Here is a 56,313-nt window from a genome sequence, read left to right on the forward strand (position 1 = left end):
GAGGAGGGCCGCATGCCGCTTCCCTCGCTCGCGACCGAGGCGGACGCCACCGGTTACGGCTACAGCCTGCCGTCCGGGTCCGCCACCGCGCTGCTCGCCCGCGCGTCGGCCAGGATCCGGCGCGCGGCCGGCCAGCCCATCACGGCCAGCGTCGTCACCGTGCAGCTGCCCGTCGAGGACGGGAATGTCGAACTGCCGGCGCCGCCGGTCCTCGAGGTCCAGTCCGTATCGTCCGTGGACGAGACGGGAGTGCTCACCACGCTCACGGGCTGGTGGTGGGACGGCGAGCACCTGCACGTCACCGGGTGCCCGTCCCGGGTCCAGGTCGCCTACCGGCGCGGATGGGACACGCTGCCCGACGGCATCGTGGAACTCACCTGCCAGGTCGCTGACCGCCTCGCCAGCACCCCAGCAGGGCTGGCGGCGGGGCTGCGGGAGCGCGCCATCGACGACTACCGCGAGGTGTACGCGACCGAGGCGCTCCAGGCCACCGGGGACCTGCTGCCCAGCGAACTAGCCGCGCTCCAGCGCGAGCTCGGCGCACGCTGCGTGTGGGTGGTGGGCTCCGCGTGACCGCACCCGGCTTTGAGGAGTTCCTCGCCCGCGGCCGGGCAGCAGCCGAGGACCTCCAGCGCGACCGGATCCACCTATGGATGCCCGGCCCGGACGTGTTCGACCGGGCCACCGGCACGACCACGCCCGGGCCGCCACTCGTCGACTACTACACCGGGGGAGCCCGGGTGAAGCCCGTCGCCGCAGCCAGCGGCGAGGAAGTCGACGCAGCCGAGCGGCAGATCACCCTGACCGACTTCGAGGTCTCCGTGCCCTGGAGCACCACGGTCACGGAACGGCCGCTGCCCGGTGCCGTCCTGGACGTCCTCGACTCGCCGGACACCCGCATGGTCGGGCTGCGCCTGTGGGTCACCAGCGTCGAGTTCAACTCCACCGCCACGGCCTGGCGGATCAGAGCGGAGGTGAGGTCATGAGCTCAGTTCGCTTCGACATGCGCGACGTTCGCCGCCTGGAACGGCACCTGGCCCGCAGCATCCCCCGGGTACGGCGGGACGCCCGCGGCGTGGTGATGCGGGGCGCGGTGAACGTCAAGCGGGACTGGCGCAACAACGCGCGGGCCACCAGCGGGAAGCACGCCCGGCACTACCCGCGCACCGTGGGGTTCGACATCGCCGCCTACGGCCCGGACATCTGGGCCGCGACGATCGGCCCGGACAAGGCCGGCGTCCAGGGTCCGCTGGGGGCGATCCTGGAGTACGGCTCGGTCAAGAACCCGCCGCACAACGACGGCGGCCGAGCACTCGCCGCCGAGCTGCCCCGCTTCACCGCGCAGATGGAGCTGCTGGCCGCGCGCGGGCTGGCCTGGTGGTGAGCCCGTGAGCACCCCGCCCGACGTCCTCCCGCACATGGACGCCGTCCAGGCCGCGCTGGAGGCGGCCAACCTGACCGTCTACCTCGGCGGCGCACCCACCGACAGCGGTTGGACGCCGCCGGACAAGTTCTGCGTCCTGTACCCGGACCCGGGCATGGCCGTGAGGGCGTCGCTTGCCGACAACCGCACGGACTTCGACTCCACCATGCAGGTCACCTGTGTGGGGAGCGACGTCGAGCGGGCCCTGTGGGTCGCCGCCCGGGTCCGCCAGGCCCTCGCCGCTCCGCTGGCTGTCGAGGGCCGCACCTGCTGGCCGGCCGAGGACCTCGGCGGCCCGCCCGTACAGCGGGACGACGATGTCACCCCGCCCGTCTTCTTCGTGCCGGTCCAGTATCGGATCTGTTCGATCCCCGCCTGACAGGAGACCCTCATGGCGCTTCTCGCCCAGCAGGTCGTCGCACTGAGCGGCCTGACCCCGACCTACTCGGCTGCCGCCGCGTCCACCACGGTGACGTGCGGCGAACGCAGCTTCCTCCACGTCAAGAACACCGCCGGCTCGTCGATGACCGTCACGATCACCGCGACGGCCAAGGTCCGGGGCCAGGCCGCCGCCGACCTCGTGGTGACCGTCCCCGCGACGACCGGCGACAAGATGATCGGCCCGCTCACGCCGGATCTGTTCGCCTCCGCCGTCGACGGCACCAGCGCCTCGATCACCTACTCCTCGACGACCAGCGTCACCGTCGCCAGCCTCGTCATCTGACGCTCGCCCCTGTCCCGCCCGCCCCGCCGCCGGGGCGTTTTTCATGCCCTGAGGAGGGCCCATGTCCGACCTGATCAGCGACGGAATGACCAAGGTGGTCTGGGCGTCGTCCATCGCCAACATCAACGCCCCCACCACGACCGAGCTCAACGCGGGCAGCGACTTCACGACCCGGGTCACCCCGGACGGCCTGAAGATCGACCCGTCCACGGCGGACGTCGACACGTCCTCGCTCGCCTCGACGTTCGACACGACGACCGTGGGCCGTGTCGGCTTCGCCACGGAGATGACCTTCAAGCGCGGCACCACGGGCGCGGAGGACCTCCCGTACACGACGCTGAAGTACGGCGTCAGCGGCTACCTGGTCGTGCGCCGCGGCATCGCCTACGCGACGGCCTGGGCGACGTCGCAGAAGTGCGAGGTGTACCCGGTCACCTGCGGTGAGCCGCAGAACTCGGCCCCGGCCGCGAACGAGGTCATGAAGTTCGTCAGCCCGCTCAAGGTCACCAGCCCTCCCGCGACCGCCGCGACGGTGGCCTGATGCCCAACATCGAGGACATCCTCAAGGCCGCGACGCCCCGGCAGCGCACCGTCAAGGTGTGCATCCGGGGCGACCTCGCCTCCGAGGTGGAACGGCTCACGGCAGAGCTGGCGCAGGTGTCGCAGGACTGGCAGCCGGAGAGCATCGCCGACGAGCACCCGGGCCGCAGGATCGCCCAGGAGCTGGACAAGGCGCAGACGGCGGCGAAGGCGGCCGAGGTGCCGTTCGTGCTGCGGTTCGTCGGCGACCGCACGTACAACGACCTGCTGGCCGCGCACCCGTCGGACAACCCCAACGAGCTGTTCGACGACCGCACGTTCCCGAAGGCGCTGATCGTCGCCTCGTGCGTCGACCCCGTCATGACCGCCGAGCAGGCCGAGGAGCTGTTCGAAAAGGTCAACGTGGGTGAACAGAAGCGCCTGTTCGATGCCGCGTGGGAGGTCCACAACGACGCGGCGTCGGACGCCTCCCCTTTCTCGCTGGCCGCCTCCGCACTCCTGGCGGGCCTTGGCGGCGGGAAGTAGAAGCCGCCCGCGCCTGGGGCGTCCCCCGCTCGGTCTTCCTCGGCCGGGTGGTCGGGCCCGGTGAGCCGCTGTGGCTGCCGGAGGACCGGGCGTGGGCGCTCGCCCTGCTGGACGTCGAGGCGGACTCCTGCCCGGAGTGCCGGCAGCCCTGGGGCGAGGCCACAGACCGTGCCAACGAAGAGGGCTACCGGGCCGAGCTGATCCGCTGCCACGCCTGTACAGCGTCGGCACAGGCTGTGAGGGCCTACCAGGACAAGGGCGGCGAGTCCGCAGGGCTGCACGTCCACATCGAGCGGCGCACGTAGCGCACGAGCACGACGGGGGGTGAGCCGTGGCCACCCGCACCGTCAACGTCCGCCTGGTCGCGGACGTCAACCAGTACACGCGCAGCATGCGGCGGGCCGCCGACGACACGTCCAAGATGGCCGGCATCGGCGCCAAGGTCGGCACAGCCCTGGTCGCCGCGTTCGCCGTCGCAGCTGCGGCAGCAGCGAAGTTCGACAAGGAACTCAGCAACGTCCGCGCGGTCACCGGGGCTTCAGCGAAGGACATGGACAAGCTGCGCGCCGCCGCGCTGGAGGCAGGTAAGACCACCTCCTTCACGGCAACCGAGGCGGCCCGCGCGGAGGCCGAGCTGGCGCGCGCCGGCATCTCCACCGCGGACATCGTCGGGGGCGCCCTGAAGGGGTCGCTGGCGCTCGCGGCGGCCGGCCAGGTCGACCTCACCGAAGCGGCTGTGACGAGCGCTCAGGCGATGAACACGTTCGGCCTGAAGGGCAGGGACGTCACGCACATCGCCGACCTGCTCGCCGCCGGCGCGAACAAGTCGGCGGCGGACGTTCATGGCCTGGCGATGTCCCTGCGGATGGGCGGTCTGCTCGCGCACCAGACCGGCCTGTCCATCGAGGACACCGTGGGCGTTCTCAGCGCGTTCGCCGACCACGCCCTGATCGGCTCGGACGCCGGTACCTCGCTGAAGGTCATGCTGCAGCGGCTCGTCCCGCAGTCCGACGAGGCCAAGGCCGCCATGGACGCGATCGGCTTCAGCGCCTACGACAGCCAGGGCAAGTTCGTCGGCCTCACCGAGCTCGCCGCGCGCATGAAGACCTCGTTCTCCAAGCTGACGCCCGAGGCCAGGAACAGCGCCATGGCGACGATCTTCGGCGCGGACGCCGTCCGCTCGGCGACCATCCTGTACGAGCTCGGCGCCGACGGCATCAACAAGTACGTCTCCGCGGTCGACGACCAGGGCGCCGCCCAGCGCATGGCGTCCGTCCAGACCGACAACCTGGTAGGCGACCTGGAGCGGCTGCGGGGCGCGATCGAGGTTGCCCTGATCGAGTCAGGCTCGGCGGCCAACGACTCCCTGCGTGCCATGACCCAGTGGATCACCCGCGTCGTCAACGCCTACAACTCGCTCAGCCCCGAGGTCCAGCACGCCGTCACCCTGCTCACGGGAATCGGAGGTGCGGCGGGACTCGCCGTGGCTGGCTTCCTGCTGCTGCTGCCGCGCATCGCCGCGACCCGTGCCGCGCTCACCTCGATGGGGCTCACGGCCGCCCGCACCCGGATCATCCTGGGCACCCTCGGCAAGGTGGGTGCCGTCGTGGCAGGCCTGGAGCTGATCTCCTACGCCAGCCAGAGCGTCCGCGATGCCTTCAAGGAGTCCCCGCCGTCGGTGTCGAAGATGGCGGCCTCGCTCGTCGACCTCGGCAAGAACGGCAAGGTCGGCGGCGAGGCACTGAAGAAGCTGGGCGGCGACCTGGACGGCTTCGGCGAGGCCGTGAAGCGCGTCGCGCACCCGGACTGGAAGGCGCGCACCACCGACATCGTCAACAGCCTCACCTTCAACATCACCAAGGGGATGATGGAGAGCCAGATCCCCCTGGACGAGGCTCACGACAAGATCAAGGCTGTCGACGAGGCGCTCGGCCAGCTGGTGTCGTCCGGCAACGCGCAGCTGGCGTCCGACGCGTTCAACCGGCTGGCGGGCGCGGCTGCGGCGGACGGCACCAGCAAGGAGAAGCTGCTGACGCTGATGCCGCAGTACACGGACGCGCTCGCGGACGTGGACGTGCAGAGCAAGACGTCCGCCACATCTCAGGAGGCGCTCGCCAAGCAGCTCGGCATCACGGCGGACGAGCTCCAGGACCAGCGGACCGAGGCCGAGAAGCTGGTGGACGCCCTTAACGCGCTGAACGGCGTGAACATCGGCTCGGCGGAGAAGGAAATCAACTTCCGCCAGTCCCTGGCGGACCTGACCGAGGCGGTCAAGGAGAACGGGCACAGCCTGGACATCACCTCCGAGAAGGGACGCGCGGTCAAGACCGCGTTCCTGGAGGCCGCACAGGCCGCGATGGACCACGCCCAGGCGGTCGCCGAGCAGAAGAACAGCCAGCAGGCCGGACAGTCCGTCCTGGAGAAGGACATCAGTCTGCTGCGCGAGCAGATGAAGGCGGCCGGCTTCTCCAAGAGCGCCATCGACCAGCTGGTCAGCTCGTACCTCCAGATGCCCGGCGTAGTGACCACGCAAGTGGACGCCGAAACGGCTGGCGCGGTGAAGGACCTGCAGACGGTCCAGGACCAGGTCGCCCGCACCAAGGGCAAGAAGATCACCGTCGATGCGCTGACGGCGGAGGCGCGGGCGCAGCTGGAAGCCCTCGGCTACAAGATCAAGAACACCAAGGGCAAGAAGGTCGAGATCACCGTCCCGACCGGCACCCAGCAGGCCAACGTCAACGCGCTGGCCGCCGCAATCCGCCGGCTGACGGACAAGACGATCCGCATCCTCACGATCCGCGAGGAGCGGGCGGTCAAGAGCACTTCCAACCGCCCGGTTGTTGGCGAGGGAGGCGTGTCGAGGAACGCCCAGGGCGCCATCCGCTTCTTCGCCAACGGCGCCGAGAACCACATCGCCCAGATCGCCCGGGCGGGTGAGTGGCGGGTGTGGGCCGAGGACGAGACCGGCGGCGAGGCCTACATCCCGTTGGCTCCCAGCAAGCGGTCCCGCTCCCGGAAGATCGCCGCCGAGACCGTGAAACGCCTCGGCGGCAACGTGCAGTGGTTCGCGGGCGGTGGGATCCCCGGCTTCACCTACACACCGACCGGAGCCGCCGTCCTCGGCGGCCCATCGGACGCGATGAAGCGGTACGACCAGGAGATCGAGGACCTCAAGAAGGCGTGGGAGGACCTCAACACGGCGCTGAAGGCGCAGAAGAAGGCCGCCGACAACCTCCGGGACGCCGAGAAGAACCTCAGCAAGGTGAGGAAGGGACACCACACCGCCGCGCAGCTGCGGTCCGCCGAGGAGAAGGTGGACAAGGCCCGCAAGGCAAAGCGGTCCGCCGACGCCACGGTGGCCAAGGAGCGCCGTGACGTCAACGCCGCCGACGCCGAACTGGGGCTGAAGAAGGGCGCCAAGGCACCCAAGGCCTTTGACCTGAAGGCCTACCAGACCCAGCTCAATGAGTCGCTGGCGGAGACCACGCGCTGGCGCAAGAACCTCCAGAAGATCGGGATGCGGGGCGGCAAGGAGCTCCAGACCATGCTGGAGGGCATGGGCGAGGAGGGCTACGCCCTCGTCAACGCGCTCGCCGGGGCCTCGGACAAGCAGTTCAAGGACATCGTCTCCAAGCTGGAGAAGACCGGCGAGCTCGCCAAGGCCACGCTCGCCGACTTCACCAAGCAGCTCAGCGGCTCGACGAAGGAGTCCCAACAGTTCGCGGCCGACCTCCAGAAGCTGGCCGCGCAGGGCTTCGGCGACCTCGCCCAGGCCCTGGCCGCCCAGGGCGACGCCTCCGCCATGACGCTCGCCCGCCAGGCCGTCAGCGACAGCAAGTCGGCAGCCGCCGCGAACAAGGCCGTCGGATCGGCACAGGGCACGCTCACCGGCGAGGACCTCGCCAACTCCCTGGTGCTGCTGTCGACGCTGCGAGGCGGCACTGGTCGAGGGTTCGCCGACCTCATCGCCGCCGGCCTGGACGTGGCCACCATCCGCGCCCTGGTCCCCAAGATGACCAAACAGATCAGCTCCCTACCGGAGGCCAACAAGGCCACCTTCGTGCGGCAGTGGGTCCAGCAGGGCGGCCAAGCCATGGCCCTCGGCGGGATCCTCACCCAGCCCGGAATGGTCCTCGGCGGCGAGGCCGGCGTGCCCGAGGCCTGGATCCCGCTGAACCGATCGGTGCGCTCGCGGGCGCTGCTGGCCAAGTCGGCGGCATCCATGGGCTACCGGCTCGTCCCGGCAGGCCGCTACGGGGGCGGCGGGGCGAGCACCGCAGCTGTGGCGCGGGAGGTGACCAGGCAGATCACCGTGAACCTGTACGGCGCCAAGCAGAGCTCGGCCGAGCAGGCCGCCGACGTCGCCAGGCACATGCAGTTCATCGGCTGAGGAAGGGGTTGGGATGCCGTACACACCGGGCGCTGCCCTGGACGGCCTGTCGGCCAGCCTGGGCAGCCTCGCCCTGGGCGCCGTCGACAGCAACGGGGTCGCCTGGTTCCTCCAGTCCCTCGAGGGCTGGGACTCGCCCGACATCCGCTCGGAATTCACCGAACGGGAGGCAGACCACGGGGCGTGGGCGTCCACGGTCTACCTCGGTGCCCGCCCGATCACCCTCGGCGGGACCATCGTGGCGCCGTCGAGGGCCGCGCTGGAGCGGGCGATGGAGACCCTGCGGGTGGCGGCCAGCCTGACCGACACTGTGCTGCTCGTGGGCGAGGCGGTGCCGAAACGGGCCACCGTCCGCCGCAGCGGGAAGCTCCTGATCCAGTACGTCACGGACACGGTGGCGACGTACTCGGTGCTGGTGACTGCTGCGGACCCGCGCCGGTACGACGCGACCCTCAGCAGCGCGACCACGAACCTGCCCACCTCCAGCGGAGGCCTTGCCTTCCCGGTGACGTTCCCCGTCGCGTTCTCGGCGACGGTGACCGCCGGGCAGATCGCCGCGGTGAACAGCGGGACTGCCGACTCGCGGCCGGTCATCACGATCGCCGGGCCTGTGGTCGCGCCGGTCGTGTCCGCGCTGTACCCGGACGGCACCGTGCGCCAGCTGGTGTACGGCCAGGACCTCGCCTCCGGGGAGACGCTCGTCATCGACACCGACGCGCACACCGTGCTCATCAACGGCAACGTGAGCCGCCGCCGGTTCATGACCGTGTCCAACGGCTGGCCGACCATCGGCGCAGGCCAGTCGGTCATCTTCCAGTTCCAGTCCACCACGTACAACGCGAGCGCGACGCTGACCGTCCAGTGGCGGTCGGCATGGATGTGAGGAGTGCACCATGCCGGTAGACGTGTGGGCCATCGACACCCTGACCCTGTCCGGCCTCGAAACCCGCCGGCTGGAGGCCGTCACCGTCATGGGCGACGGGACCGCGCTCGGCTCGCGCTCTGGCGTCCGCCCGGGCGACCCGGGCCTGACCGTGACTCTGGCCGGGTCGACCATCAACTGTTCCGCTGGCGTCGCGACGGTCGCCTACAGCGGGCAGGGCGTCTACCGGGCCGCGTTCCCGTCCTCCGTGTCGCCGGGCACGCTGACGGCCGCGCACGCCACCCTGTCGCGTATCGACCTGGTGTACCTGAGGGTGTGGGACACCAGCGTGGACGCCTCCGGCCTGAACCAGGCCGACATCGTGTACCTCGCCGGGACCGCGGCGGCCTCGCCCGTCGCGCCGACGCCGGCGGGCACACAGATCTACATGCCGCTGGCCACGATCACCGTCCCGCCGTCCGGCGGCGGCTCGCCCACGGTTTCAACGGCCGTGCGTCCGAACACGGTGGCGCCGGGCGGCATCCTGCCCTCGTCCACGGCCCCCGGCTCGCCGTACACCGGCCAGTACTACGACGACGGCACCAACCTGCTGCGCTACAACGGCTCCAGCTGGGACACGTACTTCAAGACGCCGGGTGCGTGGACGTCGTACACGCCGGTCTGGACCGCGGTCACGACCAACCCGGTCATCAACAACGGGACGATCAGCGGCAAGTACGTGAAGATCGGGCGGCTCGTCGTCTGCAAGATCATGGTGGTTCCGGGCAGCACCACCACTTTCGGTTCCGGGGCCTACCTGCTCAGCCTGCCGTTCACTGCCGCCAGCTCCAGCATCGACGACCTCGGCACCTCCCGCCTCACCGCCGCCAGCACGTACATCGGGCAGTGCATCATCGCCACCGGCGGCACTACCGCCAGCCCGACGTTCCCCACGGCAGCCAACGCGTCCATCGCCGCCAACATGTCGCCCACAGCGCCGGCCACCTTCGCCAACGGCAACACCCTGCGGCTGATGGTCAGCTACGAGTCGGCCTCATGACCGAGCGCGCCTACCAACTCGCCTGGTACGGCGTCGACCTGAAGACCGGCGGCATCATCGAGGACCTGCCCGCGCTGAGACCAACCGGCGCCCTCTCCCGCAAGCTCGGCGTCGCCACCACCACCCAGTTCGAGTTGTCCCTGGCGGGCGCACCGAGGGAGTGGGATTCGGCGACCGCCCCGGGCCGCTCGGCCCTGGTCGCCGTCGACACGGCCACGGACACCCCGCTGTGGGCAGGCGTCGTCCTGCCCCGGGACGGCGGCAGCGCGACCAGCGTCACGTTCGGGGCGGCCACCCTGGAGGCCTACCTGGACAGCCGGTTCCCTGGCACTCAGGCGCTGATCGGCACCGACCAGGCCTCTGTCGTAAGCGCCCTGGTGACTCCGGCCTTGACCAGCGGGCCGCCCCTGGTCATCGACTCGGTGGCCACCGGCGTGACGATGGACTACCTCACCGACGACGGCGACGACAAGTCGATCCTGTCGTGCCTGCAAGAGGTGATGGGCCTGGAGGGCGGCCCCGAGTGGACGATCGACGTCGCCTGGAACGGAGCCCACACGGGCTTCACCTTCCCGTTCCGGGTGCGGTCCGCGATCGGCACCCAGTCGACGAACCCCGAGGGTGTCTTCGACTTCCCGGGCTGCGTCGCCGAGTACGTGCTGTCCGAGTCCTACGAGCAGGGCAAGGGCGCCACCCGCGTCATCGCCCGCGGCGAGGGCGAAGGCACCTCCCGGCTCACCTCGTCCACGATGGACGCCACGGCCCTGCTCGCCAACGGCTGGCCGCTGTGGGAGTACCGATACACCCCGGCCTCCGGGGTCACGGACCCCGACCAGCTCACCGCGCACGCCTCGCAGGCGGTCGCGCTGATGGCCGAGGGCGCCCAGGTGTGGACCGTCCAGGCCGTCGCCTCCCGCGCCCCGCGGCTGGGCTCGGACTGGGGACTCGGCGACAGCGTCCGCCTCAGCGTCACCACCTCGCCCCGCCACCCGGCCGGCGTGGAGACGGTCGCCCGCTGCTGGGCGTGGGAGCTGGACCCGGCCGCCGACCGCGTCCGGCCGATTCTCGTCGAGGAGGGCTGATGCCGCGCCAGATCGACCAGTTGCCCACGGACGCCACCACCATGGCCCGCAAGGTGCGGGCCCTCGAGCGGGAGGTGCGGGAGCTGCGGGCCGCGCGCCGGCTGACCTCGGCGACGATCGGCAACGTGCGCACCGCCGCCGACGGCGGCCGGGTGGAGCTCGCGCAGAGCAGCCAGTCCGTGCGTGTGTACGCCGAGGACGGCGTCACCGTGCTGGCCGAGCTCGGCCCGCAGGCCGACGGCGCGGGCGGGCTGTGGACGCGTGGCTTCCAGGACCCGTACAACATGGCAACCCTGCTCGGCGCCGGCACCATCGTGTGGAGGCCGGTCGCCGACGGTCTGATCGCCGTACCAGCCTCGGCGTACTACGACACCGACACAGCCCAGTACGCCAACCTCACCTTCACCTCCGGCTCGGTCGCGGACACCGACCACCGGCTGCTGCTCATCCTCGAATCCGTCTTCGCCGCCGGCCTGCCCCGCGCCTACTTCCAGGGCGAGAACTCGACGCTGTGCGGGGTCGACGTCCTCGGCACCCTGACCGCCTCGAACATCGTCACGGGCAGCGTGGCCATCACACCGTCCGCCGCGAACACCCCGACGTCCGTCACGGTGAGCGGCCTCAACGTGCCCGGAACCGTCCTCCGGGCGTTCACCACCATCGCGAACCCGGCGCCCGGCTTCACCGCAGCCACGAACGGCGTGACGGGCTCGGGCTACACCAACCTGACCAGCTCCGGAATGACTGTGTGGGCGACCCGCCAGAGCACCACAGCCGTCACGATCATCTGGGGAATCATCGGCACCGACATATGAGAGCAGAGCCGTGAGCGAGTCCTTCCCCGACCTCCCGGCGCCCGTGTCGCTGGTCGCCGTGTGCCACACCGACGGATGCACCGCCGCCGAACTGGAGTGCCTCGGCCTCTACTACCCATACGGCGACACCGATCCGCCCTGCTACATGGGCCAGTGCGGGAGCTGCAAGCAGCCCATCACCGACCTGCGGCCCGCACCGGTCCCCTCGGCGCCCGTACCGCCGGCGGAGGAGACGCCAGCCCCCACGCCCGTACCAGTCGAGCCATCGCCCGCGCTCGACAGCCCATCAGCCTGATCACCCCGAGGAGAGCCCACTTGGCCATCACGCAGACCGCGCCGGGCAAGGTGCTGCAGCCGCCCGTCTGGTGCAACGAGCTGGACACCGAAGAGATCCCGGTCGACCTGCCCACCACCACGGGCAAGCGACTGATCCGAGTCGTTCTCCCAGCCACCCTGGCGGGCGACGTCCTCGACATCACCTACAAGTTCGGCGTGACGAACGACTGCGGCTACAACATCGGCGTCGGCGCCCACATCTGGTACTACGCGTACTCGGACCCGAACGGCTGGGCCAACCGCGTGCGGATCGACGACATGCTCACGGGCGAGAACGTCACTCCCGATGTGCACCACCTGGCGATGGACGTCAGCTTCTCGTGGCGGGTGCCGACGGACTGGACGGCCGGGCGCATGGTCCTCGCCCTGGTCGTCGACGCCCACAGCACCGCCTGGAAGGCGGGCGACATCCTGACGGTCGAGCCGGGCTACGCGCAGCTGCGCGCCCACCGTTGGACCGATCCGGTCGCCGCCTGACCCTTCATCCCCTCCGTCTGCCCCGAGCCTCTGGCCGGGGCTTTCTTCATGCCCTGGAGGCACCCATGCCCCTGACCATGCACCCCGCCACGGCGCGGATGGTCGACAACTTCCGGTACGACCACCTTCCCGAAGACCTCCAGAAGGTGAGCAAGCCGTTCCACGACCTGGCACACGAACTGGCCAAGTCCCTCTCCGGACCCGAGGTCACCAAGGCCCTGGACGACCTGTGGTCCGCGAAGAACTGGGCCGTCGTCGCGCACGTCAACCAGACCCAGGAGGCGAACTCCTGATGCCCGAACTGTGGATGCCCGGCGCGACCCGCCGCGCTCTCGGCAACACCGGCGCGATGAACGGCGGTCCGGCCCGGGCCGTCTGGCACATCACGTCCAACGCCAAGGACTGGACCTTCAAGAACGAGAACGGCTGGTTCACGGGCGGCGGTGCCAGCGTCGCCCCGCACCTGCTGTGGGAGCCGTTCACCGGCGAGGTCGCCCAGTACTTCCCTGCCGACTCCCGGAGCCTCTCCCTGGCCAACGCGGGCGCGGTGAAGACGAACCGCACCGGCCGGTACTGCATCCAGATCGAGACGGTATTCACCGCCGGGGAGACCGTCGGCGGGAAGAAGTACGCGACGGTGCGAGACACCCCGTGCAAGGGCCTCGACAAGATCGTGGCGTGGCTGCGCTCCCTCGGCATAGCCGACGCGTGGCCGGGCGGCGCGCCGACGTCGTTCACGCGCGACACCGTCTCGCTCAGTACGTGGCTCAGCGAGGGCGGCCACTACGGGCACAACCAGGTACCTGGAAACTCACACGTCGACCCGGGGCCCATGCCGAATCTGTTCGCCGTCCCGGTCCCCGAGGCCGCCAAGCCGGTCTATCAGCCGTTCCCCGGCGCTGAGTGGTTCCGGAAGGAGCCGCGGTCGGCGATCGTCACCGCGATGGGCAAGCGGCTGGTCGCGGTCGGCTGCTCGGCGTACGAGGACGGTCCCGGGCCGCAGTGGACCGAGGCCGACCGCCGGTCGTACGCGAAGTGGCAGCGGAAGCTCGGCTACACCGGGGTGTCCGCCGACGGCTGGCCTGGCGCCAAGTCGTGGGCCGCGCTGAAGGTGCCGCACGTCTGATGAGCCACGACCGCGGCGTACCGCCGTCGGACTGGCCCGGCCTGGAAATGGCCGTCAACCGGCTGACGGACGACATCTACTTCGGGTGGCTGGCCAAGGAGACCAACCCCACCTTCTGGCACTGGTGCACAGCACTGGAAGGCGTCCCCGCAGAGCGCAAGGTGCACGATGGCTGCTGGGTGGCCGCAGGAACCAGCGCCCACACTCTCGTCTCCCGCGAACCGCTGCACCTCGAACCCTCGCTGCTGTGGAACTGCTGCGGCCTGCACGGCTGGGTGCGCGGCGGCGAGTGGATCCCCGCCTGACCCCGAGAGGAACCTGCATGTCCGACTCGACCAAGCGCACCCTGCGCACCATCCTCCAGACCGCGCTCGGCATCGCGGTCGTCCTGCCGGCAGTCGTCGACGCGTCCGGCGTCCCCCAGGCGCTGCCCTGGGTCGTCGGGGCACTCGCCGTCGCGGGCGGCTTCGCTCGGGTCATGGCCGTGCCCGGCGTCCAGGCCCTGCTGCCGGGCTGGCTGCGCACCGATGACCAGGCGGACAGATGACGGAGGGAGCGACCGGCGTGGGAGCCATCGATTCCGCCGTCGCCTGGTCCGTGGCCATCGTCGCGCTCGCCGGGCTGTGCGCCCTGCTGTGGCGAGTTCTGCGGGCCGTACTACGGATCGCCGACCGGGTGGACCAGGCGTGGGAGGACTGGGCGGGCGCCGAGGCCCGACCGGGTGTCCCGGAGCGGCCGGGCGTCATGACCCGGCTCGGCCAGCACGACGGCCAGCTGGAGGACCACGAGAAGCGCATCACCCGGGTCGAGACCCGGCTACCAGACAGCGCCTGAACAACCAGCGGCCCCGCTCTCCTTCGGGAGGGCGGGGCCGCTTTCGTCATGTCCGGACTCAGCCGGTGGGCCGCTGCCCGTAGACGCTCACCCAGCGGTCGCCCCGCATCACGATGTCCGCAGTCTCCACCGCGCGGCCGGTCGCCTGGTCGTAGTACGTCCGCTCGATTGCGAGCACCGGACCGGGCGGCGTCATGCCGAGGCCCTGCGCTTCCGCGCGGGTGGCTGTGCGGGCACGGACCCGCTCGACTGGGTCGTCCACGTCGATGCCCAGGACCCGCATGCGCGCGGCGACGCCGACGCCGGCGTACGGGCCGACCTCTGGCAGCGCGACGAGGGACTGGCCGGTGAGATCAAGGGGTTCCCACGACTCAGCAAGCTGCACGGGCCGCTCGTCGGCGAGGTAGACGTACGAGGTGTGCATGACGGCCGCGCCCTCGGCGATGCCGAGACGCGCGGCCACGATGTCGGAGGCCTGCGCAGTGGTGGACTCGTGCCGCCAGGTCCCGACGGCGCCCTGCTCGGCGGCGCCCTCGGCGAACGGGCTGTCTTCGGAGCGGCGCCGGTGGCGTCGCACGAGCAGCTCCGGGGTGTCGGGGCTGCGGACGTAGTGGCCGGCACCGTGCCGGGACACGACGAGGCCTTCGTCGACCAGGAGCCGGTAGGCCTTGCTGGCTACCGAGTTGCTGACGCCGCCGTACTGCCGGGAGATCTCGGCGACGGACGGGAGGCGGGTGCCCGGCGACAACTCGCCGGACTCGATGCGGGCCTGGAGCTCTTCAGCGACGCGCAGGTACAGCGGCGGTTCCGTGCTCACTGTCCGCCTCCTCCCGATGTGACTTGCGTGACAGAGTAGTGCTGCGCCCTCTACTCTCGTACGAGAGTCATTCTCTCGCACGAGAGTGGGTATTTCGTCGTGCCTGCACGTAGAGCTGCGGAGATACGCGCCGCGCTGGAAGACGCCCTCGGTACCGCCGTGGACGCCTTCCCCTCGCCGCGCGGCATCCGCATCTCTGCCCCCGCCCCGGCCTCGGACGACTGGGACCGCTGGCGGAAGACGATCGAGGCCCTCCGGGACGCGGACGCCTGGGGGAGCAGCGACACCGGCGAAGGCCCGCAGATCTGGGCGACCGTAGAGGACGGGGTATCTCCATGAGCCGGTTGAGGGCCAGTCTGCACACCGCCTGCGCGCGGGCAGACGAGGCGTACCGCCGCCTGTTCGACCACTGCCTGGGCGAGTGCCCGAACTGCCGGGCGTACCCGCCGCAGCAGTGCGACGCGGCAGACGCCCTCCGGCGAGCATGGGCCCGCGCTCGGTGGGGGGCCCGCCGATGAAGACCATGGGGCCCGCCGTCCATCTCTCCGTGCCGCCCCGCCAGCCCGAGCCGGAACCTGGCTGCGTCATCTGCGCGCACCTCGCCCGCCAGCGGACGCAGGCCCGCGCCGAGGGCGACCTCTCCCGGGTGTCGGACTGCAACGTACGGCTGCGCGGCCACGAGCACCGCAAGGCTCCGATACCCCGCTGACCGGCCGGCCGCGCGTCCCCTGCGCGCAGGCCAGGCCACGGCCGCCACGCCCCCGGGGAAAGGGGCCAGGCGGCCACGGGCCCGCCGTCACGCGTTCACCCCGGACGCTGGCGGCGGGCCCTCTCGCCAGACCAGATCCGACACCGTCACGCCGATGACGGCCGCGATGCGGACGAGCGTGTCTGTGGTGGGCGATTGCTGCCCCGACTCGATGCGCACGACGCCCGCGCGGTCCAGGCCGGCGCGGATGGCCACCTGTTCCTGGGTGAGTTTCGCCCTCAGCCGGGAAGCGCGAATCGCGGCGCCGATGACTCGCCGCTCGGCGAGGACCCAGGGCGGTGGTGGTGAGGCAGACGGCACCCGCCTCACGCTCACAGCCCGTGATCATGTTGTCTGTAGTGGTAGCCCTACATTGAGGAGCGCCCGACAGAGGGCGTCACAGACCCGCTGAGGCGTTGGGCGACGGCCCAGGAGAGGCGCCGAGGCGGGAGCCGGGCGGTCACCCCCGTGGGTGGCCGCCCGCGCTCGTTCCGGCTGTCCCTTCGGGCCAGCGACGGGCCAGCCCGCGATCATGGAGGGGACTCAAAACGGACGCGCCCCCGGCTCGAAGTACCTCTGAGCTGGGGGCGGTTCTGTAGGCCCTGTGGGACTCGAACCCACAACCAATGGATTAAAAGTCCACTGCTCTGCCAATTGAGCTAAGGGCCCAGGCGATGTTGCCTCCCCGAGCATAGCCGGACCTGGCCGCGTCTCCGATCGGGTATCGGGGACGCGGCCGTGCCGTGGCGCGCGCAGCGGTGAAGATCGGTCATCCGCACTGTCTCTTGTCGGTCGTCGCGCTGCCTCTCAGGGCGTCTTCGCCGCCCTCGACGCCTCGCGGGCGACGGTCCGTTCGTGTGCGGGGTTGAGGAACCACTCCCGGGCCGAGGCCAGCCACCACACCCCGGCGAAGCCGAGGACGACGAGGACGGCGACCGGGGCGTAGTTGAAGGTCTCCCAGGTGACCGGGGAGACCTGGGGCAGCATGAACAACACCGTGATCACCGCGACCCACACCACCGACACCACGCCGATCACCTGCGACCAGCGGCCCAGGTGCCACGGGCCCCGTTCGAAGGCCTCGCCCTTGCGGATCCGCAGCAGCGTCGGGATGACGTAGGCGATGTAGAGGCCGATCACGGCGATGGAGGTCACCGCCGCGTAGGCGGTGACGTTGATCAGGTACGGCAGGCCGAGGACCAGCGCGCCGCCCGCCGCCAGCCAGACCGCCGCCACCGGGGTCCGGGTGCGCGGGCTGACGGTGTGCCAGACGTGGGACCAGGGCAGCGCGCCGTCCCTCGAAAAGGCGTAGATCATGCGGCTGTTGGCCGTCACCGACGCCATCCCGCAGAAGAGCTGGGCGCCGATCACGACCAGCAGGAGGAGTTTGCCCGCGGTGGCGCCGAGCGCGTCCAGGAGGATCTGGGCCGGCGGGGCACCGGTCGGGGAGTCGAGGGCACCGTCGTAGGACTGGATGGCGAAGGTGAAGCCGAGCAGGAGCACGAAGCCGGCGATCCAGGACGTCCAGATGGAGCGGACGATGCCCTTCGGGCCCGCCGTCGAGGCGTCGTGCGTCTCCTCCGTCATATGGGCGGAGGCGTCGTAGCCGGTGAAGGTGTACTGGGCCATCAGGAGGCCGAGCAGCACCACGTAGACGCCGCTGCCCCAGCCGGTGTTGTTGACGAACTCGCCGAAGACGAAGGACGCCGACTGGTGGTGGTCCGGTACGAAGGTCAGGGCGCCGACGATCACGGCCACGCCCAGGACGTGCCACCACACGCTCACGCTGTTCAGCAGGGCGACGATCCGCACGCCGAAGGTGTTGAGCAGGCCGTGCAGGAGCAGGATCGCCGCGAACAGCAGCACGGTGCGGCCCGGCGTCACCTCGAAGTCGAACTGGAGGTTCAGGTACGCGCCCAGGAAGGACGCCGCGCCGAAGTCGATGCCCGCGGTCACGGCCACCTGGCCCAGCACGTTGAACCAGCCCGTGAACCAGGCCCACGCGGCGGCCGAACGGGGCGGCGCGAGGCGGTGGGCCCAGAAGTACAGGCCCGCGGACGTGGGGTACGCCGAACAGATCTCGGCCATCGACAGGCCGACGAAGAGGGTCATCAGGCCCACGGCCACCCAGCCCCAGGTGATCACCGCGGGGCCGCCGGTGTTCATCCCGAAGAGGTAGAGGGTCAGGCAGCCGGACAGGACCGAGATGATCGTGAAGGAGACCGCGTAGTTGGAGAACGCCGACATGCGGCGAGCGAGAACCTGGGTGTAGCCGAGCTGGGCCAGCCGCTCTTCGTCCGACAGCCCATTCCCTATGGCGTCATCTGTCATGCCCCCAGCAATTCCCTCGCCGGGGGCGTGACACACGTCACAACTTGGCTGAAAATCGTGGCTGCTCGCGGGTGATCAAGGCCGGAATCGAGGTTGAGCGGTGCGCCTAGAAGATCCCCTTGTACCCCTGCCAGCCGCCGGAGATCTTCACCCGGCCGCCGAAGGACCCCTTGCCGTTGCCGGGCAACCGGTACAGAACACCCGCCGTGTCCCGCGCGACCAGGTCCGCCTTCCCGTCACCGGTGATGTCCCCGACGCCGACGACCGCGTTGTACGACGAGCCCCAGCCCGAGAACAGCTTCACCCGCGCGGAGAAAGTGCCGTTGCCCTTGCCGTAGTACCGGTACAGGTTGTTCGCCTTGTCCTGCGCGACCAGGTCACCGATGCCGTCACCGTTCAGGTCCCCGGCGCCCACGACCTTCTTGTACGTCTTCCAGTTGTCGTACAGCTTCACCCGCGCCGACAGCCTGCCGCTGCTCGTGCCCTTGTAGAGGTAGACCGCGCCTGTCCTGGCGTTGCGGGCGAGCAGGTCCGGCAGGCCGTCCTTGGTCACGTCACCGGGCGCGGTGAGGACGTCGTACTGGTTCCAGCCGCTCGTGCCGAGGGTGGTGTACGAGGTCGTCGGCTTGAGCGCGCCCCCGCAGGACGGCTTGTACAGCCGCAGGGCCCCGCTGCTCAGCCGTATCAGGACGTCGTTGCAGCCGTCCCCGCTCAGGTCGCCGAACGGCACCGCCCGGACACTCGTCGACCAGCCGGAACCGCTCACCTTCCCCGAGAACGTGCCCCGGCCCGTGCCCTGCTGGAAGGTCAGCGCGCCCGCGGAGTTGAGGGTGAGCAGGTCGGCGACGCCGTCCCGGCCGGCGTGGTCCCGCCGTACCGGCCCGGCCACCGTTCCGGCCGTCAGGAGGTGGAGGCGCTCGTCGGCATCCGCGAACACCACGTGGTCGCCGTACGGGTCGAGGTTCCAGCGGACGCCGCGGTCCGACTCGGCGTACGCCGTGTCCAGGTCGGCGGTCGCGGGCAGATCGGCCAGGTCGGCGGTGAGCGCCTTCCCGGAGGCGACGTCGGTGCGTACCAGCTTGCCGCGGACCGTGTCGTGCCGGACCAGGAAACCGTTGGCCAGCACCGCGTCACCGCTGGGCACGGAGACCGACCGGCCACGCGAGCGGTCGAACACCCCGGCCTTGCCCTGGGACGCGCAGGCCCAGTACACGAAGCGGCCGTTGACCTGGAGCTCGCTGGGCACGCAGCCCGAGCCGACGTTGACGTCGACGGCCGGAAGATCCGTGCCCAGGCGACTCGTCGTCAGGTGCCCCGCCTTGGTCGTGGTGGCCCACAGCTGACCGTCCCACACCGTGGCGGCCGCCGCGTCGAACTTGGCCACGACCTTGCGCTGCGTCCAGTCGACGACGGACTGGCCTCCGCCGGCGCGGAGAACCACCGCGTAGCGCCCGTACGCCCCCTCGACCTTGCCTGTGAAGCCGGGCACTCCCACCGCCTGGGTCTCGCCCGCCGCCGTCTGCCGCACGACCACGTGCGCCATGGCATCGACGTGGGGAAGGACGACGGCCCCGTCCCCGGTCCCGTGCAGCTGGACACAGACGCCCGCGCACGGGTCGAACACATCGCCGGCCTCGCGCACCGGCCCCACCTGCGGCACGGCCCCGCCGGACACCGTGCGCGTCTTGAACGCCGTGTCGTCGGCCCAGGCCAGCGTGCCGTTCGTCAGCGCCACTCCGTCGACCCGCGCGGGAGCCGGCGGCAGCTCGACGAGCTCGCGGGCCACGATCTGCCCGTCCGCGCCCTCGGAGAGCCGCTGCACCCCCCAGTCGGCCGCTCCGGAACCGGCCGCCACGACGGCCGAGCCGTCCGGCGTGGGATAGATCCAGCCGCCCATGTGGGGGAACAGCTCTCGCCACTCCCCCGCGTCGGTCAGGGGCCTGGTGAGAACGGGGTGGTCGTCGCTGCCCGAGATGTCGGCCACCACGACATCGTCCCCGACGATCCTGAAGAGGCTCTTCCCCTCGGTGCCCTGCGCCGGAACGGTGATCACCGGACCGTCCAGGTCGTCACGGCGCAGCAGCTGCGCGCCCTGCCCCGGATACCACCAGCCGACGTAGTCGCGGCTCAGGACGGGATTGCGGCCCACCGCCGCCTTGTAGGGGTCGAGCACCTCGACCCAGGAGCCGTCGTGCACGTCGACGAGCACCAACTGGTCCTGGACGACCGCCGGGTCACCCACGCGCATGCGGTACCGCAGGAGCAGCGACCGGGCGTCCCCCTCGCTCACCGCCTGGATCCACCCTCCCTCCGGCCAGCCGGTCACCTTCGTGTCGCTCGTGCCGCCGTCGTCCGCCGCCTTGAGCAGGTGCAGCTCTCTCACGTCCGACGGGCTGCCCACGTAGGCGACGACGGTGCCCGGGCCCGCCGTACCGGCGTACGTCATGCCGGACGGGACCGTCACCCGGCCCTCGTCCGCGCCGGAGCCGAGGGCGCGGAACTCGACGACCTTGCGCCCCTCGGCATCGGTCGACAGCTTGAACACCGTGTCCGACTGGGCGAGTCCGTACGTCCCCTGCGTGCCGTCCCACTCCGGGAACTCGGTCAGCTCCCGCGACCGGCCGGTCGCGTAGTCGGTCCACCGCACATGGGCGGTGCGCTCCGGCTGTGTGACGAGCCCGGTGTCGCCGAAGCCGCGGAACCCCGCATCGCGCGGTGCGGTCCGGTCCGCGGCGGGCAGGACCACCTCGCCCGCCCCGCTGTCCCCCTCCACGGCCCCCGCCGGCCGCGCCGGTACGGCGACCAGTGCCCCGGCCGCCACGGCCGCGAGCGTGACGGCCACCGCCGCCCTACGTCTGATGAACGTACGGCTTCCCACAGACCCCCCTGTGTGAATGAAGTGTGCATGCCCTGAGGGCATCCGGCGAGGCTACCAGCGCATGCAGAAGGCCCGTACGACAGAAGTCGTACGGGCCTTTCGCTCAGCGGCCGAGATCAGCCACCCATGTCAGCCACCCATGTCGGCCATGCCGCCAGCCGTACCGTCAGCCGTTGCGCTTCCAGCGCGGCTTGTCGTCGCGGCGGCCGAAGGAGCCGGTGCCGCGGTGGTCGTCACGACGGCCGTGCGGGCGGTCGTGACCGGCGGAACGGAAGCCCGGGCGGTCGTCGCGGCGCTCACGGTTGAACGGGCGGTCGCTGCCCCGGTGACCGGCACGGTCGTCCCGGCGGAAGCCGCCACGGTCGTCACGACGCTCGAAGGAACGGCCACCACGGTCGTCACGGTCCCGGTTGAAGCCGCCACGCTCGCGGTTGTCGCGGTCGTCCCGGCGGAAGCCGCCACGGTCGTCACGACGCTCGAAGGAACGGCCACCACGGTCGTCACGGTCCCGGTTGAAGCCGCCACGCTCGCGGTTGTCGCGGTCGTCCCGGCGGAAGCCGCCACGGTCGTCACGACGCTCGAAGGAACGGCCACCACGGTCGTCGCGACGCTCGAACCCACGGTTGTCGCGGTCACGGTCCCGGTTGAACCCACCCCGGTCGTCACGACGCTCGAAGGAACGGCCACCACGGTCGTCACGGCGCTCGAAGGAGCGACCGCCACGGTCGTCGCGACGCTCGAACCCACGGTTGTCGCGGTCACGGTCCCGGTTGAACCCACCCCGGTCGTCACGACGCTCACGGCGCTCGTACGACGGCGTGCGCTCCTCGCGCGCGCCCCGGTCGATGTCCCGCGCGGCCGGCTGCTCCGGAACGGAGGCCTCGACCGCCGCCTGGATCTCGGCCTCGGCCTGCTCCTGCGCCTCGGCCACCGCCGCCTCCGGGTCCTCACCGCGCTCGCGGGCGACCCGGGCGACGAGCCGGTCCGCCTCCTCGCGCAGCTCGGTCGCGCGGCGCTGCGCCCGCTCCAGCTGCTTGGTGAGGTGGGCGACCTCGCGCTCGGCCTGCTGGGCCGCGTTGCCCGCGGACTCCGCCTGGACCTCGGTCATCGACCGGGCCCCGGTGATCTCGGCGACCTCGGGGTCGAAGGCGGCACCGCCCTGGATGATGTGGCGCGCGGCGTCGACGCCGGCGTCCTCCATCAGCCGGAAGATCTGGCGGCGCTGGTGCGGCAGCGACAGGGAGACGACCGTGCCGGTGCGGCCCGCGCGAGCCGTACGGCCGGCGCGGTGCAGGTAGTCCTTGTGGTCGCCGGCGGGGTCGACGTTGAGCACCAGGTCGATGCCGTCGACGTGGATGCCGCGCGCCGCCACGTCGGTGGCGACCAGGACGTTGACGTAACCGTCCTTGAAGTCGGCCAGCGTGCGCGTACGGGCGCCCTGGGTCATGCCGCCGTGCAGCGCGTCCGCCTTCACGCCCGCCTCGCGCAGCTGCTCGGCGACACGGTCGGCGCCCAGCTGGGTGCGGACGAAGATGATGGTGCGGCCCTTGCGGGAGGCGATCGCGGCGGTGACCGGCGCCTTGTCCTTGGGCTTCACGATCAGGATGTGGTGCGACATGGTCGTCACGGCGCCCTGCGCGGCGTCGACCTCGTGGCTGACCGGCTTGTTCAGGTAGCGGTCGACCAGGGTCTTGATCTCGTTCTCCATCGTCGCGGAGAAGAGCATGCGCTGGCCGCCGGCCGGGACCTGGTCGAGCAGCTCCGTCACCTCGGGCAGGAAGCCCAGGTCGGACATCTGGTCGGCCTCGTCGAGGACGGCGATCTGCACGTCGTCCAGGGAGCAGGCGCCGCGGTTGATGATGTCGCGCAGTCGGCCCGGGGTGGCGACGAGGATGTCGACGCCGCGCTCCAGGGCGTAGATCTGGTTGCCCATCGACGTACCGCCGCAGACGACCTTCATCTTCAGGCCGAGGACGTCGCCGTAGGGCTGGAGGGCGTCCGCGACCTGCATCGCCAGCTCACGGGTCGGCGTGAGGATGACCGCGCGCGGCTTGTGCTTCTCGGTGCGGCCGCCGGCGAGCGTCGCCAGGGTCGGCAGACCGAAGGAGAGGGTCTTGCCGGAGCCGGTGCGGCCACGGCCGAGGATGTCCTTGCCGGCCAGGGCGTCCGGGATGGTCGCGGCCTGGATCGGGAAGGGGACCGTCACGCCGTTCTGCGCGAGCTTGCGGACGACGCCTTCGGGCAGACCCAGGTCGCCGAAGGTGATCTCGGGCTCGTCGGCCTCGATGATCTCGTCGACCTCGACGGCGCCGACGATCTCGTCGCCGGCCGTCTCGGTGATCGCGTCGACGTCGCCGGCCTCGGTGTTCTCGGGCAGGACGGCGTGATCAGTACTGGAAATGGACATGCGTAAGCGAAACCTTCCGGAGTCTCTTCGGCACGCGCCCGTCAACTCCGTGTTCGCATTACGACCGCCTCAATGCGGTCCGCCACGGCAAGGGAGAGTACGCGCCACACGGCGCGCTCTGCGGTGGCGCCGGGCAAATGGGATCAAACGATCTACCACCATACGCACCCTGGCCCACCGAAGGCAAATCAAGTCCCCACCACGACCCCGAGACCCTCGTCACGTCCCCGGGCACGAATACGGGTGGAGGAGCCGCAGGGGGGAAGCCACCGGGGGGAGCCACCGGGGCGACCTCCGAAAGAACAGCCCGCCCCAAGCCCCGGAAGAGCACCCCTGGACCGGTGCCTGGACCGGTGCCTGGACCGGCGCCTAGACCGGCGCCCCGGCCTCCGGTGCCGGTTCCCGCTGGGACAGTTGCGCGGACGTCCCGCCCCCGCTCGTCTCGTGTGCCGACGACGACGGCTCGGCGACCGTCGGCTCCGGCGAGGGCGTCGGCGGCTCCGGCGAGGGCGCGGGCGGCTCCGGGTCGGGATCCGGCGAATGGGGCGGCGGCGTCGGCTGTGGATTCGGTGGCGTCGGCTGCCCCGGCTTCACGGTGCTGCCCGGCTTCACCGGTCCCGCCGACGCGGCCCCGCTCGCACCCGCCGACGGCGAGGCCGACGCGGACGCCGAGGCACTCGCCCCGTCCTTCCCCTTGCCCTTGCCGTGCCTGTGCTTGCCGTCCCCGCCCGCGGCGCCCATGTAGCCGCCCCCCACCCCCGCCGGACCCCCGTCCGGGGCCTCACCGCCGTGCCGTCCCGTCGAATGCGACGGCTTGGCCCGGCCGCCCGCGTCGTCCCCCACGCTCATGCAACCGGCGGTCGCGGCGACGGCCATGAGGGTGGCGGCCAGACGAACAGGTACGTACATGGGGCGCACGGGGCCACCTCCGGTGCAGGCGCAATGAGTCACCTCACCAACTCCCACCGCCCACAGGAAGACACGCGCCCCCTTCCGGACGCAGGTCGGCCGGGGAGCGGCCCGACCGCGGAAGCGGCTCAGCCGTAGCCCAGGGCGTGCAGCCGCGCGTCGTCGATCCCGAAGTGGTGCGCGATCTCGTGCACGACCGTCACCTCGGTCTCCTCGACGACCTCCTCCCGCGTCTCGCACATCCGCAGGGTCGGCCCCCGGTAGATCGTGATCCGGTCCGGCAGCACGCCCGCGTACCACTCCCCGCGATCCGTCAGCGGAGTGCCCTCGTACAGCCCGAGCAGCTCGGGATCGTCCGCCGGGGGCTCGTCCTCCACGAACACCGCGACGTTGTCCATCAGCCGCGTCAACTCCGGCGGAATCCGGTCCAGCGCCTCGGCGACCAGTTCCTCGAACTCCTCGCGCGTCATCTCCAGCACAGGCCCATTGTCGGGTACACCACCGCTTCCGGGAGAGCGCGAACCGTCCGCATACCCGCGCCCACACCCGGGCATACGGCACCAATGGTCCGCGTCCGCGTCCCCCGTACGCCCCCTGCCACCGCCCTCGAGCTCTCGCCCCGCTCCCACCCCTGGTCCCGCGCCCTCGGCCTCACGGCCGTCGTCCTCCTCGGCGCCTGGCTGGGCCTGCTGGTCGTCGGGAACGTGCGCGCACCGGTCGGGCCCATGAACACGACCATGACCCTGCGCCCCTCCCTCACCGGCGGCACCAAGATCAACGTCTCCCCGCTCGGCGCCCTCACCCTCGACAGCCACACCGCACCGGTCCGCCTCGACGTGAACGTCGACCAACTCGACCCCGCCCGCTCCCAGGCCCTCGTCGACCACCCCGAACGCCTCTCCGGCCTCCAGGACGAGGTCGCCCAGGACGTCCAGCACGGCACCCTCGACCTCGCCGTACGCTCCTGCGTCGCCGTCGTCTCCGGCGCCACCGCCCTCGGCCTCGCCGTCTACCGGCGCCCCCGCCGCGCCCTCGCCGCCGGCGGCCTCGCCCTCGCCCTGCTCGCCGCCTCCGGTGCCACCGCGTACGCCACCTGGAATCCCAAGTCGGTCCTCGAACCCCGCTTCTCGGGCCTGCTCTCCTCCGCGCCCTCCCTGGTCGGCAACGCCCGCAGCATCGTCACCGAGTTCGACGTCTACCAGCAGGAACTGGCCCGCCTGGTCACCAACGTGACCAAGCTCTACGACGTCACCTCCACCCTCCCCGCCTACCAGCCCGACCCCACCACGGTCCGCGTCCTGCACGTCTCCGACATCCACCTCAACCCCGCGAGCTGGAAGATCATCGCCTCGCTGGTGGAGCAGTACAAGGTGAACGTGATCGTCGACTCCGGCGACACCATGGACCACGGCACCTCCGCCGAGAACGGCTTCCTCGACCCCATCGCCGACCTGGGCGCGCCCTACATCTGGGTCCGCGGCAACCACGACTCCCGCGTCACCCAGAGCTACCTGGAGCGCATCAAGAACGTGCACGTCCTCGACGACGGCCGGGCCGAGACCATCGCCGGCCTGCGCTTCGCGGGCATGGGCGACCCCCAGTTCACCCCCGCCCGCTCCTCCGTGCCGGGCGCCGGGGCGTCCCAGGAGGCGGCGGGCGACCGACTGGCGGAGGCACTGCGCGCCCAGACGGCCGCCGGCACCCCCGTCGACATGGCCGTCGTCCACGAGCCCTCCGCCGCCCGCCGCACCGACGGCACGGTCCCCCTCGTCCTCTCCGGACACCTCCACCACGAGGAGATGGAGATCCTGAAGAACGGCACCCGGCTGCGGGTGGAGGGCTCGACGGGCGGCAGCGGCCTGCGCGCCGTCGAGGGCGAGTACCCCGACCCGATCGAGGCGTCGATCCTCTACTTCGACCGCGAGAGCAAGCGCCTCCAGGCCTGGGACGAGATCAAACTGGGCGGCCTGGGCCTGACCACTGCGGAGGTCAGCCGCCACCTCCCCAAGGAGAACCAGCCCGGAGCCTCCCCCAGCCCCACCCCGTCCAGCCCCTCCCCGTAAACCGTTTTGGCGATCCCTCCCGCCATCCCATATGCTTCTCACGTCCCCGACGCGCTGAGAAGCGCCCAGGCGGGCCGATAGCCCTCATCGTCTAGCGGCCTAGGACGCCGCCCTTTCAAGGCGGTAGCACGGGTTCGAATCCCGTTGGGGGCACGCAACACCGTGTGCGACACTGTCGTACACAACAGCTTGGTCCTGTGGAGCAGTTTGGAGTGCTCGCCACCCTGTCAAGGTGGAGGCCGCGGGTTCAAATCCCGTCAGGACCGCTGAGGTTTCACGTGAAACCTCGTGGCTGGGTAGCTCAGTTGGTACGAGCGTCCGCCTGAAAAGCGGAAGGTCGCCGGTTCGACCCCGGCCCCAGCCACAACGCTGAACAGCGGAAAACCCCCGTCGGGAAACCGGCGGGGGTTTTTCGTTGTACGTTCATGCCCGTCGGCGTGTTGCGGGAGGGGCGGGGACAACGGTGAGCGGGAGCGTCGCACTGGAGAAGGACCGGGCGCGGTACGGGCTGATGGCGGTCGTCGTCAGCAATCTCGCGATCGCCGGGACCGCGGCGTTCGGGGTCTGGCAGCTGGACGGCGACCGATCGGTGATCGTCGGCGTGCTGACCGCCGCCTTCACGGCCGTGAGCAGTACGACCACCGCCTATCTCGGCATCAAGGCCGTGTCCAACACGGCGAAGTCGATCGCCCTCGCGGACCCCCAGCGCCGCGCCGAGGCGATGTCTTCCTCTGCCACGCCCCCGCCCACGTCCACGGCTTCGTCGCCTGCCTCGCCCCCGGCACAGCGCGGCTCGTAGCGGGGCTTCCGCGAGCCACCCCGTACTCCTGGGGCAAAAGGGTTCGCCACGGATTTGGCCGGGATGAGATCCTGGATCGCGTATGTCTACGCATCCTGCCCCCGCCCTCGGCGCCCTCGCCCCCCGCCTGGCCGAGCTGTCCCTGCGCGACGCGCACCGGCTCGGGCGCAGGCTCGAAGGCGCGCGCAAGATCCGTAAGCCGGAGGCCCGTGCCGCCGTCCTCGCCGAGATCGAGGCGGAGGTCGCACAGGTCGAGGAACGGATGACCCTGCGGCGCGACCGTGTGCCCGCCGTCACGTACCCCGAGCAGCTCCCGGTCAGCCAGAAGAAGGACGAGATCGCGGCCGCCATCCGTGATCACCAGGTCGTCATCGTGGCTGGTGAGACCGGGTCCGGTAAGACGACCCAGATTCCGAAGATCTGTCTGGAGCTGGGGCGTGGCGTTCGCGGCATGATCGGGCACACCCAGCCCCGCCGTATCGCCGCCCGTACCGTCGCCGAGCGCGTCGCCGAGGAGCTGCGGACGCCTCTCGGCGAGGCCGTCGGCTGGAAGGTCCGCTTCACCGACCAGGTGAACCCGGACGCCACGTTCGTGAAGCTGATGACGGACGGCATCCTGCTCGCCGAGATCCAGACGGACCGCGAGCTGCGCGCCTACGACACGATCATCATCGACGAGGCCCACGAGCGGTCCCTCAACATCGACTTCCTGATGGGCTATCTGGCGCAGCTGCTGCCCCGGCGGCCGGATCTGAAGGTCGTCATCACCTCCGCGACCATCGATCCCGAGCGCTTCTCCCGCCATTTCGGCGACGCCCCGATCATCGAGGTCAGCGGGCGGACCTATCCGGTCGAGGTGCGGTACCGGCCGCTCCTGGAGGAGGACTCCGAGGACGCCGACCGGGACCAGATCACCGCGATCTGCGACGCCGTCGAGGAGCTGATGGCGGAGGGGAAGGGTGACGTCCTCGTCTTCCTCTCCGGTGAGCGGGAGATCCGGGACACGGCGGACGCGCTGGAGAAGAAGAAGTACCGGTTCACGGAGGTACTCCCGCTCTACGCCCGGCTCTCGCACGCCGAGCAGCACCGCGTCTTCCAACCGCACACCGGCCGCAGGATCGTTCTGGCGACGAACGTCGCGGAGACCTCGCTGACCGTCCCGGGCATCAAGTACGTCATCGACCCCGGTTTCGCCCGTATCAGCCGCTACAGCCACCGCACAAAGGTGCAGCGCCTGCCCATCGAGCCGATCAGCCAGGCCAGCGCCAACCAGCGCAAGGGCCGCTGCGGAAGGACCAGCGACGGCATCTGCATCCGGCTGTACAGCGAGGACGACTTCACCGCCCGCCCGGAGTTCACGGACGCGGAGATCCTCCGTACGAACCTCGCCTCCGTCATCCTGCAGATGACCGCGGCCGGCCTCGGCGACATCGAGAAGTTCCCGTTCATCGACCCGCCGGACCACCGCAACATCCGCGACGGCGTCCAACTGCTGCAGGAACTGGGTGCGCTGGACCCCACCCAGCAGGACCCGCGCAAGCGGCTGACCCAGACCGGGCGCAAGCTCGCCCAGCTGCCCGTCGACCCGCGGCTCGCCCGGATGGTCCTGGAGGCCGACAAGAACGGCTGTGCCCGCGAGGTCATGGTCATAGCCGCCGCGCTGTCCATCCAGGACCCGCGCGAGCGCCCGGCCGACAAGCAGACCCAGGCCGACCAGCAGCACGCCCGCTTCAAGGACGAGACCAGCGATTTCCTCGCCTATCTCAACCTGTGGCGGTACGTCCGCGAGCAGCAGCGCGAGCGCGGCTCGTCGTCCTTCCGCCGGATGTGCAAGCAGGAGTACCTGAACTTCCTGCGCATCCGTGAGTGGCAGGACATCTATACGCAGCTGCGAACGGTCGCCAAGCAGATGGGCATCCATCTCAACGAGCAGGACGCCGGCGGCGACAGCATCCATGTCTCGCTGCTCGCCGGTCTGCTCTCACACATCGGTATGAAGGACGTGAAGGACGGCGCGAAGAACGAGTACCTGGGCGCGCGGAACGCCAAGTTCGCGGTCTTCCCCGGCTCGGCGCTGTTCAAGAAGACGCCCCGTTTCGTCATGTCCGCCGAGCTGGTGGAGACGTCCCGCCTGTGGGCGCGCGTCAACGCGAAGATCGAGCCCGAGTGGGTCGAGCCCGTCGCCGGCCATCTCCTGAAGCGGACGTACAGCGAGCCGCACTGGGAGAAGGACATGGCGGCCGTGATGGCGTTCGAGAAGGTCACGCTGTACGGCGTACCGATCATCGCCCAGCGGAAGGTGAACTACGGCCGGATCGACCCGGAGACGAGTCGCGAGCTTTTCATCCGCAACGCCCTGGTGGAGGGCGACTGGCGGACGCACCACAAGTTCTTCTCGGACAACCGCAGGCTCCTCAGCGAGGTCGAGGAGTTGGAGAACCGGGCCCGACGCCGGGACATCGTCGTCGACGACGAGACGCTCTTCGACTTCTACGACCAGCGGGTCCCCGAGCACGTCGTGTCCGGGGCCCACTTCGACTCCTGGTGGAAGCGCAAGCGGCACGAACAGCCGGACTTCCTGGACTTCGAGCGGGAGATGCTCATCCGGGAGTCGGCGGAGGCGGTCACCAAGGCCGACTATCCGGACTCGTGGCGGCAGGGGCAGCTGAAGTTCCGCGTCACCTACCAGTTCGAGCCGGGCGCGGACGCGGACGGCGTGACGGTCCACATCCCGCTGCAGGTCCTCAACCAGGTCACGGACGAGGGCTTCGACTGGCAGATCCCGGGTCTGCGGGAAGAGGTCGTCACGGAGCTGATCCGCTCCCTCCCGAAGCCGATCCGCCGCAACTACGTGCCGGCGCCGAACTACGCCAAGCGCTTCCTGGACCAGGCCGTTCCTCCCCCAGTCTCGGCTTCGCTCGACCGGGGGGACCCCCAGCAGGAACCCCTGACGACGGCGATGGCCCGTGACCTCAAGCGGATGGTCGGCGTCCCGTTCGAGGCGGAGGACTTCGACTGGTCGAGGCTCCCCGACCACCTGAAGATCACCTTCCGGATCGTCGACGAGCGGCGCCGCAAGCTGGCCGAGGACAAGGACCTTCAGGCGCTGAAGCTGCGCCTGAAGCCGAAGGCGCGCCAGGCCCTCTCCCAGGCCGCCGCGGCGACGGCCGTACGCGAGGGCGGCGAGTCCCTGGAGCGCAAGGGACTCACGGACTGGACCATCGGCTCCCTCACCCGCGTGTTCGAGACCCGCCGGGCCGGCCAGCCGGTGAAGGCGTACCCGGCCCTCGTCGACGACGGCGACACGGTCTCCGTACGCCTCTTCGACACGGAGGCCGAGCAGGCGGAGGCGATGTGGAAGGGCACCCGGCGGCTCATCCTGCGCAACATCCCGGTCAACCCTGCGAAGTTCGCGTCCGAAAAGCTCACGAACGCTCAGAAGCTTGCTCTGTCGGCCAATCCACACGGTTCGATACAGGCTCTGTTCGACGACTGCGCGATGGCGGCGGCGGACAAGCTGATCGGTGACTTCGGCGGGCCGGTGTGGGACGAGGAGTCGTACCGGAAGCTGTACGACAAGGTGCGCGCGGAGATCGTCGACACGACGGTGCGCACGGTCGGGCAGGTGCAGCAGGTCCTCGCCGCCTGGCAGGCCTGTGAGCGCCGCCTGAAGGGCGTACGCAGCCCCACGCTGCTGGCGAACCTGACGGACGTACGCAAACAGCTGGACGCCCTGGTGAAGCCCGGCTTCGTGACCTGGGCGGGGCTGCGGCGGCTGCCCGACCTGATGCGGTACCTGGTGGCCGCCGACCGGCGTCTGCAGCAGATGCCGACGGGGGCCCAGCGGGACACCTCCCGCATGGAGAAGGTCCACGAGATGCAGGACGAGTACGCCTGGCTCCTGGAGCAGCTCCCGCAGGGCCGGCCGGTGCCGCAGCAGGTTCTGGACATCCGCTGGATGGTCGAGGAGCTCCGGGTCAGCTATTTCGCCCACGCGCTGGGCACGGCGTACCCGGTCTCGGACAAGCGGATCGTGAAGGCGATCGACGCCGCGGTTCCGTGACGGGACCGGCACGGAGGGTGAGTTCGACCAGGGGGCTCACCCTCCTGTACAGTCCTTCTCGCAGCACAGCGCAACACAAAGTGCCGCGAAACCTGGTCCTGTGGAGCAGTTTGGAGTGCTCGCCACCCTGTCAAGGTGGAGGCCGCGGGTTCAAATCCCGTCAGGACCGCAGTAGAGAAGCCCGGATCTTCGGATCCGGGCTTCTTCGCGTGTCCGGCACCCCCGCCAACCGGTGGCCGCATACCCGCCCCCTCCCTTGACGGCGTCACATTCCCTCGGTACCCCAGAACTCAGGGCACGTTCCCCGCGTGGCCCTCCTGGAGGTGGCGTATGGCGGCATCGGCTAGGCACGAGACGCGGGCGTTGCTCCGCGCGCATCTGTCGGCCGCGTCGTCGTATCGGCACCTGACCCGCCATTGCCCGATCTGCCACCGCCTGCTGCGGCTGGCCTTGGACGGCGCTCCACGGGGTACACAGACCTCTGGGGAGGCCTTCGACGAAGTCCTGGAGGACGCCCTCGAGGACGAGAGCCCCTCGACCGCGTGACCAACGACGGTGTCGGCAGGCGCAGTTGCCCGCGTCTCCTCTAGCGCAGAGGAGCACGCCGTAACAAGGCCACTGGCATGTGACGGGTGTCACCGCATGAGTTTTGAAACCGGGCCTTCTTACCCGTCTCCTACAACTGGTCAATTTAATATGTGCAATTGCACCACTGTGGAGGATGTCCACAGTGATGTCCGGAGGGCACTCCCAGGAACCCACGCACACCCTCCCCAGACTCCGACAGGGTCGCTCACAGAGCGACCCGACCGGGTCCGGTAGACGCCCTCGAACGGTCTCAAGCGCACAAAAAAGATCGCGCTAGACCCGGCGGAGTCCAGCGCGATCGACGACGTTCCCGGTGGGCGAGGGCCCTGTTGGGGCAGGACCCACGTCGCTTGGAGCTAGTTTTCGGGCGTCCGAACAGGTTGGGGGACCTGCCGTGTTGCCCGGTTATTCAGTTGTTCAGGCCTCGCTGCGCTGCTGCGGGATACCCGCCAGCAGGGCGCGGACCTCGGCCTCGCGGTATCGGCGGTGTCCGCCGAGCGTACGGATCGACGTGAGCTTGCCGGCCTTCGCCCACCGCGTGACCGTCTTCGGGTCCACGCGGAACATGGTGGCGACCTCAGCCGGGGTCAGCAGCGGCTCAGCATCAGGGGTGCGAGCGGTCATGAGCGGCCTCCTCGGGAGAACCGAACCTTCTCGGTTCTTTCCTCTAAATTCTGCACCTTGACCCGCGTTGCCCGAAATGGCGGACGCGAGTCGAGTCGGTTATAGGACGAACGGCTTGTCCTCGGCACTACAACTACACCATCTGTCCAGCCGCGTCGGCCAAACCGATGGAATTGCCCCCCAGGTGTTCATCGGCGACGGAAGCCGATGGACCATGCCATAGCGGACAGTCACGCCACTGTGACGATCAGTCACAGGGGCGCTCAGGAGTCACCAGACCCCCCAAAGCGTGCAATGCTGAGATTCCCCCCACCATGGAGCATAAGTAGGCGGATGGAGTCCTCCCCGGACTCCTTGTCCTATTTTGGCACGAGGAGGGGCAAGCGGCGCAAGGGCCGTGTACGTGCGGTCCGTCACCCTTGCGACATAAGCCCGGATCGGGACCTACGTCCCGTCAGTTCCGTGAAGTGCGGATGACCGTACGCTGTTCGACCCATTTCGGCCGTGACGTACGTCACTTCTGAAAGCGCTGTCGCCTCTGTCACATCGTCAGTTCACAGAATGCACGATGCCGTCAGTTGGCCGAACGCCGGTCCCGGACGATCCGCCACCGCTCCACGAGCCGCTCGTACGCCTCGCCCGCCGCGACCCCGTCACCGATCCGCAGCGCCTGGATGCCCTCGGCCACGTCGGCGGCCGAGTGGTCGTCCTCCAGATGGCCGGCCGGGAGGGTGTGCACGAGGCCGCCGTAATCCAGTTCCACCAGCGAACGCGGATGGAACTCCTCCAGCCAGCGCCCCACGTCCAGCAGGCCGTCGATGAGCGGCCCCTCGTCCATGGCCTCCTTGAGCGTGCGCAGCCCCCGGGCCACCCGGCGCCGCGCCTGCACCATCGGGGTGCGGTAGCGCAGCACGGGCGCCACCTCCGCGGTGCCCTTCTCGTAGGCCCGCTCCTCGTCGGAGACCAGCACGAACCAGTTCAGCGGCACCTGCCAGGTCGCCGTGCGGATCCACGGGCGCGCGTCGGGGTTGCGCTCCCGCCAGCGCTCGTAGTCCTTCGCCGCCTGCAGCCGTACGACCTCGGGGAGCACCGCCTCCAGGACCGGCCGGGGCAGCTCGTCGCCCAGCTCCGCCAGGGCCTGCCAGCCGCGCAGCCGGGTGCGCCACGGGCACACGTGCAGCACCCCGTCCACCTCGGCCACGAACGCGTCGCTGCTCTCGTGCACCGGTACCGCGACCGGCGGCGTGGGCAGCAGATCCGCCAGGGAGCGGCGCAGCTCGTCCTGGTAGGAGGGACGGTCGGGGCGGCGGGCGTAGCGCGCCCAGTGGGTGCGCTCGGGCTCGGGGAAGGCGGCCAGCGGCTCGTACACGCGCAGATACGACGCGTAGGGAACGATCACCGAGGACACCTTGGGCACGCCTGCTCCCTCCCCCGCCACCCGACCGGGAAACCTGATCGACGCGCACGACCGATCGCACCGCCGACCCCCGCGTGGGCGCGGGAAAACCATGCAAATCGTCGCACGCGTGTACTCCGGGAGGAGGTGATCGCGAGCAGTACGCGTTCGGCGGGCCGTGCAGGCTCTACGCTCGTCCCACAGGCCCCGCCACCCCTTGGGAGCCTGCGTCCCAACCGCCGCCAGTTACCCAGGAGTCACCACCGTGACCGACGTAGACAACGGCGTCCTGCACACCCTGTTCCACTCGGAGCAGGGGGGTCACGAGCAAGTCGTGCTCTGCCAGGACCGCAAGAGCGGCCTCAAGGCCGTCATCGCCCTCCATTCCACCGCGCTGGGCCCCGCGCTCGGCGGGACCCGCTTCTACCCGTACGCGAACGAGGCGGAGGCCGTCGCCGACGCGCTGAACCTCGCGCGCGGAATGTCGTACAAGAACGCCATGGCCGGCCTGGACCACGGCGGCGGGAAGGCCGTGATCATCGGGGATCCCGATGTGATCAAGACCGAACAGCTGCTGCTCACCTACGGCCGTTTCGTGGCTTCGCTCGGCGGTCGGTACGTGACCGCCTGCGACGTCGGCACCTATGTCGCCGACATGGACGTCGTGGCTCGCGAGTGCCGCTGGACGACCGGCCGCTCCCCGGAGAACGGGGGCGCGGGCGACTCGTCCGTGCTGACCGCCTTCGGCGTCTACCAGGGCATGCGGGCCTCCGCCCAGCACCTGTGGGGCGACCCCTCGCTGCGCGGCCGCCGGGTCGGCGTCGCGGGCGTCGGCAAGGTCGGCCACCACCTCGTGGACCATCTGCGCGCCGAGGGCGCCGAGGTCGTCGTCACGGACGTGCGCGAGGACGCCGTACGCCGTGTCCTCGACCGGCATCCGCAGGGTGTGTCGGCCGTCGCGGACACCACGACGCTGATCCGGCTCGAGGGGCTCGACGTCTACGCTCCCTGTGCGCTCGGCGGGGCGCTCGACGACCACTCGGTGCCCGCGCTCACGGCGTCGGTCGTGTGCGGTGCGGCCAACAACCAGCTGGCCCACCCGGGTGTGGAGAAGGACCTCGCCGACCGCGGGATCCTCTACGCGCCCGACTACGTGGTGAACGCCGGCGGGGTCATCCAGGTCGCCGACGAGTTGCACGGGTTCGACTTCGACCGGTGCAAGGCGAAGGCGTCGAAGATCTTCGACACCACGCTCGCGATCTTCGCACGTGCGAAGGAGGACGGGATTCCGCCGGCCGCGGCGGCGGACCGGATCGCCGAGCAGCGGATGCACGAGGCGGCCCAGGCGCGCGGATGGTGAGCTTCCGGTAACGGGTCCGCCGCAGGCGCCCCGAGGGTTTGGTCGGTACCGCCGGGTGGAAAGTTAGAGAGAACTCTCACTCTTCCCGGCGGGTCGGCCGCCAATAAGTGGTTAAAATCGCCACTGACCAGCGAGGACGGGGCGTCTCACAGGTCCTGCGCACACGCGCGTGCTACGGGCGACGTACCGTACGGGCGTGGGCTCAGGTACCGTGGGAGCCCTACGGCGGGCTCTCCGAGGAGAGACCGTTCTGGATCATGAACGCGTGTCAACCTGGGGCCAGCGAGCCCCGTCGTTGAGGGGGTCGAGCCATGGGGCGCGGCCGGGCCAAGGCCAAGCAAGCGAAGGTCGCCCGCCAGCTGAAGTACAACAGCGGCGGGACGGATCTCTCACGCCTGGCCGAAGAGCTGGGCGCATCGCCATCGAACATGCCGCCGAATGGTGAACCGTTCGAGGACGATGACGATGAGCAAGACGACGACCCGTACGCACGGTACGCCGATCTGTACGGGGACGATGACGACGAGGACGACGACTCCTCGCACCAACAACACCGTCGCGGCGCTTGACCTTGCTTTGAGCACTCACCCGGTCGGTGACTTCGGTCACCGACCGGGTCTTGTGCTGTGCGCAGGGTGCGCGGTCGGCTGTCAGGCGTAGTCGCCCACCAGCTCCGCGCCGGTGGTGTGCTCGCCGCGCTCCGTGATCTCGCCGGCGACCCAGGCCTCGACGCCACGGTCGGCCAGCGTGGCCAGGGCGACGTCCGCCGACTCCTCGGGCACGATCGCGATCATGCCGACGCCCATGTTCAGCGTCTTCTCCAGCTCCAGGCGTTCGACCGAGCCGGTCCTGCCGACGAGGTCGAAGATCGGGGCCGGGGTCCAGGTGGAGCGGTCGACGATTGCGTGCAGTCCGTCGGGGATGACGCGGGCCAGGTTGGCCGCGAGTCCACCGCCGGTGACGTGCGAGAAGGCGTGCACGTCGGTGGTGCGGGTGAGGGCCAGGCAGTCCAGCGAGTAGATCTTGGTGGGCTCCAGGAGCTCCTCGCCGAGCGTGCGGCCGAGGTCGTCGATCCGTGCGTCGAGGGACAGGCCCGCCTGGTTCAGCAGGACGTGCCGGACCAGCGAGTACCCGTTCGAGTGAAGGCCGGAGGCCGCCATGGCGATCACCGCGTCACCCGTGCGGATACGATCCGCGCCGAGCAGCCGGTCGGCCTCCACGACGCCCGTGCCGGCGCCGGCCACGTCGAAGTCGTCCTCTCCGAGGAGGCCGGGGTGCTCGGCCGTCTCACCGCCGACCAGGGCGCAGCCGGCCAGCACACAACCCTCGGCGATGCCCTTGACGATGGCGGCGACGCGCTCGGGGTGGACCTTGCCGACGCAGATGTAGTCGGTCATGAACAGCGGCTCGGCACCGCACACCACGATGTCGTCCATGACCATGGCGACCAGGTCGTGGCCGATGGTGTCGTACACGCCCAGCTGACGGGCGATGTCGACCTTCGTGCCCACGCCGTCCGTGGCGGAGGCGAGCAGGGGACGCTCGTAGCGCTTGAGGGCGGAGGCGTCGAAGAGGCCGGCGAAGCCGCCGAGGCCGCCGAGGACCTCGGGGCGCTGCGTCTTCTTCACCCACTCCTTCATCAGCTCGACGGCGCGGTCGCCCGCTTCGATGTCGACGCCCGCGGCTGCGTAGCTGGCACCAGTTGTCTCAGACATGGCTAGTGAGAACCTTCGTGTCGTACGGCAGGCGTTTGAAAAAGCACAGCACGGGCCGTCTACGGACGGCGGATCGCGTCGGCGGCGGCCGTGGCGGCCGGGCCGGCGGCCAGCTCCGTCTCCAGCAGCTGCTTGCCGAGCAGCTCGGGGTCGGGGAGCTCCATCGGGTACTCGCCGTCGAAGCAGGCGCGGCAGAGGTTCGGCTTGGCGATGGTGGTCGCCTCGATCATGCCGTCGATGGAGATGTACGCCAGGGAGTCGGCGCCGAGCGAGGTGCCGATCTCGTCGATGGTCATGCCGTTGGCGATCAGCTCCGCGCGCGTGGCGAAGTCGATGCCGAAGAAGCAGGGCCACTTCACGGGCGGGGAGGAGATCCGGATGTGGACCTCGGCGGCTCCGGCCTCGCGGAGCATCCGCACCAGCGCCCGCTGGGTGTTGCCGCGGACGATCGAGTCGTCGACGACGACCAGACGCTTGCCCTTGATGACTTCCTTCAGCGGGTTCAGCTTGAGGCGGATGCCGAGCTGGCGAATGGTCTGCGAGGGCTGGATGAACGTACGGCCGACGTACGCGTTCTTCACGAGACCCGCGCCGAAGGGGATGCCCGAGGCCTCCGCGTAACCGATGGCGGCCGGGGTGCCGGACTCCGGGGTCGCTATCACCAGGTCGGCCTCGACGGGGGCTTCCTTGGCGAGCTTGCGGCCCATCTCCACGCGGGAGAGGTACACGTTCCGGCCGGCGATGTCGGTGTCGGGGCGGGCCAGGTACACGTACTCGAAGACACAGCCCTTGGGCTTCGCTTCCGCGAACCGGGACGTACGCAGACCGTTCTCGTCGATGGCCACGAACTCGCCGGGCTCGATCTCGCGGACGAAGCTGGCGCCGCAGATGTCGAGGGCGGCGGACTCGGAGGCGACGACCCAGCCGCGCTCCAGCCGGCCGAGGACCAGCGGGCGGATGCCCTGCGGGTCACGGGCCGCGTACAGGGTGTGCTCGTCCATGAAGACGAGCGAGAAGGCGCCCCGGACCTGCGGGAGGATCTGGTGGGCGGCCTGCTCGATGGTCAGCGGCTTGCCGTCCTCGTCGACCTGGGCCGCGAGGAGCGCGGTGAGCAGGTCGGTGTCGTTGGTCGCCGCGACGCGCGGGGTGCGGCCCTCCTGCTTGGGCAGGTTGGCGACCATCTCGGCGAGCTGGGCGGTGTTGACGAGATTGCCGTTGTGGCCGAGCGCGATCGAGCCGTGCGCGGTGGCGCGGAACGTCGGCTGGGCGTTCTCCCACACGGAGGCGCCGGTGGTCGAGTAGCGGGCGTGTCCGACCGCGATATGACCCTGGAGCGAACCGAGCGAGGTCTCGTCGAAGACTTGGGAGACGAGGCCCATGTCCTTGAAGACGAGGATCTGGGAGCCGTTGCTCACCGCGATACCCGCGGATTCCTGGCCCCGATGCTGGAGGGCGTAGAGCCCGAAGTATGTGAGCTTGGCGACCTCTTCACCGGGAGCCCAGACTCCGAAGACGCCGCAGGCGTCCTGGGGGCCCTTCTCACCGGGGAGCAGATCATGACTGAGTCGACCGTCACCACGTGGCACAACTCCGAGTGTAGGCGAGATCGACCACTGGTCCGAATTGGGGATACCTGCCAGTAACTGGATCTTCGTTGGGCCGACACAGTCAAGATCGACTTGTTTGCGCAGGTCAGAAGGTCTATACGTCCTCCCGGTGGCGATCCGGACCACCACCGGGACGGGCACGCGTGGTCGCGTTCCGTATGCACGAGTGAGGTGTCGCACACCATTCGGCGCGACACGGGTCAGGACATCAGCGGCAGGAGCGCTCCCAGGTCGGCCCGCTCACCGCTCGCGCTCACCCGCGCCGCCGCCACGGCCTCCGGCCATGTCAGCCGCCCGGTCGCCAGCCGGATCCAGGTCAGCGGGTCGGTCTCGACGACGTTGGGCGGGGTGCCACGGGTGTGCCGCGGGCCTTCGACGCACTGCACGACGGCGTACGGCGGGACGCGCACCTCCGTCGCGCCGCCGGGCGCCTTGACGGCCAGCGCGTCCGCCAGGAGCCGGGTGGCGGCGGCGAGGGCCTGCCGGTCGACGGGGACGGCGAGGCCGGGGACGGCGGCGTTGAGGTCGTCGGTGTGGACGACGAGCTCGACGGTCCGGGTGACGAGGTAGTCGGCGAGCGGCAGCGCACCGGCGTTGGTCTTCAGCAGCCGGGTCCCGGGGTGGGTGTCGAGCTGCTCGACGAGGTCCCGGGCGACGCCGGCGAGGTAGGCCTCGAGGTCCGTGTGCCGCTCGGCCAAGCCCCGGGTGAAGTCGTCGATGGCCGAGGAGCTGGCGGAGGTCGCGAACGGCCAGTCGAGGAGCGTGGCGTCCTGCTTCGGCGGCTCCGGCAGATCGAGGGAGCGCCCGATGGCCGTGACCGCCATCCCGATGTGCGCGACCAGCTCCCGTACGGTCCACTCCCCCAGCCGCGTCGGCAGCGCGAGCTGCTCGGGGGTGAGGCCGGCGACCGCCTCCCGGACGTTCTCCAGCTGGGCCAGCACCGCCGTGCGGGTCCTGGCGGGGTCGTACGTGCGTGCGCGCTTCTTGGCCGGTGACATGGGCGTGAGACTAGCTCCGGGGTAGGACAGCCGGGGCGCCGCCGGTCGTCCGGGGTGGGACGGTGGGGGCGCCGCTCGTCCGAGGCTCCGGTCGTCCGGGAGGGCGCGGCCGGGGCGCCGGTCGTCCCAGGCTCCGGTCGTCCGGGGTGGGACGGTGGGGGCGCCGCTCGTCCCAGGCTCCGGTCGTCCGGGAGGACACGGCCGGGGCGCCGGTCAGGGCATCGGTCGGGATGCCGGTCAGGGCGCGCCGGTCGGCGGGGTCACGCCGTTCTTGGGGTTACGCGGGGCGGGGACGGCGAAGGCCCCGACCGGCTCGGCGGGCGGGGCCTTCGTCGTCGTACGCGCGCGTGGTTACGCGAGGAGCGCCGGGATCGTCTCCTCGTGGGCCTTGCGCAGGTCCTCCAGGGAGAGCGCGAACTCGCCCTGGACGTCCACGGTGTCGCCGTCGACGACACCGATGCGGGTGACGGGGAGGCCCCGGGCGCCGCACATGTCGTTGAAGCGGACCTCCTCCGAGCGCGGGACGGCGACGACGGCGCGGCCGGCCGACTCGGAGAGGAGGAAGGTGAACGCGTCGAGCCCGTCCGGTACGACCAGACGCGCGCCCTTGCCGCCGAGCAGCGCCGACTCGACGACCGCCTGGATCAGACCGCCGTCGGACAGGTCGTGCGCGGAGTCGATCATGCCGTCGCGGGAGGCGGAGATCAGGATCTCGGCCAGCAGGCGCTCACGCTCCAGGTCGAGCTTCGGGGGCAGGCCGCCGAGGTGGTCGTGGACGACCTGCGACCAGGCCGAGCCGCCGAACTCCTCGCGGGTGTCGCCGAGGAGGTAGAGCAGCTGGCCCTCCTCCTGGAAGGCGACCGGGGTACGGCGGGCGACGTCGTCGATCACACCGAGGACGGCGACCACCGGGGTCGGGTGGATGGCGACCTCGCCGGTCTGGTTGTAGAGCGAGACGTTGCCGCCGGTCACCGGGGTGCCGAGCTGCTGGCAGGCGTCGGCGAGACCGCGGACGGCCTCCGCGAACTGCCACATGACGGCCGGGTCCTCGGGCGAGCCGAAGTTCAGGCAGTCGGAGACGGCGAGCGGCTTGGCGCCGGTCGTGGCGACGTTGCGGTACGCCTCGGCGAGCGCGAGCTGGGCGCCGTGGTACGGGTCGAGCTTGGCGTACCGGCCGTTGCCGTCGGTCGCGATGGCGACACCGAGGCCGGACTCCTCGTCGATCCGGATCATGCCGGAGTCCTCGGGCTGGGCGAGGACGGTGTTGCCCTGGACGAAGTGGTCGTACTGCGAGGTGATCCACTTCTTGGAGGCCTGGTTCGGCGAGGCCACCAGCTTCAGGACCTGGTCCTTCAGCTCCTCGCTCGTCCGCGGCCGGGGCAGCTTGTTCGCGTCGTCGGCCTGGAGGGCGTCCTGCCACTCGGGGCGGGCGTACGGGCGCTCGTAGACCGGGCCCTCGTGCGCGACCGTGCGCGGGTCGACGTCGACGATCTTGCCGCCGTGCCAGTAGATCTCCAGGCGGTCGCCGTCGGTCACCTCACCGATGACGGTGGCGATGACGTCCCACTTCTCGCAGATCTCGAGGAAGCGGTCGACCTTCCCCGGTTCGACGACCGCGCACATGCGTTCCTGCGACTCGCTCATGAGGATCTCCTCCGGCGAGAGCGTGGAGTCGCGCAGCGGGACGTCGTCCAGGATGACGCGCATGCCGCCGGAGCCGTTGGAGGCCAGCTCGGACGTGGCGCAGGACAGACCGGCGGCGCCGAGGTCCTGGATGCCGACGACCAGCTTCTCCTGGAATGCCTCCAGGGTGCACTCGATGAGGAGCTTCTCCTGGAAGGGGTCGCCGACCTGGACGGCGGGGCGCTTCGACGGCTTGGCGTCGTCGAAGGTCTCGGAGGCGAGGATCGACGCGCCGCCGATGCCGTCACCGCCGGTGCGGGCCCCGTAGAGGATGACCTTGTTGCCCGCGCCGGACGCCTTCGCGAGGTGGATGTCCTCGTGCCGCATGACGCCGATGGCACCGGCGTTGACCAGCGGGTTGCCCTGGTAGCAGGCGTCGAAGACGACCTCGCCGCCGATGTTCGGCAGGCCCAGGCAGTTGCCGTAGCCGCCGATGCCGGCGACGACACCGGGCAGGACGCGCTTGGTGTCGGGGTGGTCGGCCGCGCCGAAGCGCAGGGGGTCGACCACGGCGACCGGGCGGGCGCCCATCGCGATGATGTCGCGCACGATGCCGCCGACACCGGTGGCCGCGCCCTGGTAGGGCTCCACGTACGACGGGTGGTTGTGCGACTCGACCTTGAAGGTGACCGCGTAGCCCTGGCCGACGTCGACGACACCGGCGTTCTCACCGATGCCCACGAGCAGCGCGTCGGACTGCGGGGCCTTCTCGCCGAACTGGCGCAGGTGCACCTTCGACGACTTGTACGAGCAGTGCTCGGACCACATGACGGAGTACATGGCGAGCTCGGCGCCGGTCGGGCGGCGGCCGAGGATCTCCACCACCCGCTCGTACTCGTCCTTCTTCAGGCCGAGTTCGGCCCAGGGCAGCTCGACGTCGGGGGTCGCGGCCGCGTGCTCGACCGTGTCCAGAGGCGTCCGGCTCATACGTTGACCAGCTTCTTGAGGATCGAGGTGAAGAACGGGAGGCCGTCGGTGCGGCCCGACCCGATGAGGGGCTCGACGGCGTGCTCCGGGTGCGGCATGAGGCCTACGACGTTGCCGGCCTCGTTGGTGATGCCGGCGATGTCGCGCAGCGAACCGTTGGGGTTGAAGTCCAGGTAGCGGAACACCACCCGCCCCTCCGCCTCCAGCTTGTCGAGCGTGTACTCGTCGGCGACGTAACGGCCGTCCATGTTCTTCAGCGGGATGTGGATCTCCTGGCCGGACTCGTAGTCGACGGTCCAGGCGGTGTCCGCGTTCTCCACCCGCAGCTTCTGGTCGCGGCAGATGAAGTGGAGGTGGTCGTTGCCGAGCATCCCACCGGGGAGCAGATGGGCCTCGGTGAGGATCTGGAAGCCGTTGCAGATGCCGAGGACCGGGAGGCCGGCCTTCGCCTGCTCGATGACGGTCTCCATCACCGGCGAGAACCGGGAGATGGCTCCGGCGCGCAGATAGTCGCCGTAGGAGAAACCGCCGGGCAGAACGACCGCGTCGACCTGGTGGAGGTTCTTGTCCTTGTGCCAGAGAGCGACCGGTTCCGCGCCCGCGAGGCGGATCGCGCGCTGTGTGTCCCGGTCGTCGAGGCTGCCCGGGAAAGTGACGACGCCAATACGAGCGGTCACTTCGCGGCCTCCGCGACTTCCTCCACCTTGACGGTGAAGTCCTCGATCACGGTGTTGGCGAGGAAGGATTCCGCAAGATCGTGGATGCGGGCGAGGGCGGCCTCGTCGACCGGGCCCTCAACTTCCAGTTCGAATCGCTTTCCCTGACGTACGTCGGAGATCCCTTCGAAACCCAGACGCGGCAGTGCGCGCTGCACCGCCTGGCCCTGGGGGTCGAGGATCTCCGGCTTGAGCATGACGTCGACTACGACGCGTGCCACTGGCACTCCCGGTGGTGTGGTGCTGAGCAGGTTCCTGCAGGTGTCCCCGACAGGCACCTTCAGACTACCCGCACAAAATTTCTACGCGGGTAGAGTTGTAGGAATCTACGTGAGCGCCATCACGATCAGGTATCGGACCAGTGCCTTCACGAAAAGTTCAGGGAAAGATCCGGGGTGCCCGCGTGTTGCCTATTGCCCTGGGACACGCGGGGCGATTTAGTCGGGCTTCACATTCGATTGCCGGGCACTGTACAAATGAATTGGCAATAGCCGATACTTTGCCCCATAACTGGCGGACAGTCGACATCTCCGTGACGTCTTGGCACGTCATCGCAGAGCTGTCGCACGAAGGGACCGATATTCGTGGCGCAGAAGGTCGTGGTCACTCTCTTTGACGACATCGACGGCTCGGAAGCGGCGGAAACGATCGCCTTCGGACTCGACGGCAAGTCGTACGAGATCGACCTGAATGAAGCCAATGCCAAGAAACTGCGTAAGGCCCTCGAGCCCTACGTGGAGGCCGGCCGCAAGCGGTCGAAGTCGGGCAAGGCGTACAAGCAGACGGAGGTCGCGCCCGACCCGGCGGCCGTTCGCGCCTGGGCCCAGGCCAACAAGATGGAGGTGCCCGCGCGCGGGCGGATCCCCAAGAAGGTCTACGAGGCGTTCGCCGAGTCGCAGTGAGCCACTCGAAGTAGCGAAACCCCGGACACAGAGGGGCTTTTCATGCCACGCTGCACATGTCGGCGTGCGAGCCCCGAAGGCACAAGTCCAGCCCTGAGTTGGTGGACCCGGTTAGGACGGGCGGTGACCGCGCCAGACCGGCCGGGCTGCAATGCTCGGCTGCGGGGCATGGCCAACTGCCTCAGCCTTCCCTGGAAGGCTGGACGCGTCTGCGCTCGCGGAGACGCAAGCCTGGGCTCTGCTCGGGCACTTGGCTAGCAGAACATCCCCAGGGGTGCGGATCGGTCCGATCCGCACCCCGACTCACGCGACTTGGACGAGAACCCCGTCCATGGGCTAAAGTCTGAAGCACGCCGCAGGGCACACCACCTGCGGAAACACGCGGGTGTAGTTTAGTAGCAGAACAACCCCCTTCCAGGGGGAAGGCGCAGTGTGCGATTCCTGTCACCCGCTCTGCACCGCCGTCCCGACCACCGTTGTGGATCAGGTAGGCTGGTGCTCGCGCCGATCGGTGAGAGCCGGTCGGAGGCAATGCGGACGTAGCTCAGTTGGTAGAGCGCAACCTTGCCAAGGTTGAGGTCGCGAGTTCGAGCCTCGTCGTCCGCTCTGTATCAAGCCCCCCGGCTTCAACCGGGGGGCTTTTTCGTGCTCCTGACGGCTCCCCATCCGACATCCCCGTCTGACATTTGTCATGGGAAGTGATGACACCTCGCACTGCTGACGGCCTCCGTCCGCGGGGAAGCTTGGGGCATGGACGCGAATGAACACGTGATTGAGGTCACCGACCTCCGGCGTGTGTACGGGGGCGGGTTCGAGGCGGTCCGTGGAATCTCCTTCCACGTCGGCCGCGGAGAGATCTTCGCGCTGCTCGGTACCAACGGCGCCGGCAAGACATCGACCGTCGAACTGCTGGAGGGCCTCGCGCGCCCCGACGGCGGACGCATCCGCGTCCTCGGCCACGACCCGTACACCGAGCGGGCCGCCGTCCGGCCGCGCACGGGGGTGATGCTGCAGGAGGGCGGCTTCCCCTCCGAGCTGACCGTCGCGGAGACCGCGCGGATGTGGGGCGGCTGTGTGAGCGGCGCCCGGCCCGTCGGGGAGGCGCTGGCCCTGGTCGGGCTCGCCCGGCGGGCGGACGTACGGGTCAAGCAGCTGTCCGGGGGCGAGCGGCGCCGCCTCGACCTGGCGCTCGCCCTCCTCGGCGACCCCGAGGTGCTGTTCCTGGACGAGCCGACGACCGGCCTGGACGCCGAGGGCCGCCGCGCCACCTGGGACCTGGTCCGCGCCCTGCGCGACTCCGGTACGACGGTGCTGCTGACCACGCACTATCTGGAAGAGGCCGAACACCTCGCCGACCGGCTGGCCATCCTGCACGAGGGGCGTATCGCGACCGCCGGGACACCCGGCGAGGTGACCGCCGCCCAGCCGTCCCGGATCACCTTCGAGCTGCCCGAGGGGTACTTCGTCGGCGACCTGCCTCCCCTGGGCGAACTGGGCGTGTGCGGTCACGAGGTCGAGGGCCGTGTCGTCCGGCTGCGCACGCGGGAGTTGCAGCGGGCGGCCACCGGACTGCTGGTCTGGGCCGAAGGGGCCGGGGTCGAGCTGCGGGGGCTGGACGTGCGGTCGGCCTCGCTGGAGGAGGCGTTCCTGGGGATCGCCCGGGAGGCTTCGCAGAACACGGCGGTCGAGGGGGTCACGGCATGAGCGGGAACACGGTCAGAGGTGCGGCGACGACACCGGCGAGCCGTATGGCCGCCCTCGCGCGGGCCGAGTTGACCCTGCTGGGGCGCAGCAAGAGCATGATCCTCGCGGCGGTGCTGGTGCCGCTCGTGCTGCCGTTCAGCCTCACGCCGGTGGTCGACGACATGGGCGTGGAGGACGCCGGCCTCACCACCGGCCTGGTGCTGCTGCCCGCCGCGATCGGCTTCTCCCTGCTGTTCGGGGTGTACTCGGCGCTGGCGACCATCTACACCGCCCGGCGCGAGGAGCTGGTCCTGAAGCGGCTGCGCACCGGGGAGTTGCGGGGCGCCGAGATCCTGGGCGGCGCCGCGCTGCCGGTCCTGACGATGGGGCTGGTGCAGTCCCTGGTGCTGGTGATCGGCTCCACGGCCCTGCTGGACATACCCCTGCCCGAAGCACCCCATCTCGCCGTCCTGGCGCTGCTGTTGGGCCTGGTGATGTGCGCGGCGCTCGGGGCGGTCACCGCGGTCGTGACCCGGACCGTGGAGAACGCCCAGGTCACGACCCTGCCGATGGTGCTGGTCTCGATGATGGGCTCGGGGGTGACCGTCCCGCTGGAGCTGCTGCCCGACAAGGTGGCCTCGGTCTGCGAACTGCTGCCGCTGTCCCCGGTGATCACGCTGATCCGCGGCGGCTGGACCGGCGACCTCTCGGCCTCCGAGGCCCTGGGCGCGACGGCCACCGCGCTGGCCTGGACCGTGCTGGCGGTGTTTGCTGTACGGCGATGGTTCCGGTGGGAGCCCCGGCGCTGACCTGCCGGGGGGACGGGGGAGACACGGGGATGCGCAGGCCGGGAGGCTGGTGGCGGCGGAAGAGCACACCGGCGAAGGTCGAGACCTACACACGGTGGTCGTTCCACTTCTTCGCGCTGGCCGAGTTGACGGGGGTGGGGCTGCCGTTGACGGGGGCGGCGCTGGGGACCGGGGCGGGGCTGTGGCTGCCGCCGATGGTGCTCGTGCACTGCGCGCTGTGTGCCGTGACGGCGTCGCGGGCGCTGGACTGGACACGTGGGCGGCGTCCCCAGCCGGTCCGACTCATGTGGGCGCTCGCCGTCGCCACTGCGGCGGTCGCCGTCCTCGCGATCTGGATCGCGGAGCACGGCTCGGACCGCGAGGACGTGGACTCCGCCGCGGGCGCGGTGTTCGGGATCGCCCTGATCTTCGGGGCGGGCATCACCGCGCTCGGCATCCGCGAACGGCGCCGGGTGTTCGCCGTCGTCAACGGCTTCGCGGCGGGGGCCGGCGCCGTGGCGTTCCCCATCACCGGTGACGGCTTCGCCACGCTCGTCGCGATGGCGGCGGTGCTGATCGGCGGCTCGCTCCTCGCTTTCACCTCCGTCTTCTCCGTCTGGCTACTGAACGCCGTCTATGAGCTCGACGAGGCCCGTGAGACCCGGGCCCGGCTCGCCGTCGCCGAGGAGCGGCTGCGGTTCGGGCGGGACCTGCACGACGTGATGGGGCGCAACCTGGCGGTGATCGCCCTCAAGAGCGAACTGGCCGTCCAGTTGGCCCGGCGCGGGCGGCCGGAGGCCGTGGAGCAGATGATCGAGGTGCAGCGGCTCGCGCAGGAGTCGCAGCGGGAGGTGGGCGATGTCGTGCGGGGGTACCGGGAGGCCGACCTGGGGGTCGAACTCGCCGGTGCGCAAGGGGTGCTGACGGCAGCGGGGATAGCCTGCGAGGTCCGGGGGGAGACCGACGGGCTGCCCTCCGAGGTGCAGTCGGCGCTCGGCTGGGTGGTGCGCGAGGCGACGACGAACGTGCTGCGGCACGGTGACGCCGGGCGGTGTTCGGTGGGGCTGCGGGTGACGGAGGGGCGGGTGGTGCTGACCGTGGAGAACGACGGGGCCGTGGCCGAGGGGGGCGGTGGCGGCGGGTCCGGGCTCGCGGGCCTGAGGGAGCGGTTGCGGCAGGTCGACGGGACGCTGCGGGCCGGGTTCGCGGGGGCGGGTGTGTTCCGGGTGGTGGCGGAGGTGCCGCTGGGCGGGGAGGGCCCGGGGAGCGAGGCCGGGGTGCCGTTGGGCGGGACGGGCACGGTGAACGCCGAAGTGCCATCGAAGGGGACGAGTGCTGTGAGTGAGGTCACGTCATGACGGTGCGGGTGTTGCTCGCCGACGACGAGCACCTCATCCGGGGCGCGCTGGCCGCGCTGCTCTCCCTGGAGGACGATCTGGTGATCGTCGCCGAGGCGGCCACCGGGCCGGAGGCGCTGGCGATGGCACTGGCGCACGAACCGGATGTGGCCGTGCTGGATCTCCAGATGCCGGGCGCGGACGGTGTGAAGGTCGCCACATCCCTGCGGGCGGAGCTGCCGGGCTGCCGGGTGCTGATCGTCACCAGTCATGGCCGGCCGGGGCATCTGAAGCGGGCGCTTGCGGCGGGTGTGCGCGGGTTCGTCCCGAAGACGGTGAGCGCACAGCGGCTCGCGGAGATCATCCGTACCGTGCACTCCGGAAACCGTTACATCGATCCGGAGTTGGCGGCCGACGCGATCGCCGCCGGGGACTCGCCGCTGACCTCGCGCGAGGCCGAGGTGCTCGAACTGGCCGCCGACGGGGCACCCGTCACGGAGATCGCCGAGCGGGCCGCGCTGTCGCCGGGGACGGTGCGGAACTACCTGTCGTCGGCCCTCTCCAAGCTGGGGGCGGAAAACCGTCACGCGGCGGTGCGTCTCGCACGCGAGCGGGGTTGGGTATAGTTGGCCTCGCGCCACGGCGCACTGCGGACGTAGCTCAGTTGGTAGAGCGCAACCTTGCCAAGGTTGAGGTCGCGAGTTCGAGCCTCGTCGTCCGCTCCAGTGAAACCCCGGTCCGGTGGACCGGGGTTTTCTCGTGCCCCCGGCTTCTCGTGCCCCCGGTTTCCCGGGGGCACGGGCGTGCTACGACCAGCGGGTGCCGGTCAGGCGTTCGTACGCCTCGATGTACTTGGTGCGGGTCGCGTCGACGATCCGCTGGGGCAGCTGCGGCGGGGGCTGCTCGCTCTTGCGGTCCCAGCCGGACTCGGGCGAGGTGAGCCAGTCGCGGACGAACTGCTTGTCGTACGACGGCTGGGCGCGGCCCGGCTGCCACTGGTCGGCCGGCCAGAAGCGGGAGGAGTCCGGGGTGAGGACCTCGTCGGCGACGACGAGGGTGTCGCCGTCGAAGCCGAACTCGAACTTGGTGTCCGCGAGGAGGATGCCGCGGTCGCGGGCGATGTCGCGGGCGCGGCCGTAGATGGCGAGGGTGGCCTGGCGGAGCTGGGCGGCGGTGTCGGCGCCGACCTGGCGGGCGACCTCCTCGTAGGAGACGTTCTCGTCGTGCTCGCCGACGGCGGCCTTGGTCGCCGGGGTGAAGATCGGGGCGGGGAGTTCGCTGCCGTCGACCAGGCCCTCGGGCAGGGCGAGGCCGCAGACCGTGCGGGACTCGTTGTACTCGACGAGTCCGGAGCCGGTGAGATAGCCGCGGGCCACGCACTCGACCGGGACCATCTGCAGGGACTTGCAGATCAGGGTGCGGCCGGCCCAGTCGGCGGGGGCGCCGGGGGGCAGTTCCGTGCTGAGGACGTGGTTGGGGATCAGGTCGGCGAGCTGGTCGAACCACCACAGGGAGAGCTGGGTGAGGACCCGGCCCTTGTCGGGGATCTCGGTCGGCAGCACCCAGTCGAAGGCGGACGTACGGTCGCTGGCGACCATCACGAGGTCGCCCGCCTCGTTCTGGTACAGCTCGCGCACCTTGCCGGTGTGCAGATGCACCAGGCCCGGCACCTGGAGGGGCTCGGGCTTTTCTACGAATCCGGACACGGTTCCTCCCCGTGGTTCTGTCCTAGGGCTTGATTGTCCCGTACATCGGGATTGATCAAGGACAGAGGGTCGGCCGGGCCCGCCTTGTGGCTCAGTCGCGCTTGCAGATGCGGTCGAGGAGGTTGGCGGTGGCGCGCTGGACGCGGGGGTCGACGTGGCCGGGGCGGTCCAGGGCGGGGGACCAGGCGAAGGTGCCGGAGGCGAAGACCAGCGCGCCGGAGGGGGCGCGGTAGAGGGAGGTCTCCTGGTGGCGCTGGGCGCCCTCGCTGTCGGTGTAGGGGGAGTGGGCGAGGAGAATGCGCTCCTCGTGGGCCGGGAGCGGCGTGCGCGGGAAGTAGCGGTCGGCCTCGCCGGCGACCAGGCCCTCGATGCCCTCGCCCTCCTGGGCTCCGGTGGCCTCCCACAGCCAGTGGCCCGCGTTGCGGACGATCAGCGGATGCGGTTCGGGGACGCGGCCCGCGTACTGGATGCCGACCAGTTGCTGCTCGGCGCGGTCGATCTCCCGCCAGAGCAGGGACTTGCCGGGGCCCCTGCGTTTTCTGCAGGAGAGCAGCCGGCCGGGGACTCCGGACGGGGACGGGCCCAGCTCCACCTGCCAGTACAGGGTGTTGGCGGAGAGGAAGACGAGGGAGGTGCCGCTCTCGCGGGCGAGTTCGACCGTGCGGCGCATGTTCGCCGACCAGTACTCGTCGTGGCCGGGGAAGACCAGGCCGCGGTAGCGGGTGGGGTCGACCCTGCCGGCGTGCAGATCGCTGGCGTCGGCGTAGGCGAGGTCGTAGCCGTAGCGCTCGGCCCAGCGGATGAAGTCGTAGGCGTGCCCGACGTGGAGGGGGAGGCCCGCGCCGGCGTACGGGCGGTCGAAGGAGACCGTGGTCGCGGCGTCGGCCTCGCCGAGGAGGCGGCCCTTCTCGTCCCAGGCGTGGTAGAAGCTGGCGCCGGTGCGGCCGTCCTCGGGGTAGAGGTTGTATGCCTGCCAGGTGACGTCGGGCAGGACCAGCAGCAGGTCGGCGGGGTGCTGGTCGCGGACCGTGAAGGGGATGTGGGAGCGGTAGCCGTCGGCGGTGGTGAGGACGGCGACGTACGCGCCCGTCTTCCAGTAGGACGGGACCTGCATGCGCCAGGAGAGCCACCAGTGGTGGCAGGAGACCGTGCGGTCGGCGGTCAGGGGCGGCGGCTGGACGATGCCGGAGAGCCGGGGGCTGGTGGTGATCTTGGCGGCGCCGTCGCCTTTGTAGTGGCCGATGCGGTAGATGTCGACGCTGAACTCCTGGGGCGGGTCGACCGTGATGTGGAAGTCGACGGCCCCGCCGGGGGCGACCGCGCCGGTGGAGGTGAAGCCCTTGATCTGGCGGCGGACGTCGTCGGCGGAGCGGGGTACGCCGGACGCGCGCGTCGCGGAGCGGGGGCCGGGGACCCTGGGGGTTCCCTCCTTCGGTGTGGTGGCCGGGTCGACGTACCAGGGGACGACCTGGCCGGTGTCGCCGAAGTACGTCTCGCCGCCGCGCAGCCAGGGGACGGGGCCCTGGCCGAAGGGATCCGTCACGGCGTGGGCCAGTGCTCCCGACTCCCATCGGCGAATGTGCTCCGGTCCCGGTGCCATGGCGCTCCCCTCCCTGGTGCCCCCGTGATCGTCCGGCGGTGCGGTCTCGACGCGGTCGCGGCGCCCGCTGGGCGGACGCGGTCGTGCTCTGCCCGGTGCTTGTCTGCTTGTCCTATGTCGCACGCCCATGCCAAAGGCGCGATCGGTCCCAGCACATCACATAACGCGCGCAGACAGTCACTATTCGTTGCGAATTGGCCGAAAGTGGAACCAGGGGGTCCGTTCCAGGCGGATCGAATCGGCCCAGGGGCGGCCGGTCGGGTGGAGGTGGGACCGAGGGCGGACGCCTGGCGGCGAGGGTCGGTTCAGCCGAGTCGTACCGGCTTCTCCGGGCGTATGCCCAGCTCCACCAGCCAGGCGCGCAAGGGGCCCGGGTCGCCGTCCTCGACGAGGCTGAGGACACGGGGTGCGAGGTCGGCCACCCGCTCTCCGTGGACGAGGAGGGTGGGGCCGTCGAGCCAATCGAGGCCGGGGGCCGCTCCGACGGTGTCCATAGCGGCGCAGCAGACCATCGCGGTGACGTGATCGGTGAGCAGCTCGCGGTCGGTGCGCGGGGGCTGGAGCGGGAAGAGCGGGAGCGCGCCGTCCTCCCAGAGGGGGCCGTCGGGGCCGCCCTGTCCGCCACTGGGCGCGGGAGGCGTCGCCGCCACCGCCTCCTCCCGCGCCACCTCCGTACCGAGCTGTGCGGCGAGGGCCTTGCTGCGGGGGTTGGGGGCGGGGAGCCCGTCCTCGTCGTCGTCCTCGGGGTGCGCGTGGGGCGATGCGGGGTGCCCGTGGGGTGCGGGAGGAGTGTCCGTCGGGCCGGGCTCGTCCGACGGGGGCGCCGTGGCCGTCGGGGGCGTGGTGGTCGCCAGGGGCATCCCGGCTGCCTGGGCGGATCCGTCTGCCAGGTGGTCCAGTACGCGGGCCAGGGTGGGGCCGACCGGGTGGTGGGCGGGGTCGGGGGTGGGGCGGGTGCCCAGGGAGTCCAGGACGCGGTGGAGACGGGCCGCGTCGGTGCGCCATTTGCGGTCCACGACCTCGTCCGGGTACTCCTGCCAGTCGACCGGGGACCAGTCCGGGCCGGTCTCCGCGGGGCCGCCGTGGAAGAGGCGGGCGGCGAGCAGGGAGGCGGCCTCGTCGATGGCGCCGGGCTCTTCCAGCAGGTCACAGGCGGGACGCTCACCGAGCCGGGAGGCGAAGCCCTCGGCCAGGCGGTCCCGGCGGGACAGCTCCGTCAGTGCGGCCACGACGCCCGCGTCCAGCCGGGAGGGCCAGCGGCCCATCCGCCAGGCCGGCAGCGCGACCCGGGTCAGCAGCCGGTCCCAGCCCGCGTACGCGAGGCCCACCTGCTCCTGGGCGACGATACGCAGTCCGTAGTCCACAGCCTGTGCACGCTCGGCGGCCGCCGCGGCCACGCCGCGCTCCATCTCCGCGGCATGCACCTGGCAGCTGCGCAGCATCAGCCGCGTGACCCAGCCGATGCCCGCGCAGACCAGGCGGACGCCGGGACAGCGCCCGCGGTCGGCGGAGACGGCCACCGCGGCGTCCAGTCCCCGCACGAAACGCCGGGCCGCCGCTATGTCGGGGTGTGCCGAAGGGCCCGTACCGGCGACGACCGGGGCGAGGACGGCGCGCAGCTCGCCGACGCGCATCCACCACAGGAACGGGGAGCCGATGACGAGAACGGGCGCGGTCGCCGTACGGCGGTGCAGGTGCCGGCCGGAGCCCGCGCCGGCTATCTCGTCCCCCGCCCGGGGCGCGGGCGGACCGTGGGCCGGGTGGGTGCGGTCCTCCAGCCAGCTGTCGCAGTCCGGGGTGAGCGCTATGGCGGAGGGCGCGGGGACGTCGAGGCGGTCGGCGAGGTCGCGCACCAGCCGGTACAGGTCGGGCGCCGCCTCCTCGGCGATGGCGACCGTGGGGCTGACGGCGGGGCGGGCGCGGGCGACGACCAGGCCGACGACACCGGCGGCGAGCAGCACGACGAGCGCGACCACCGAGACCACCCAGCGGGCGGTGTCCCAGCCCGGGCCCACGAAGTGCCCGGTGGAGCCGCCGACGAGCAGGATCACGGCGGCGGCCGCCGGCAGCAGCGCGACGGCGAGGGCCCGGCTGCGGATGCGCAGCACGGCCAGGGCCCGGCCCCGCGCGGACTGCGCGCCCGCCTCCACACCCATACCGGTCACGACCGGGACTCACCCCCTCACCGTCTCGTGGTCCTCGCCTGCCTGCTCTTGCTCACTCCCCCACTGTGGCACCCGCCACTGACATCGCAATGCCGGTGGGCCAAGTGCCGGAACGCTTGCGCCGCACCCTAGTTGGCACTCCGGCCCACGTCAGCCGGATAGCTCAGCGCTCACTCGATGGAATGGCTTTGGGGAAAGGTGGAGGACGGTGGGCAACGATCAGGCCCCGGGTTCCTGAGGAGCCCACTGGGGACTCCCGCGGGGCCCGGGGCCTGGGGGAAGCTGCCTGTTCGCAGGGGTGCTGCGCAGGGTTGTGCGGGGGTACTGCGCAGGGTGCTTACGGGTCGTTACGCGCCCGCTGCCGCCTTGGCGGCGATGTCCGTACGGTGCTGGGAACCGTCGAGACCGATGCGCGCGACGGCCTCGTACGCCCGGTCGCGGGCCTGGGTGAGGTCGGTGCCGGTCGCGGTGACGGACAGGACACGGCCGCCCGCGCTGACGACCGTCCCGCCGTCCTGCTTGGTCCCGGCGTGCAGGACGTACGCGTGCGGGGCGTCCTCGGCGGCCACCTCGTCGAGCCCGGTGATCGGGTCGCCGGTGCGCGGGGTGTCGGGGTAGTTGTGCGAGGCGATGACGACGGTGACGGCCGCGTCGTCGCTCCAGCGCAGGGGCTCCAGGTCGGCCAGAGTGCCCGTCGCGGCCGCGCGCAGGACGCCGGCCAGCGGGGTCTTCAGGCGGGCCAGGACGACCTGCGTCTCCGGGTCGCCGAAGCGGGCGTTGAACTCGATGACCCGGACCCCGCGGGAGGTGATCGCGAGGCCGGCGTAGAGCAGTCCGGAGAACGGGGTGCCGCGGCGGCGCATCTCGTCGACGGTCGGCTGCAGGACGGTCTGCAGGACCTCCTCGACCAGCTTCGGGTCGGCCCACGGCAGCGGCGAGTACGCGCCCATGCCGCCGGTGTTCGGGCCCTCGTCGCCGTCGAGCGCGCGCTTGAAGTCCTGGGCGGGCTGGAGCGGGACGACCGTCTCGCCGTCGGTGATCGCGAAGAGGGAGACCTCCGGGCCGTCGAGGAACTCCTCGATGACCACGCGTTCGCAGGCAGCGGCGTGTGCCGTGGCCGCCTCGAGGTCGGCGGTCACGACGACGCCCTTGCCGGCGGCGAGACCGTCGTCCTTGACGACGTACGGCGCGCCGAAGGCGTCGAGGGCCTCGGCGACCTCCTCGGCGGTCGTGCAGACGTACGAGCGGGCGGTCGGGACGCCGGCCCCGGCCATGACCTCCTTGGCGAAGGCCTTCGACCCCTCCAGCTGCGCGGCCTCCCCGGACGGCCCGAAGACCGGGATGCCGGCCTCGCGCACGGCATCGGCGACCCCGGCGACCAGCGGCGCCTCCGGGCCTACGACGACCAGCTCGGCGCCGAGCTCCAGCGCCAGCGCGGACACGGCCTTGCCGTCCAGGGCGTCGACCTGGTGCAGCTCGGCGACCTCGGCGATGCCGGCGTTGCCGGGAGCGCAGTGCAGCGCGGTGACGGCGGGGTCGAGGGACAGTGAGCGGCACAGGGCGTGTTCGCGGGCGCCGCTGCCGATGACGAGGACGTTCACGGGGGTCAGCCTAACGGTGTCCTTGTGCGGGCCGCTGAGGGCCGGGGGGGTTGGGTGTTCGTAGGTTCCTCTGAAGTGGGACCGTGTGCCGCGGTGGTCGTCCGTGGAGGCCGCCGCTCCCAGACCCCCGGTCGGCACTACTCGTTGGTGTATTCCTCCACCACCGTCGCCCCCAGCTCGCGCACGATCAGTTCATGGCCGGAGAGGGCCGACTCGTTGAGGTCGGGGTCGTCGTCCTCGGGGATGTCGTCCTCGGGGGCGACCGGTTCCGGGGCGGGCGGTCTGGGTGCGGCCGGGGCGGGGGCCGCCGGGGCCGACGCGGGGGCGGAGGTGGATGCGGAGGAGGACTGGGCCGGGGGGGCGGGGTTCGCGGGGGCCGGGGGCTGGGCGGCCGGGGCGCCGTAGCCTCCGCCGGGGGCGCCGTAGGACGCGGTGCCTCCGGGATTGCCGTAGCCGCCCGGCGCGCCGCCGCCGGGAGAGCCGTAACCGCCGGTCGGCGCGGGGGCCGAGCCGCCGGACGGGTCGATGACCGCCTCGATCTTCCACTGGACGCTGAACTGCTCGGCGAGCGCCTGTCGCAGCACGTCCTCGCTGCCGCTGCTCGCGAAGTTGTCGCGGGCGCCGGCGTTGACGAAGCCGAGCTGGAGTGTGGTGCCGTCGAAGCCGGCGACATGGGCGTTCTGGCTGAGGAGGATCCAGGTGAAGCGGCGGCGGTTCTTGACCGCCTCCAGGATGTTGGGCCAGAGCATGCGGGGGTCGAGGCCGTCGGCGGGGGGCGCGTACGCGGCGGGAGCCGAGGCCGCCGGGGTCGAAGGGGTGGCGGGGGCAGTGGCGGGCGGCTGGGTGGGAGGTGCGGAGGCCGCTGGGGGACGTACCGCCCCACCGCCCGCGGGGGTGGCCGTGGGCCAGCCGCCCGGTCGGCGTCCGCTGCCCGCGGCGGTGGCGGTGGGCCAGGCGCCGGGGGCGGCAGCGGGAGCCGGAGCCGGAGCCGGAGCGGCCGGGGGCTGGGCAGGCGGGGCCGCGGCGGCGGGCTGTGCGGGACCGGCGTCGGCAGCGGCGGGTGCCTGCGCGGGGGGCGCGGAGGGAGGCGCGGACTGCGGTCCCGGGGGCGGGGCGGAGGTGGGAGGCATGGCGGCGGGCTGGCCCCCGTGCTGAGGCGGGTACGCGGCCGCGGGTTGCCCTGGGAGCGGGGCCGGAGCGGCCGCGGCGCCCGCTCCCGCGCCCATGCCCGTGTTCGCGCCGGCACCGGCACCGGCACCCGTGCCGCCGCGCACCGCGGCCCGGGCGGCGGCCGCGCCGCCTCCCGGTGCGATGGGGGCGCCGCCGGTCGCGGGCGCGCCGCCGTGCGCCTCCGGCCCGGGTACGTACCCCATCGCGGGCATGCCCTGGGCGACGCCGCCGGCGGAGAAGTTCACGCCGCGCTCGATGCGGTCGAGGCGGGCCATGACGGAGCGCTCGTCGCCGTAGGCGGCGGGGAGGAGTACGCGCGCGCAGATCAGTTCCAGCTGGAGGCGGGGCGAGGTGGCGCCGCGCATCTCGGTGAGGCCCTCGTTGACGAGGTCGGCGGCGCGGCTGAGTTCGGCGGCGCCGAAGACGCCGGCCTGGGCCTGCATCCGCTCGATGACGTCGGCGGGGGCGTCGATGAGCCCCTTCTCGGCCGCGTCCGGGACGGCGGCGAGGATGACGAGGTCGCGCAGCCGCTCCAGCA

Annotated in this window: 54 protein-coding genes and 8 tRNA genes (2 of these 62 running past the window's edge); 41 read left to right on the plus strand and 21 right to left on the minus strand. The window is 70.9% G+C overall.

Features of this window, described 5'->3' with window-relative positions; translation table 11 throughout:
• From ACIRF9_RS30025 to ACIRF9_RS30125, 21 genes are all read left to right on the plus strand, one after another.
• Positions 1-2 carry a 2-nt sliver of a hypothetical protein gene (locus ACIRF9_RS30025; protein WP_403828374.1) on the plus strand. It extends 352 nt beyond the left edge of the window, so a 2-nt sliver of its 354-nt coding sequence is all that appears in the window; its start codon lies off the left edge, out of view; the stop codon is cut by the window's left edge — 2 of its three bases fall inside, at positions 1-2.
• A gap of 10 nt (positions 3-12) precedes the next feature.
• A complete protein-coding gene (locus ACIRF9_RS30030; RefSeq protein ID WP_403828375.1) occupies positions 13-573 on the plus strand; it encodes a hypothetical protein in 561 nt (186 codons plus the stop codon).
• Complete coding sequence (locus ACIRF9_RS30035; protein WP_403828377.1) at positions 570-986, plus strand: DUF6093 family protein; 417 nt, start codon at positions 570-572, stop codon at positions 984-986. Before ACIRF9_RS30030 ends, ACIRF9_RS30035 begins: the two co-directional genes overlap by 4 nt.
• Positions 983-1,384, plus strand: coding sequence for a hypothetical protein (locus tag ACIRF9_RS30040; protein WP_403828379.1), 402 nt, complete (start codon positions 983-985; stop codon positions 1,382-1,384). Before ACIRF9_RS30035 ends, ACIRF9_RS30040 begins: the two co-directional genes overlap by 4 nt.
• A gap of 4 nt (positions 1,385-1,388) precedes the next feature.
• Positions 1,389-1,802 carry a hypothetical protein gene (locus ACIRF9_RS30045; protein WP_403828381.1) on the plus strand — a complete coding sequence of 138 codons (414 nt, stop codon included), beginning with the start codon at positions 1,389-1,391 and terminating at the stop codon, positions 1,800-1,802.
• A gap of 12 nt (positions 1,803-1,814) precedes the next feature.
• Complete coding sequence (locus tag ACIRF9_RS30050) at positions 1,815-2,147, plus strand: hypothetical protein (protein ID WP_403828383.1); 333 nt, start codon at positions 1,815-1,817, stop codon at positions 2,145-2,147.
• 61 nt (positions 2,148-2,208) lie between these two features.
• Positions 2,209-2,688, plus strand: a complete 480-nt coding sequence (locus ACIRF9_RS30055; RefSeq protein WP_403828385.1) for a hypothetical protein — start codon at positions 2,209-2,211, stop codon at positions 2,686-2,688.
• Positions 2,688-3,212 carry a hypothetical protein gene (locus ACIRF9_RS30060; RefSeq protein WP_403828386.1) on the plus strand — a complete coding sequence of 175 codons (525 nt, stop codon included), beginning with the start codon at positions 2,688-2,690 and terminating at the stop codon, positions 3,210-3,212. The genes ACIRF9_RS30055 and ACIRF9_RS30060 overlap by 1 nt, the downstream gene beginning before the upstream one ends.
• Positions 3,213-3,259: 47 nt before the next feature.
• Positions 3,260-3,517, plus strand: coding sequence for a hypothetical protein (locus tag ACIRF9_RS30065; protein WP_403828388.1), 258 nt, complete (start codon positions 3,260-3,262; stop codon positions 3,515-3,517).
• 26 nt (positions 3,518-3,543) lie between these two features.
• Positions 3,544-7,602: a phage tail tape measure protein gene (locus ACIRF9_RS30070; protein ID WP_403828389.1), complete on the plus strand. Its 4,059-nt coding sequence runs from the start codon at positions 3,544-3,546 to the stop codon at positions 7,600-7,602.
• Between the two features lie 13 nt (positions 7,603-7,615).
• On the plus strand, positions 7,616-8,485 hold the full coding sequence (locus ACIRF9_RS30075; RefSeq protein ID WP_403828391.1) for a phage distal tail protein: 870 nt from the start codon (positions 7,616-7,618) through the stop codon (positions 8,483-8,485).
• Between the two features lie 10 nt (positions 8,486-8,495).
• On the plus strand, positions 8,496-9,524 hold the full coding sequence (locus ACIRF9_RS30080) for a hypothetical protein (RefSeq protein WP_403828393.1): 1,029 nt from the start codon (positions 8,496-8,498) through the stop codon (positions 9,522-9,524).
• Positions 9,521-10,606, plus strand: a complete 1,086-nt coding sequence (locus ACIRF9_RS30085; RefSeq protein WP_403828395.1) for a hypothetical protein — start codon at positions 9,521-9,523, stop codon at positions 10,604-10,606. Before ACIRF9_RS30080 ends, ACIRF9_RS30085 begins: the two co-directional genes overlap by 4 nt.
• Entirely contained in the window at positions 10,606-11,421 is an 816-nt protein-coding gene (locus tag ACIRF9_RS30090) for a hypothetical protein (protein WP_403828397.1), read from the plus strand. Before ACIRF9_RS30085 ends, ACIRF9_RS30090 begins: the two co-directional genes overlap by 1 nt.
• Before the next feature lie 10 nt (positions 11,422-11,431).
• Positions 11,432-11,716, plus strand: coding sequence for a hypothetical protein (locus ACIRF9_RS30095; protein WP_403828399.1), 285 nt, complete (start codon positions 11,432-11,434; stop codon positions 11,714-11,716).
• A gap of 20 nt (positions 11,717-11,736) precedes the next feature.
• On the plus strand, positions 11,737-12,234 hold the full coding sequence (locus tag ACIRF9_RS30100; protein WP_403828400.1) for a hypothetical protein: 498 nt from the start codon (positions 11,737-11,739) through the stop codon (positions 12,232-12,234).
• Positions 12,235-12,299: 65 nt separating this feature from the next.
• Positions 12,300-12,527 (plus strand): hypothetical protein, encoded by a 228-nt coding sequence (locus tag ACIRF9_RS30105; RefSeq protein ID WP_403828402.1) that lies wholly within the window; start codon positions 12,300-12,302, stop codon positions 12,525-12,527.
• Positions 12,527-13,360 (plus strand): peptidoglycan-binding protein, encoded by an 834-nt coding sequence (locus tag ACIRF9_RS30110; protein WP_403828404.1) that lies wholly within the window; start codon positions 12,527-12,529, stop codon positions 13,358-13,360. The genes ACIRF9_RS30105 and ACIRF9_RS30110 overlap by 1 nt, the downstream gene beginning before the upstream one ends.
• Positions 13,360-13,665, plus strand: a complete 306-nt coding sequence (locus ACIRF9_RS30115) for a hypothetical protein (protein WP_403828406.1) — start codon at positions 13,360-13,362, stop codon at positions 13,663-13,665. Before ACIRF9_RS30110 ends, ACIRF9_RS30115 begins: the two co-directional genes overlap by 1 nt.
• A gap of 17 nt (positions 13,666-13,682) precedes the next feature.
• On the plus strand, positions 13,683-13,907 hold the full coding sequence (locus ACIRF9_RS30120; RefSeq protein ID WP_403828408.1) for a hypothetical protein: 225 nt from the start codon (positions 13,683-13,685) through the stop codon (positions 13,905-13,907).
• Positions 13,908-13,924: 17 nt separating this feature from the next.
• Positions 13,925-14,194, plus strand: coding sequence for a hypothetical protein (locus ACIRF9_RS30125; protein WP_403828410.1), 270 nt, complete (start codon positions 13,925-13,927; stop codon positions 14,192-14,194).
• 58 nt (positions 14,195-14,252) lie between these two features.
• Here the strand turns inward: ACIRF9_RS30125 and ACIRF9_RS30130 are convergent, their stop codons facing one another.
• Positions 14,253-15,011 (minus strand): GntR family transcriptional regulator, encoded by a 759-nt coding sequence (locus ACIRF9_RS30130; RefSeq protein WP_403828412.1) that lies wholly within the window; start codon positions 15,009-15,011, stop codon positions 14,253-14,255.
• A 99-nt stretch (positions 15,012-15,110) separates the two neighbouring features.
• On the opposite strand from ACIRF9_RS30130, the gene ACIRF9_RS30135 reads away from it, so the two are divergent.
• On the plus strand, positions 15,111-15,350 hold the full coding sequence (locus ACIRF9_RS30135) for a hypothetical protein (protein ID WP_403828413.1): 240 nt from the start codon (positions 15,111-15,113) through the stop codon (positions 15,348-15,350).
• Positions 15,351-15,525: 175 nt separating this feature from the next.
• Entirely contained in the window at positions 15,526-15,720 is a 195-nt protein-coding gene (locus tag ACIRF9_RS30140; protein WP_403828415.1) for a hypothetical protein, read from the plus strand.
• Between the two features lie 87 nt (positions 15,721-15,807).
• On the opposite strand, the gene ACIRF9_RS30145 is transcribed toward ACIRF9_RS30140, so the two are convergent.
• The 7 genes from ACIRF9_RS30145 to ACIRF9_RS30175 form a co-directional block, all read right to left on the minus strand.
• The gene (locus ACIRF9_RS30145; RefSeq protein WP_403828417.1) at positions 15,808-16,095 is read right to left on the minus strand and encodes a helix-turn-helix domain-containing protein; all 288 of its coding nucleotides are present in this window, start codon (positions 16,093-16,095) and stop codon (positions 15,808-15,810) included.
• Between the two features lie 260 nt (positions 16,096-16,355).
• A tRNA-Lys gene (locus ACIRF9_RS30150) sits at positions 16,356-16,428 on the minus strand.
• 138 nt (positions 16,429-16,566) lie between these two features.
• Entirely contained in the window at positions 16,567-18,090 is a 1,524-nt protein-coding gene (locus ACIRF9_RS30155) for an amino acid permease (RefSeq protein WP_403828419.1), read from the minus strand.
• A gap of 106 nt (positions 18,091-18,196) precedes the next feature.
• Entirely contained in the window at positions 18,197-20,968 is a 2,772-nt protein-coding gene (locus tag ACIRF9_RS30160) for an FG-GAP repeat domain-containing protein (RefSeq protein WP_403828421.1), read from the minus strand.
• A gap of 166 nt (positions 20,969-21,134) precedes the next feature.
• Positions 21,135-23,375 carry a DEAD/DEAH box helicase gene (locus ACIRF9_RS30165; RefSeq protein ID WP_403828423.1) on the minus strand — a complete coding sequence of 747 codons (2,241 nt, stop codon included), beginning with the start codon at positions 23,373-23,375 and terminating at the stop codon, positions 21,135-21,137.
• Between the two features lie 369 nt (positions 23,376-23,744).
• Positions 23,745-24,293, minus strand: a complete 549-nt coding sequence (locus tag ACIRF9_RS30170) for a hypothetical protein (protein ID WP_403828425.1) — start codon at positions 24,291-24,293, stop codon at positions 23,745-23,747.
• Positions 24,294-24,412: 119 nt separating this feature from the next.
• Positions 24,413-24,763, minus strand: a complete 351-nt coding sequence (locus tag ACIRF9_RS30175) for a metallopeptidase family protein (RefSeq protein ID WP_003999986.1) — start codon at positions 24,761-24,763, stop codon at positions 24,413-24,415.
• Between the two features lie 84 nt (positions 24,764-24,847).
• Here ACIRF9_RS30175 and ACIRF9_RS30180 point away from each other — a divergent pair, with 84 nt between their 5' ends.
• The 8 genes from ACIRF9_RS30180 (at position 24,848) to ACIRF9_RS30215 (ending at position 31,755) form a co-directional block, all read left to right on the plus strand.
• Complete coding sequence (locus ACIRF9_RS30180; protein ID WP_403828427.1) at positions 24,848-26,347, plus strand: metallophosphoesterase; 1,500 nt, start codon at positions 24,848-24,850, stop codon at positions 26,345-26,347.
• An 80-nt stretch (positions 26,348-26,427) separates the two neighbouring features.
• Positions 26,428-26,500, plus strand: a tRNA-Glu gene (locus ACIRF9_RS30185).
• 38 nt (positions 26,501-26,538) lie between these two features.
• Positions 26,539-26,613 (plus strand) — tRNA-Asp (locus ACIRF9_RS30190).
• A 24-nt stretch (positions 26,614-26,637) separates the two neighbouring features.
• Positions 26,638-26,711: transfer RNA gene (locus ACIRF9_RS30195), tRNA-Phe, on the plus strand.
• Positions 26,712-26,858: 147 nt separating this feature from the next.
• Positions 26,859-27,146 carry a hypothetical protein gene (locus tag ACIRF9_RS30200; RefSeq protein WP_403828771.1) on the plus strand — a complete coding sequence of 96 codons (288 nt, stop codon included), beginning with the start codon at positions 26,859-26,861 and terminating at the stop codon, positions 27,144-27,146.
• Between the two features lie 82 nt (positions 27,147-27,228).
• Complete coding sequence (gene hrpA, locus ACIRF9_RS30205) at positions 27,229-31,209, plus strand: ATP-dependent RNA helicase HrpA (protein ID WP_403828429.1); 3,981 nt, start codon at positions 27,229-27,231, stop codon at positions 31,207-31,209.
• A 94-nt stretch (positions 31,210-31,303) separates the two neighbouring features.
• A tRNA-Asp gene (locus ACIRF9_RS30210) sits at positions 31,304-31,378 on the plus strand.
• Between the two features lie 161 nt (positions 31,379-31,539).
• A complete protein-coding gene (locus tag ACIRF9_RS30215; protein WP_403828431.1) occupies positions 31,540-31,755 on the plus strand; it encodes a DUF6274 family protein in 216 nt (71 codons plus the stop codon).
• 459 nt (positions 31,756-32,214) lie between these two features.
• Here ACIRF9_RS30215 and bldC read toward each other — a convergent pair whose 3' ends face one another.
• Both bldC and ACIRF9_RS30225 read right to left on the minus strand, forming a co-directional pair.
• Positions 32,215-32,421, minus strand: coding sequence for a developmental transcriptional regulator BldC (gene bldC, locus ACIRF9_RS30220; protein ID WP_003949541.1), 207 nt, complete (start codon positions 32,419-32,421; stop codon positions 32,215-32,217).
• A 574-nt stretch (positions 32,422-32,995) separates the two neighbouring features.
• Positions 32,996-33,838, minus strand: coding sequence for a hypothetical protein (locus ACIRF9_RS30225; protein ID WP_403828433.1), 843 nt, complete (start codon positions 33,836-33,838; stop codon positions 32,996-32,998).
• Positions 33,839-34,082: 244 nt separating this feature from the next.
• Here ACIRF9_RS30225 and ACIRF9_RS30230 point away from each other — a divergent pair, with 244 nt between their 5' ends.
• The gene (locus ACIRF9_RS30230) at positions 34,083-35,177 is read left to right on the plus strand and encodes a Leu/Phe/Val dehydrogenase (RefSeq protein WP_403828435.1); all 1,095 of its coding nucleotides are present in this window, start codon (positions 34,083-34,085) and stop codon (positions 35,175-35,177) included.
• A 311-nt stretch (positions 35,178-35,488) separates the two neighbouring features.
• Positions 35,489-35,746 carry a DUF3073 domain-containing protein gene (locus tag ACIRF9_RS30235; protein ID WP_403828437.1) on the plus strand — a complete coding sequence of 86 codons (258 nt, stop codon included), beginning with the start codon at positions 35,489-35,491 and terminating at the stop codon, positions 35,744-35,746.
• An 81-nt stretch (positions 35,747-35,827) separates the two neighbouring features.
• Here ACIRF9_RS30235 and purM read toward each other — a convergent pair whose 3' ends face one another.
• From purM to purS, 6 genes are all read right to left on the minus strand, one after another.
• Positions 35,828-36,892, minus strand: a complete 1,065-nt coding sequence (gene purM, locus ACIRF9_RS30240) for a phosphoribosylformylglycinamidine cyclo-ligase (RefSeq protein WP_403828439.1) — start codon at positions 36,890-36,892, stop codon at positions 35,828-35,830.
• A gap of 59 nt (positions 36,893-36,951) precedes the next feature.
• Positions 36,952-38,478: an amidophosphoribosyltransferase gene (purF, locus tag ACIRF9_RS30245; protein WP_403828441.1), complete on the minus strand. Its 1,527-nt coding sequence runs from the start codon at positions 38,476-38,478 to the stop codon at positions 36,952-36,954.
• 221 nt (positions 38,479-38,699) lie between these two features.
• On the minus strand, positions 38,700-39,497 hold the full coding sequence (locus tag ACIRF9_RS30250) for a sterol carrier family protein (RefSeq protein ID WP_403828443.1): 798 nt from the start codon (positions 39,495-39,497) through the stop codon (positions 38,700-38,702).
• Positions 39,498-39,848: 351 nt separating this feature from the next.
• The gene (purL, locus tag ACIRF9_RS30255) at positions 39,849-42,107 is read right to left on the minus strand and encodes a phosphoribosylformylglycinamidine synthase subunit PurL (RefSeq protein WP_403828445.1); all 2,259 of its coding nucleotides are present in this window, start codon (positions 42,105-42,107) and stop codon (positions 39,849-39,851) included.
• Positions 42,104-42,784, minus strand: coding sequence for a phosphoribosylformylglycinamidine synthase subunit PurQ (gene purQ, locus ACIRF9_RS30260; RefSeq protein ID WP_403828447.1), 681 nt, complete (start codon positions 42,782-42,784; stop codon positions 42,104-42,106). Before purQ ends, purL begins: the two co-directional genes overlap by 4 nt.
• On the minus strand, positions 42,781-43,044 hold the full coding sequence (purS, locus tag ACIRF9_RS30265) for a phosphoribosylformylglycinamidine synthase subunit PurS (RefSeq protein ID WP_103783996.1): 264 nt from the start codon (positions 43,042-43,044) through the stop codon (positions 42,781-42,783). The genes purQ and purS overlap by 4 nt, the downstream gene beginning before the upstream one ends.
• A gap of 363 nt (positions 43,045-43,407) precedes the next feature.
• On the opposite strand from purS, the gene ACIRF9_RS30270 reads away from it, so the two are divergent.
• From ACIRF9_RS30270 to ACIRF9_RS30305, 8 genes are all read left to right on the plus strand, one after another.
• Complete coding sequence (locus ACIRF9_RS30270) at positions 43,408-43,725, plus strand: Lsr2 family protein (RefSeq protein WP_403828449.1); 318 nt, start codon at positions 43,408-43,410, stop codon at positions 43,723-43,725.
• A gap of 381 nt (positions 43,726-44,106) precedes the next feature.
• Positions 44,107-44,178: transfer RNA gene (locus ACIRF9_RS30275), tRNA-Gly, on the plus strand.
• Between the two features lie 80 nt (positions 44,179-44,258).
• Positions 44,259-44,331: transfer RNA gene (locus ACIRF9_RS30280), tRNA-Gly, on the plus strand.
• A 144-nt stretch (positions 44,332-44,475) separates the two neighbouring features.
• A complete protein-coding gene (locus ACIRF9_RS30285; RefSeq protein WP_403828451.1) occupies positions 44,476-45,429 on the plus strand; it encodes an ABC transporter ATP-binding protein in 954 nt (317 codons plus the stop codon).
• Positions 45,426-46,217, plus strand: a complete 792-nt coding sequence (locus ACIRF9_RS30290) for an ABC transporter permease (RefSeq protein ID WP_403828453.1) — start codon at positions 45,426-45,428, stop codon at positions 46,215-46,217. Before ACIRF9_RS30285 ends, ACIRF9_RS30290 begins: the two co-directional genes overlap by 4 nt.
• A 29-nt stretch (positions 46,218-46,246) precedes the next feature.
• A complete protein-coding gene (locus ACIRF9_RS30295; RefSeq protein WP_403828455.1) occupies positions 46,247-47,554 on the plus strand; it encodes a sensor histidine kinase in 1,308 nt (435 codons plus the stop codon).
• Entirely contained in the window at positions 47,551-48,159 is a 609-nt protein-coding gene (locus ACIRF9_RS30300) for a response regulator (protein ID WP_403828457.1), read from the plus strand. Before ACIRF9_RS30295 ends, ACIRF9_RS30300 begins: the two co-directional genes overlap by 4 nt.
• A 23-nt stretch (positions 48,160-48,182) precedes the next feature.
• Positions 48,183-48,258 (plus strand) — tRNA-Gly (locus ACIRF9_RS30305).
• 81 nt (positions 48,259-48,339) lie between these two features.
• On the opposite strand, the gene ACIRF9_RS30310 is transcribed toward ACIRF9_RS30305, so the two are convergent.
• From ACIRF9_RS30310 to ACIRF9_RS30330, 5 genes are all read right to left on the minus strand, one after another.
• A complete protein-coding gene (locus ACIRF9_RS30310; RefSeq protein ID WP_403828459.1) occupies positions 48,340-49,239 on the minus strand; it encodes a phosphoribosylaminoimidazolesuccinocarboxamide synthase in 900 nt (299 codons plus the stop codon).
• A gap of 91 nt (positions 49,240-49,330) precedes the next feature.
• Positions 49,331-50,839, minus strand: a complete 1,509-nt coding sequence (locus tag ACIRF9_RS30315; RefSeq protein WP_403828461.1) for a N,N-dimethylformamidase beta subunit family domain-containing protein — start codon at positions 50,837-50,839, stop codon at positions 49,331-49,333.
• A 305-nt stretch (positions 50,840-51,144) separates the two neighbouring features.
• Positions 51,145-52,995, minus strand: coding sequence for a hypothetical protein (locus tag ACIRF9_RS30320; RefSeq protein WP_403828774.1), 1,851 nt, complete (start codon positions 52,993-52,995; stop codon positions 51,145-51,147).
• Between the two features lie 356 nt (positions 52,996-53,351).
• On the minus strand, positions 53,352-54,605 hold the full coding sequence (gene purD, locus ACIRF9_RS30325; RefSeq protein WP_403828463.1) for a phosphoribosylamine--glycine ligase: 1,254 nt from the start codon (positions 54,603-54,605) through the stop codon (positions 53,352-53,354).
• Between the two features lie 137 nt (positions 54,606-54,742).
• A protein-coding gene (locus ACIRF9_RS30330) for a DNA polymerase III subunit gamma and tau (RefSeq protein ID WP_403828465.1) crosses the window boundary here: on the minus strand, positions 54,743-56,313 show its 3' portion. It continues 862 nt past the right edge of the window; only the last 1,571 of its 2,433 coding nucleotides appear in the window; the start codon falls outside the window, past its right edge; the stop codon is at positions 54,743-54,745.

It is taken from the genome of Streptomyces sp. NPDC096132 (genome assembly GCF_044763345.1).
GTDB lineage: Bacteria > Actinomycetota > Actinomycetes > Streptomycetales > Streptomycetaceae > Streptomyces.

What these genes read in the sequence shown, in the direction of transcription:
- ACIRF9_RS30030 (WP_403828375.1), top strand. Translation starts at nt 13, where the DNA reads ATGCCGCTTCCCTCGCTCGCGACCGAGGCGGACGCCACCGGTTACGGC.
- ACIRF9_RS30040 (WP_403828379.1), top strand. Translation starts at nt 983, where the DNA reads ATGAGCTCAGTTCGCTTCGACATGCGCGACGTTCGCCGCCTGGAACGG.
- ACIRF9_RS30050 (WP_403828383.1), top strand. Translation starts at nt 1,815, where the DNA reads ATGGCGCTTCTCGCCCAGCAGGTCGTCGCACTGAGCGGCCTGACCCCG.
- ACIRF9_RS30055 (WP_403828385.1), top strand. Translation starts at nt 2,209, where the DNA reads ATGTCCGACCTGATCAGCGACGGAATGACCAAGGTGGTCTGGGCGTCG.
- ACIRF9_RS30060 (WP_403828386.1), top strand. Translation starts at nt 2,688, where the DNA reads ATGCCCAACATCGAGGACATCCTCAAGGCCGCGACGCCCCGGCAGCGC.
- ACIRF9_RS30075 (WP_403828391.1), top strand. Translation starts at nt 7,616, where the DNA reads ATGCCGTACACACCGGGCGCTGCCCTGGACGGCCTGTCGGCCAGCCTG.
- ACIRF9_RS30080 (WP_403828393.1), top strand. Translation starts at nt 8,496, where the DNA reads ATGCCGGTAGACGTGTGGGCCATCGACACCCTGACCCTGTCCGGCCTC.
- ACIRF9_RS30085 (WP_403828395.1), top strand. Translation starts at nt 9,521, where the DNA reads ATGACCGAGCGCGCCTACCAACTCGCCTGGTACGGCGTCGACCTGAAG.
- ACIRF9_RS30090 (WP_403828397.1), top strand. Translation starts at nt 10,606, where the DNA reads ATGCCGCGCCAGATCGACCAGTTGCCCACGGACGCCACCACCATGGCC.
- ACIRF9_RS30105 (WP_403828402.1), top strand. Translation starts at nt 12,300, where the DNA reads ATGCCCCTGACCATGCACCCCGCCACGGCGCGGATGGTCGACAACTTC.
- ACIRF9_RS30110 (WP_403828404.1), top strand. Translation starts at nt 12,527, where the DNA reads ATGCCCGAACTGTGGATGCCCGGCGCGACCCGCCGCGCTCTCGGCAAC.
- ACIRF9_RS30115 (WP_403828406.1), top strand. Translation starts at nt 13,360, where the DNA reads ATGAGCCACGACCGCGGCGTACCGCCGTCGGACTGGCCCGGCCTGGAA.
- ACIRF9_RS30120 (WP_403828408.1), top strand. Translation starts at nt 13,683, where the DNA reads ATGTCCGACTCGACCAAGCGCACCCTGCGCACCATCCTCCAGACCGCG.
- ACIRF9_RS30140 (WP_403828415.1), top strand. Translation starts at nt 15,526, where the DNA reads ATGAAGACCATGGGGCCCGCCGTCCATCTCTCCGTGCCGCCCCGCCAG.
- ACIRF9_RS30155 (WP_403828419.1), bottom strand. Translation starts at nt 18,090, where the DNA reads ATGACAGATGACGCCATAGGGAATGGGCTGTCGGACGAAGAGCGGCTG.
- ACIRF9_RS30165 (WP_403828423.1), bottom strand. Translation starts at nt 23,375, where the DNA reads ATGTCCATTTCCAGTACTGATCACGCCGTCCTGCCCGAGAACACCGAG.
- ACIRF9_RS30180 (WP_403828427.1), top strand. Translation starts at nt 24,848, where the DNA reads ATGGTCCGCGTCCGCGTCCCCCGTACGCCCCCTGCCACCGCCCTCGAG.
- ACIRF9_RS30200 (WP_403828771.1), top strand. Translation starts at nt 26,859, where the DNA reads ATGGCGGTCGTCGTCAGCAATCTCGCGATCGCCGGGACCGCGGCGTTC.
- hrpA (WP_403828429.1), top strand. Translation starts at nt 27,229, where the DNA reads ATGTCTACGCATCCTGCCCCCGCCCTCGGCGCCCTCGCCCCCCGCCTG.
- ACIRF9_RS30215 (WP_403828431.1), top strand. Translation starts at nt 31,540, where the DNA reads ATGGCGGCATCGGCTAGGCACGAGACGCGGGCGTTGCTCCGCGCGCAT.
- bldC (WP_003949541.1), bottom strand. Translation starts at nt 32,421, where the DNA reads ATGACCGCTCGCACCCCTGATGCTGAGCCGCTGCTGACCCCGGCTGAG.
- ACIRF9_RS30235 (WP_403828437.1), top strand. Translation starts at nt 35,489, where the DNA reads ATGGGGCGCGGCCGGGCCAAGGCCAAGCAAGCGAAGGTCGCCCGCCAG.
- purM (WP_403828439.1), bottom strand. Translation starts at nt 36,892, where the DNA reads ATGTCTGAGACAACTGGTGCCAGCTACGCAGCCGCGGGCGTCGACATC.
- ACIRF9_RS30250 (WP_403828443.1), bottom strand. Translation starts at nt 39,497, where the DNA reads ATGTCACCGGCCAAGAAGCGCGCACGCACGTACGACCCCGCCAGGACC.
- purL (WP_403828445.1), bottom strand. Translation starts at nt 42,107, where the DNA reads ATGAGCCGGACGCCTCTGGACACGGTCGAGCACGCGGCCGCGACCCCC.
- ACIRF9_RS30285 (WP_403828451.1), top strand. Translation starts at nt 44,476, where the DNA reads ATGGACGCGAATGAACACGTGATTGAGGTCACCGACCTCCGGCGTGTG.
- ACIRF9_RS30290 (WP_403828453.1), top strand. Translation starts at nt 45,426, where the DNA reads ATGAGCGGGAACACGGTCAGAGGTGCGGCGACGACACCGGCGAGCCGT.
- ACIRF9_RS30295 (WP_403828455.1), top strand. Translation starts at nt 46,247, where the DNA reads ATGCGCAGGCCGGGAGGCTGGTGGCGGCGGAAGAGCACACCGGCGAAG.
- ACIRF9_RS30300 (WP_403828457.1), top strand. Translation starts at nt 47,551, where the DNA reads ATGACGGTGCGGGTGTTGCTCGCCGACGACGAGCACCTCATCCGGGGC.
- ACIRF9_RS30315 (WP_403828461.1), bottom strand. Translation starts at nt 50,839, where the DNA reads ATGGCACCGGGACCGGAGCACATTCGCCGATGGGAGTCGGGAGCACTG.
- ACIRF9_RS30320 (WP_403828774.1), bottom strand. Translation starts at nt 52,995, where the DNA reads ATGGGTGTGGAGGCGGGCGCGCAGTCCGCGCGGGGCCGGGCCCTGGCC.